The sequence below is a fragment of the Pedobacter albus genome (assembly GCF_036324255.1).
In the GTDB taxonomy this organism is placed as follows: domain Bacteria; phylum Bacteroidota; class Bacteroidia; order Sphingobacteriales; family Sphingobacteriaceae; genus Pedobacter; species Pedobacter albus.
Genome location: NZ_JAZDQT010000001.1, coordinates 980041 through 1037711 on the forward strand (window position 1 = coordinate 980041; position 57671 = coordinate 1037711).

46 protein-coding genes (1 of these 46 running past the window's edge) are annotated in these 57671 nt (G+C 43.9%); 21 read left to right on the forward strand and 25 right to left on the reverse strand.

Translation table 11 applies throughout. The features are described from left to right. Window positions 1-189 precede the first annotated feature (189 nt). From mgtE to VRU48_RS04230, 6 genes are all read left to right on the forward strand, one after another. Window positions 190-1539, forward strand: a complete 1350-nt coding sequence (gene mgtE, locus VRU48_RS04205) for a magnesium transporter (RefSeq protein ID WP_330106670.1) — start codon at window positions 190-192, stop codon at window positions 1537-1539. Between the two features lie 13 nt (window positions 1540-1552). Continuing rightward, a complete protein-coding gene (gene bioB / locus VRU48_RS04210) occupies window positions 1553-2554 on the forward strand; it encodes a biotin synthase BioB (RefSeq protein ID WP_330106671.1) in 1002 nt (333 codons plus the stop codon). 939 nt (window positions 2555-3493) lie between these two features. Beyond that, a complete protein-coding gene (locus VRU48_RS04215; RefSeq protein ID WP_330106672.1) occupies window positions 3494-4048 on the forward strand; it encodes an RNA polymerase sigma factor in 555 nt (184 codons plus the stop codon). Between the two features lie 96 nt (window positions 4049-4144). Further along, window positions 4145-5206: a FecR family protein gene (locus tag VRU48_RS04220; RefSeq protein ID WP_330106673.1), complete on the forward strand. Its 1062-nt coding sequence runs from the start codon at window positions 4145-4147 to the stop codon at window positions 5204-5206. A gap of 185 nt (window positions 5207-5391) precedes the next feature. Next, a complete protein-coding gene (locus VRU48_RS04225; RefSeq protein WP_330106674.1) occupies window positions 5392-8667 on the forward strand; it encodes a SusC/RagA family TonB-linked outer membrane protein in 3276 nt (1091 codons plus the stop codon). 19 nt (window positions 8668-8686) lie between these two features. After that, on the forward strand, window positions 8687-10276 hold the full coding sequence (locus VRU48_RS04230) for a SusD/RagB family nutrient-binding outer membrane lipoprotein (protein ID WP_330106675.1): 1590 nt from the start codon (window positions 8687-8689) through the stop codon (window positions 10274-10276). Window positions 10277-10337: 61 nt separating this feature from the next. On the opposite strand, the gene VRU48_RS04235 is transcribed toward VRU48_RS04230, so the two are convergent. After that, window positions 10338-10748 carry an organic hydroperoxide resistance protein gene (locus tag VRU48_RS04235; protein ID WP_330106676.1) on the reverse strand — a complete coding sequence of 137 codons (411 nt, stop codon included), beginning with the start codon at window positions 10746-10748 and terminating at the stop codon, window positions 10338-10340. A gap of 68 nt (window positions 10749-10816) precedes the next feature. Beyond that, the gene (locus VRU48_RS04240) at window positions 10817-12973 is read right to left on the reverse strand and encodes an FUSC family protein (RefSeq protein WP_330106677.1); all 2157 of its coding nucleotides are present in this window, start codon (window positions 12971-12973) and stop codon (window positions 10817-10819) included. Window positions 12974-14132: 1159 nt separating this feature from the next. Between VRU48_RS04240 and VRU48_RS04245 the strand changes: the two genes are divergently transcribed. Continuing rightward, window positions 14133-15485, forward strand: coding sequence for a PhoH family protein (locus VRU48_RS04245; RefSeq protein ID WP_330106678.1), 1353 nt, complete (start codon window positions 14133-14135; stop codon window positions 15483-15485). On the opposite strand, the gene VRU48_RS04250 is transcribed toward VRU48_RS04245, so the two are convergent. The 5 genes from VRU48_RS04250 to VRU48_RS04270 form a co-directional block, all read right to left on the reverse strand. After that, on the reverse strand, window positions 15482-16690 hold the full coding sequence (locus VRU48_RS04250) for a TCR/Tet family MFS transporter (protein WP_330106679.1): 1209 nt from the start codon (window positions 16688-16690) through the stop codon (window positions 15482-15484). The genes VRU48_RS04245 and VRU48_RS04250 overlap by 4 nt on opposite strands. Window positions 16691-16723: 33 nt before the next feature. Further along, on the reverse strand, window positions 16724-17434 hold the full coding sequence (locus VRU48_RS04255) for an endonuclease V (RefSeq protein WP_330106680.1): 711 nt from the start codon (window positions 17432-17434) through the stop codon (window positions 16724-16726). After that, window positions 17434-18645, reverse strand: a complete 1212-nt coding sequence (locus VRU48_RS04260; RefSeq protein ID WP_330106681.1) for a DUF763 domain-containing protein — start codon at window positions 18643-18645, stop codon at window positions 17434-17436. The genes VRU48_RS04255 and VRU48_RS04260 overlap by 1 nt, the downstream gene beginning before the upstream one ends. A 64-nt stretch (window positions 18646-18709) precedes the next feature. Continuing rightward, the gene (locus VRU48_RS04265; protein ID WP_330106682.1) at window positions 18710-19459 is read right to left on the reverse strand and encodes a LytR/AlgR family response regulator transcription factor; all 750 of its coding nucleotides are present in this window, start codon (window positions 19457-19459) and stop codon (window positions 18710-18712) included. 13 nt (window positions 19460-19472) lie between these two features. Next, window positions 19473-21587, reverse strand: a complete 2115-nt coding sequence (locus VRU48_RS04270) for a tetratricopeptide repeat-containing sensor histidine kinase (protein ID WP_330106683.1) — start codon at window positions 21585-21587, stop codon at window positions 19473-19475. Window positions 21588-21739: 152 nt separating this feature from the next. On the opposite strand from VRU48_RS04270, the gene VRU48_RS04275 reads away from it, so the two are divergent. Then, a complete protein-coding gene (locus VRU48_RS04275) occupies window positions 21740-22096 on the forward strand; it encodes a response regulator transcription factor (protein WP_330106684.1) in 357 nt (118 codons plus the stop codon). Between the two features lie 24 nt (window positions 22097-22120). Next, on the forward strand, window positions 22121-22762 hold the full coding sequence (locus VRU48_RS04280) for a GNAT family N-acetyltransferase (protein WP_330106685.1): 642 nt from the start codon (window positions 22121-22123) through the stop codon (window positions 22760-22762). Window positions 22763-22767: 5 nt separating this feature from the next. Here the strand turns inward: VRU48_RS04280 and VRU48_RS04285 are convergent, their stop codons facing one another. After that, window positions 22768-23154, reverse strand: coding sequence for a VOC family protein (locus tag VRU48_RS04285; RefSeq protein WP_330106686.1), 387 nt, complete (start codon window positions 23152-23154; stop codon window positions 22768-22770). A 242-nt stretch (window positions 23155-23396) separates the two neighbouring features. Between VRU48_RS04285 and VRU48_RS04290 the strand changes: the two genes are divergently transcribed. Continuing rightward, window positions 23397-24668 carry a M20 metallopeptidase family protein gene (locus VRU48_RS04290; RefSeq protein WP_330106687.1) on the forward strand — a complete coding sequence of 424 codons (1272 nt, stop codon included), beginning with the start codon at window positions 23397-23399 and terminating at the stop codon, window positions 24666-24668. Window positions 24669-24811: 143 nt separating this feature from the next. On the opposite strand, the gene VRU48_RS04295 is transcribed toward VRU48_RS04290, so the two are convergent. The 6 genes from VRU48_RS04295 to hemF form a co-directional block, all read right to left on the reverse strand. Continuing rightward, window positions 24812-25954, reverse strand: coding sequence for a tetratricopeptide repeat protein (locus tag VRU48_RS04295; protein WP_330106688.1), 1143 nt, complete (start codon window positions 25952-25954; stop codon window positions 24812-24814). Window positions 25955-26041: 87 nt separating this feature from the next. Then, entirely contained in the window at window positions 26042-27124 is a 1083-nt protein-coding gene (locus tag VRU48_RS04300) for a tetratricopeptide repeat protein (RefSeq protein WP_330106689.1), read from the reverse strand. 27 nt (window positions 27125-27151) lie between these two features. Then, complete coding sequence (gene gyrA, locus VRU48_RS04305) at window positions 27152-29716, reverse strand: DNA gyrase subunit A (protein WP_330106690.1); 2565 nt, start codon at window positions 29714-29716, stop codon at window positions 27152-27154. Between the two features lie 310 nt (window positions 29717-30026). Continuing rightward, the gene (locus tag VRU48_RS04310) at window positions 30027-33014 is read right to left on the reverse strand and encodes a helix-hairpin-helix domain-containing protein (RefSeq protein ID WP_330106691.1); all 2988 of its coding nucleotides are present in this window, start codon (window positions 33012-33014) and stop codon (window positions 30027-30029) included. After that, window positions 33014-34180 (reverse strand): DNA polymerase IV, encoded by a 1167-nt coding sequence (gene dinB, locus VRU48_RS04315; protein WP_330106692.1) that lies wholly within the window; start codon window positions 34178-34180, stop codon window positions 33014-33016. Before dinB (VRU48_RS04315) ends, VRU48_RS04310 begins: the two co-directional genes overlap by 1 nt. A gap of 575 nt (window positions 34181-34755) precedes the next feature. Continuing rightward, the gene (gene hemF, locus VRU48_RS04320; RefSeq protein WP_330106693.1) at window positions 34756-35649 is read right to left on the reverse strand and encodes an oxygen-dependent coproporphyrinogen oxidase; all 894 of its coding nucleotides are present in this window, start codon (window positions 35647-35649) and stop codon (window positions 34756-34758) included. Window positions 35650-35791: 142 nt separating this feature from the next. Here hemF and VRU48_RS04325 point away from each other — a divergent pair, with 142 nt between their 5' ends. Further along, window positions 35792-36007 (forward strand): hypothetical protein, encoded by a 216-nt coding sequence (locus VRU48_RS04325; protein ID WP_330106694.1) that lies wholly within the window; start codon window positions 35792-35794, stop codon window positions 36005-36007. Between the two features lie 232 nt (window positions 36008-36239). On the opposite strand, the gene VRU48_RS04330 is transcribed toward VRU48_RS04325, so the two are convergent. Together VRU48_RS04330 and VRU48_RS04335 are read right to left on the reverse strand one after the other, a co-directional pair. Then, window positions 36240-37463, reverse strand: a complete 1224-nt coding sequence (locus VRU48_RS04330) for an MFS transporter (RefSeq protein ID WP_330106695.1) — start codon at window positions 37461-37463, stop codon at window positions 36240-36242. 84 nt (window positions 37464-37547) lie between these two features. Continuing rightward, entirely contained in the window at window positions 37548-38720 is a 1173-nt protein-coding gene (locus VRU48_RS04335; RefSeq protein ID WP_330106696.1) for a redoxin family protein, read from the reverse strand. Between the two features lie 129 nt (window positions 38721-38849). Between VRU48_RS04335 and VRU48_RS04340 the strand changes: the two genes are divergently transcribed. Together VRU48_RS04340 and VRU48_RS04345 are read left to right on the forward strand one after the other, a co-directional pair. Beyond that, entirely contained in the window at window positions 38850-40304 is a 1455-nt protein-coding gene (locus tag VRU48_RS04340) for a sensor histidine kinase (RefSeq protein ID WP_330106697.1), read from the forward strand. Next, window positions 40305-40988 carry a response regulator transcription factor gene (locus VRU48_RS04345; RefSeq protein ID WP_330106698.1) on the forward strand — a complete coding sequence of 228 codons (684 nt, stop codon included), beginning with the start codon at window positions 40305-40307 and terminating at the stop codon, window positions 40986-40988. Window positions 40989-41145: 157 nt separating this feature from the next. On the opposite strand, the gene VRU48_RS04350 is transcribed toward VRU48_RS04345, so the two are convergent. Beyond that, window positions 41146-41454 (reverse strand): phosphoribosylpyrophosphate synthetase, encoded by a 309-nt coding sequence (locus VRU48_RS04350; protein WP_330106699.1) that lies wholly within the window; start codon window positions 41452-41454, stop codon window positions 41146-41148. Between the two features lie 102 nt (window positions 41455-41556). Here VRU48_RS04350 and VRU48_RS04355 point away from each other — a divergent pair, with 102 nt between their 5' ends. From VRU48_RS04355 to VRU48_RS04390, 8 genes are all read left to right on the forward strand, one after another. Then, window positions 41557-42042, forward strand: coding sequence for a DUF4442 domain-containing protein (locus tag VRU48_RS04355; RefSeq protein ID WP_330106700.1), 486 nt, complete (start codon window positions 41557-41559; stop codon window positions 42040-42042). Between the two features lie 17 nt (window positions 42043-42059). Further along, entirely contained in the window at window positions 42060-42692 is a 633-nt protein-coding gene (locus VRU48_RS04360; protein WP_330106701.1) for an AlbA family DNA-binding domain-containing protein, read from the forward strand. Window positions 42693-42745: 53 nt separating this feature from the next. Continuing rightward, a complete protein-coding gene (locus VRU48_RS04365) occupies window positions 42746-44104 on the forward strand; it encodes an MATE family efflux transporter (protein WP_330106702.1) in 1359 nt (452 codons plus the stop codon). Window positions 44105-44219: 115 nt separating this feature from the next. Beyond that, window positions 44220-46991: a TonB-dependent receptor domain-containing protein gene (locus VRU48_RS04370; RefSeq protein WP_330106703.1), complete on the forward strand. Its 2772-nt coding sequence runs from the start codon at window positions 44220-44222 to the stop codon at window positions 46989-46991. A gap of 19 nt (window positions 46992-47010) precedes the next feature. After that, the gene (locus tag VRU48_RS04375) at window positions 47011-48339 is read left to right on the forward strand and encodes a DUF4876 domain-containing protein (protein ID WP_330106704.1); all 1329 of its coding nucleotides are present in this window, start codon (window positions 47011-47013) and stop codon (window positions 48337-48339) included. 45 nt (window positions 48340-48384) lie between these two features. Further along, window positions 48385-49947, forward strand: coding sequence for a DUF6850 family outer membrane beta-barrel protein (locus tag VRU48_RS04380; protein ID WP_330106705.1), 1563 nt, complete (start codon window positions 48385-48387; stop codon window positions 49945-49947). A gap of 4 nt (window positions 49948-49951) precedes the next feature. Continuing rightward, a complete protein-coding gene (locus tag VRU48_RS04385) occupies window positions 49952-51091 on the forward strand; it encodes a cytochrome-c peroxidase (RefSeq protein WP_330106706.1) in 1140 nt (379 codons plus the stop codon). A gap of 73 nt (window positions 51092-51164) precedes the next feature. Further along, window positions 51165-51530, forward strand: coding sequence for a response regulator (locus VRU48_RS04390; RefSeq protein ID WP_330106707.1), 366 nt, complete (start codon window positions 51165-51167; stop codon window positions 51528-51530). A 1-nt stretch (window position 51531) separates the two neighbouring features. Here the strand turns inward: VRU48_RS04390 and VRU48_RS04395 are convergent, their stop codons facing one another. From VRU48_RS04395 to kynU, 8 genes are all read right to left on the reverse strand, one after another. Continuing rightward, on the reverse strand, window positions 51532-51690 hold the full coding sequence (locus VRU48_RS04395; RefSeq protein ID WP_330106708.1) for a hypothetical protein: 159 nt from the start codon (window positions 51688-51690) through the stop codon (window positions 51532-51534). 90 nt (window positions 51691-51780) lie between these two features. After that, window positions 51781-52884: a DNA polymerase IV gene (gene dinB, locus VRU48_RS04400; RefSeq protein ID WP_330106709.1), complete on the reverse strand. Its 1104-nt coding sequence runs from the start codon at window positions 52882-52884 to the stop codon at window positions 51781-51783. A gap of 1 nt (window position 52885) precedes the next feature. Then, a complete protein-coding gene (locus VRU48_RS04405; protein WP_330106710.1) occupies window positions 52886-53839 on the reverse strand; it encodes a hypothetical protein in 954 nt (317 codons plus the stop codon). Between the two features lie 26 nt (window positions 53840-53865). Next, on the reverse strand, window positions 53866-54612 hold the full coding sequence (locus VRU48_RS04410) for a hypothetical protein (protein WP_330106711.1): 747 nt from the start codon (window positions 54610-54612) through the stop codon (window positions 53866-53868). 108 nt (window positions 54613-54720) lie between these two features. Beyond that, entirely contained in the window at window positions 54721-55410 is a 690-nt protein-coding gene (locus tag VRU48_RS04415; RefSeq protein WP_330106712.1) for a pseudouridine synthase, read from the reverse strand. Window positions 55411-55426: 16 nt separating this feature from the next. Then, window positions 55427-56329, reverse strand: a complete 903-nt coding sequence (locus tag VRU48_RS04420) for a histone deacetylase family protein (RefSeq protein ID WP_330106713.1) — start codon at window positions 56327-56329, stop codon at window positions 55427-55429. A gap of 87 nt (window positions 56330-56416) precedes the next feature. Next, a complete protein-coding gene (locus tag VRU48_RS04425; RefSeq protein WP_330106714.1) occupies window positions 56417-57277 on the reverse strand; it encodes a bestrophin family protein in 861 nt (286 codons plus the stop codon). After that, window positions 57270-57671, reverse strand: partial view of a kynureninase gene (gene kynU, locus VRU48_RS04430; protein WP_330106715.1) — the 3' portion only. It continues 888 nt past the right edge of the window; only the last 402 of its 1290 coding nucleotides appear in the window; its start codon lies beyond the right edge, outside the window; its stop codon occupies window positions 57270-57272. Before kynU ends, VRU48_RS04425 begins: the two co-directional genes overlap by 8 nt.

Here is a 57671-nt window from a genome sequence, read left to right on the forward strand (position 1 = left end):
AACTGAAAATCTATAATAACTGCATCACATTGTTGTTTATGTTTTCCGATTACAAAACAACATTGCAACAAAAGAAATGCAAGCGCTTTCTCTATTGCACCTGCAATATCAAATATGCTTTTAAAAGCATTCTAAATGCGCCTTGTCCGCTTTGCGAAAACAAATTATTGCCTATCTTTAAACCCTAGTATGCAATCATTTGAATTGGACAAAACCGACGTTTCCAAGCTCAAGCAGGCAATAGGTGGTGATAACGAACTACTTAAGGCTACGCTTGAAGAATACCACGCGTCTGAAATTGCCATTCTATTTGAAAGCATCAGCAAAGAAGACCGCCAAAGGATCATCAATTTGCTCGATGTTGAAACCGCTTCGGAGGTTATTGCAGAAATGCACGAAGAGTCGCATCCCGAAGAACTTTTGCTGCAGTTGCATCCCGAAAAAAGGATCGAAATTGTAGAGGAGCTCGATTACGACGATGCTACCGACATCATTTCGCAACTCGAAGAGCACGAGCAAAAGGAAATCCTCGAAGACTTAAGCGAGCATGATGCTTCGAGCATCAGGACCTTATTGAGCTACGACGAAGAAACCGCGGGCGGTTTAATGAACACCCAGGTTATCCGCATCAACCTCAACCTCACCAAAAAAGACGCTATTGACGAAATTATCCGCCAAAGCGAAGAAATGGAGGAGTTCTATACCGTAAACGTGGTTGACGACGAAAATACCTTTAAAGGCGTGGTTTCCCTCAAAGACATCATCAAAGCCAAAGGCAATGCCAAGATTACCGAAATGGTGAATGCCGATGCTGTTTACGTGAAGGCTGAAACCGATCAGGAGGAGGTAGCCAGGCTGATTTCACAATACAACCTGACCAGCATTCCGGTAGTAGACGACCACATGAAGCTTTTAGGTCGCGTAACCTTCGATGACGTAATCGATGTTTTGGAAGACGAAAATACCGAAGACATCTTGAAGATTTCGGGTGTATCTGAAGACGAGGAACTGAGCGGTAACTGGATTGAAGCCGTAAAATCGCGTTTGCCTTGGCTCATCATCAACTTGGGTACGGCCTTTTTGGCATCGGCAGTAATCAGGCATTTTGATCCGACCATCGATCTCATTCCGCTTTTGTCGGCCTACATGACCATTATTGCCGGTATGGGTGGCAATGCTGCTACACAGGCGCTTGCGGTAACCGTAAGGCGTATTTCCCTGTACGACTTGACCGATAATCAGGCTTATCGCGCTGTTTTAAAAGAATTTACCGTTGGTTTGATCAATGGGGCGGTTAACGGATTGATTGTATTGGTTTTTGCCTATTTCTTCGACCATAGCCTGATGCTAGGCGTCGTTATTTTCTTGGCCATGACGGGAAATATGATCATTGCCGGCATCACCGGTTCGGGCATTCCCTTAATTTTAAAACGCATTGGCATCGATCCAGCCATTGCCTCTTCAATAATTATTACGACTTTTACCGATGTTTTCGGATTTTTACTTTTATTAGGATTAGCAAGCAAATTATTACTCTAAATATTATCGATATATGCAAGGATTAAGACACGATTGGACGAAAGAAGAAATAGCTGAGATTTATAATAAACCTTTTTTAGACCTGGTTTTCGAAGCGGCAAGCGTTCACCGTCAGAATAAAGACTACTCGGAAGTGCAGATCAGTTCGCTGATTTCCATTAAAACCGGAGGCTGTGCAGAAGACTGCTCTTATTGTCCACAGGCGGCCAGATACAACACAGGCGTGGATGTACATGCCTTGATGAAACTGACCGATGTGGTAACGGCCGCAGTTAAGGCCAAAGAAGGAGGTGCCTCACGCTTATGTATGGGGGCAGCTTGGCGCGAAGTAAGGGACAACCGCGATTTCGACCGTGTAATAGAAATGGTAAAAGCCGTAAACGATATGGATATGGAGGTTTGCTGTACCTTGGGCATGCTCACCGAAAACCAGGCGCAGCGCTTAGCGGATGCAGGTTTATATGCCTACAACCATAACTTAGACACCTCGGAAGAAGACTATAAACGCATTATCTCTACCAGGACTTACGATGATCGCTTAAACACCATTAAAAACGTACGCAAAGCCAAATTAACGGTATGTAGTGGCGGTATTATTGGTTTGGGCGAAACTACTGAAGACCGTATTGCCATGTTGCAGACTTTGGCCAATATGGAAAAACATCCAGAATCGGTGCCGGTTAACGCTTTGGTACCCGTAAAAGGAACACCATTGGAAGATCAGCCACGTGTACCAATCTGGGATATGGTAAGGATGATTGCCACCGCGCGCATTGTGATGCCAAAATCGGTCGTACGTCTTTCGGCAGGAAGAAACGAGATGAGTGTTTTAGAACAGGCTTTTTGCTTTATGGCTGGTGCCAATTCAATTTTTGCCGGCGATAAATTATTAACTACGCCAAATCCGGATTTTAACGAAGATATGGCCATGTTCGAATTGTTGGGATTAAAAACCCGCGAAGCCTTTAAAAACGGCCGACCAGACAATACGCAGAAAAAAGAAGTATTTGCTTAATTCCTAACTTTTTAATCGACAACAAAAAGCCAGTTTATTCACTGGCTTTTTTAATGAATAGGGGTTAAACATTGGCTCGGTCAAAATAATTAAGCTCTTATTTTCCTTAATTCCTTAATGGTTCAACCTATGCTTCTAACATTAAGGCATTTAGGTGCATTAAGACTGGACGGGTTCTTGGTTTCGCTAACGGTTAAACCAAACTGTTTTAACTTTGGGCTTTAGGCTAAAGCTCTCTCTTGTTTTCCTTAATTCCTTAATGGTTCCAACCAATGCTTTTAACATTAAGGCATTTAGTTGCATTAAGACAGGACGGGTTCTTGGTTTCGCTAACGGCTAAACCAAACTGTTTTAACTTTAGGCTAAAACTCTCCCTTATTTTCCTTAATTCCTTAATGGTTCAACCAACGCTTTTTAACATTTAGGCATTTAGTTCCATTAAGGCAGGACGGGTTCTTGGTTTCGCTAACTGTTAAATCAAACTGTTTTAACTTTGGGCTTTTGGCTAAAGTTCTCCCTTATTTTCCTTAATTCCTTAATGGTTCAACCAATGCTTCTAACATTTAGGCATTTAGTTGCATTAAGACAGGATGGGTTCTTGGTTTCGCTAACGGTTAAATCAAACTGTTTTAACTTTGGGCTTTTGGTTAAAGCTCCCTTATTTTCCTTAATTCCTTAATGGTTCAACCAATGCTTTTAACATTAAGGCATTTAGGTGCATTAAGACAGGGCGGGTTTTTGATTTCACTAATAGTTAAATCAAACTATTTTAACCTTTGGGCTTTTGGCTAAAGCTCTCTCTTGTTTTCCTTAATGGTTCAACCACCGCTGTTTCTTATTGTTAAAAAAATACTGACATAGAAGCACTTAGCCCTAAGCAATTTTTATGTTACTAATCTTGCCGATTTTAGTTAATATTGTGTTAACTAAATCAACCCAATGGACAATAAATTAGCGCATCACCTGCTGTGGGAACGGTTACGTTCTGGCGATAAGGATGCGTTTTTTGATTTGTACAAAGCACTGTATTATCCATTGGTTAATTTCGGCATTCGTGTATGTGCCGATGCAGATATGGCAGGCGAGGCTACCGATATGGTTTTTACCACCATTTGGGAAAAACATGATACCCTAAACCGTGTTGACAATGTAGAAGCCTATCTGCGTACTTTTCTAAAACGCAAATTGCTGCGCATCATGGAGCGCAAGCGCAAAATTAACGATGCCCTGTTCAATGCCGGCGAAGATGGCGATTGGATGGAAATGAGCTATGAAGAGTTTATCGTCAAAGTGCAGACGGACGAACTCATCAAACATCAATTAAAAAACGCCTTGGCCAAACTTACCTTCAGACAAAAGCAACTGATCCATCTCAAATTTTTCGATGGCTTGAGCTACGAAGACATTGCTGCCCAAAGCAATCAAACCGTCAAAACAGCCTACAACACCATTTACGATGCGCTTAAGATCCTGCGAAAGGAGCTAAAAGCGTAGAGAAAAGATTTGTGTAGCTCCAATGTTAAAAAAAAGTTAAATTTTTCTTAGGAAAAAACACCGCTTCTCGGCACTGTTATATAAACGACGATAACAATGATCGATAGAAGTCAATTCAATGCAGAGGATTTCCTTGTAGACAGCACCTTTCAGCAATATTGTGCGGGAACAGACAAGCTTTGCATCGAATATTGGGAAAAATACACGAAAGCCCATCCAGCCCAAGCGCAAACCATTGCCGAAGCCAAGAGGCTTTATGTTATTCTGAGTGGCAACAAACGCCCTTTGAACCAACAGGTAGAGGCTTTGGAAACTCAAATCAACCAGGAAATCAAACCCGTTAAGCTCAGAAAACTGCTTTGGCTAAAAGTAGCCGCTGCTGTTGTGCTGATTGCTGGTGGCACCTATTTCTACCTCAAACCAAGCGCAAGTTCCCTCAACCAACAAACCGCAACAGCCAGGGTTTTTACCACCTGCAGCGGCGAACGTAAAAAGATTACCTTGCCCGATGGTTCTACCGTATTACTTAATGCCAAAAGCTCTTTGTCTATCGGTGCCGAGTTTAACCAAAAATACCGCGAGGTGATATTAAAAGGCGAAGCATATTTTGATGTGGTCCATAATAAGAACAAGCCTTTTAAGGTATATACCACCGATTTCAATATCAACGTGCTGGGTACAGCCTTCAACGTCAAAGCCTATCCCGACGAAATCAGTTCTGAAGCTACCCTCATCCGTGGCCTCATTACCATGGAAGCTTTAAATGGTCAGGGTGGGATTATTACTTTAAAACCAAGTCAAAAAGTTACCGTTTACAGAACCCTTCCTGCAAAAGAAAAAACAAAAGTGCTGAAACCGATGGCGTCGCATCCCGAAATTACCATCAATCATTATACGTTGATCAAGGATAGCACTATTGTAGAAACCGCCTGGACCCAAAACCGCATCGAAATTTACGATCAGGATTTTGACCAAATCAAAGCCGTACTCGAAAAATGGTACAATATAGAAATCAAGTTTAAGAGCCCTGAGGTAGAAAAATACCGCTTTACGGCAACATTTAGTCACGAAACATTAAACCAAGCCTTAGAGGCCTTACAAAAAGTAGAATATTTCAAATATGAAATCAAGGGAAACCAGGTAATCATTTCCAAATAGAATAAAAAAAGGACGGTGTTGGCGCACCGCCCTTAAGAATTCTTTTTGATTAAATCGATGGCAGTTTATGCGGAAACAGATCGCTGCCAAAAACTTATGCAACCAAAAAAAACAAAAATATGATTATTTATTACTTACCGCAAGAGCGTTCTCGCTACAAAGCGCTCCTTAAATTCATTATGCTAATGAAATTAACCTGTATAGTGGTTTTCATTACTTGCCTTAATGTTTCTGCATCGGTTTTCTCGCAGGAGAAAATAACGCTTGATGTAAAGAAAACGAAGTTGGCCAGGGTATTACAGATCATCGAACAGCAGAGCAACTACCATTTCGTGTATAGCTCGTCGTATGTGCCTGTGAACAGGATGATCAGCATTACCGTAACCAATACGCCGGTAGCCGATGTGTTGGCCACGGTTTTAGGCAAAACGAATTTAAAGTATTCTATCTCGGCAGGTGGCTTGGTCATCATTAGCCGAAACAAAGACATCCCCATAACCGGAACCGTAAAAGATGCCAATGGCGGCGCGTTGCCAGGAGCATCGGTAAGGGTAAAAGGAACCACCACCGGCGTTTCTACCGATGTGAACGGCAAATTCGCGTTGAATATTCCCGAAAATGCTACTTTGGTTGTTTCGTATGCTGGCTTCCAATCCAAAGAAATTGTGGTGGGCACACAAACCCATGTTGATATCGTGTTGGCAGAAGACACCAAGCAATTAGCCGAAGTAGTGGTAACTGCATTGGGTATTAAAAGAGAACGCAGGGCCCTGGGTTATTCGGTTACCCAAATCGGTGGCGAAACCTTGACCCAAGCCCGAGAAAATAATGTGGCCAACTCCTTGGTGGGTAAAGTAGCTGGTTTAGATATCAGCTCTAGTACCGGTGGCGCAGGCTCGGCTACCAGCGTAACCATCAGGGGTGTTTCCAGCTTAAACCAAACCAGTCAGCCTTTATATGTAATTAACGGCGTACCGATGGAAAACAAACCGGTTGGGATCAACAACCTCAATCCTTCGGGCAACAATGGCACCCAATATGATAATTCTCCCGATTTGGGCGATGCGATTGGTAATTTAAACCCCGACGACATCGAAAGCATTTCGGTATTGAAAGGAGCGGCCGCCTCGGCATTATATGGCTACAGAGCCAAAGCAGGTGTTATTTTAATCACTACCAAAAGTGGCAAGGGCAATAACATCGAGTTTAACAGCAATTACGTAGCCGAGCAGGTAATGGATCGTACCAATTGGCAATATGTTTACGGACAAGGCGCCAACGGGGTAAAACCATCTACACAATTAGATGCCGGTACCACTGGCGGTTCGAGCTGGGGTGCCAGGCTCGATGGCAGCAACGTAATCCAATTTGATGGGGTAAGCAGACCTTACACTGCCCAAAAAGACAATGTGAGCAATTTTTACCGCACGGGTGGCAGTTTTACCAATACTTTGGCTTTCAACAAATCATTTACAGGAGGAGTAATGCGCATTTCGGCCAGTAACCTCAACAACAATTCGGTAGTACCTAATTCTGGCTTAAACAGACAGAGTTTTAACTTGGCCGGAACGGTTGATGCCATTAAAAACCTAACAATCGATGCACGCTTCAACTATATTTTAGAGCAGGCCAAAAACAGGCCAATGGTTTCTGACGGAGCGGGCAATGCCAATTACAACGCTACTTTTTTACCTACAAGCGTTGATATCAACAACTTAAAGCCCGGCAAAAAGCCAGATGGCAACGAGCTGTCTTACAATACCAGCAACAATTATGCAACCAACCCTTGGTTTGCCGCCTACGAGTTTATCCATAATACCAAAAGAGAACGTTTACTAAGCTCTTTTAATGCCAGGTATACTTTCGACAACGGATTGTTTTTACAAGGCAGGGTAGGTCGCGATGCCTATAACGACCAATATACCGCGGTTACGCCTTCGGGTACGGCCTATAACCCTTTGGGAGGCATGACCGAGCAACAAACCAAGTTTGCCGATGTCAATGCCGATGCCTTGATTGGCAAAAGCTTTAAGGTAAACGATTTCTCGATTACGCCAAACGTAGGTGCCAGCTTTAGGCGTACCAAAATTACGCAAACCACCAATCAGGGGGGAGAATTTGCCATATTTGGCGTTTACAAACTCACCAATACTAAAACCAAGGCCCTCAACTATACGCAAAGTGACCAAGAAGTACAGTCGGTTTATGGAACGCTCGAATTGGCTTACAAAGACATCTTGTATTTAACCGGAAGTGGCCGTAGCGACTGGTTCTCTACTTTGGCTACACCGGGCAAAGACAACAAGCTGAGCGTATTCTATCCATCGGTGAGCGGTTCGTTTGTATTTACCGAGCTTTGGAAACCATCGTTTTTAAGCTTTGGTAAAATAAGGGCTGGCTATGCCATTGTTGGTCAGGCCACAGACCCTTTCCAAACCCAGCTTTATTACAATTTGCGCAGTGAAACCATCAACGGCAAACCGATTGGCAATATTGTAAATCCGTACATTCCGAATTCAAGTCTGAAAGCCTCTAAGGCCAACGAGCTGGAAATAGGTACTGAAATGCGTTTCTTGAACGACCGCTTGAACGTCGACGTAACCTGGTACAACAAAAAATCGAAAGACGAAATCATCAACGTCACCACATCAACCGTTACAGGTTACAATGGGGCGGTGCTAAACTCTGGCGAATTAAGGAACAGGGGTATTGAAGCCTTGGTGTCGGGCGTGGTTTTAAAGAACCAGGATTTCAGTTGGACCTCTACCTTAAACGGTTCGTATAACGACAACAAGGTACTTACCTTGGCTCCTGGAACTGTATCGCAACCCATTGCCACTTCAAGAACCGGTGTAGGCTTCTTGCAAAATTTGGCTGGCAAAGCGGCTGCCCAGGTAATGGCCTACGACTTTAAGTACGATGCCAGTGGCAATATTGTTAAAGATGTAAACGGCGCACCAGAAAGGGGCGACCTCAAAGCCTACGGCTCGGCCTTTAACAAATACACCGCAGGCTGGAACAACGAGTTTGCGTATAAAAGATTTAACCTTTCGTTTTTAATAGATGGCAAATGGGGCGGTAAAATATTTTCTGCTACCGATTACTATGGCTATGTTTTTGGCTTGCATCAGGCTACGCTCGAAAACAGGGATGCTTTGGGCGTAAATGCGGCTACTTATTACAGCACCTATGCCAACAATGTTTCCAAACAGTTTGTACAGGATGCCAGCTTCATCAAGTTCAGGCAGCTGATGATCGGCTATAGCTTTCCAGCCAAAATGTTCAATAATAAAATTAAGGGCTTAAACCTAAGTTTTGTAGGGCGTAACCTGTTTATCTTGATGAAGAGAACAGACAACATCGACCCCGAATCGAGCTATAACGCCACTTTTCCAGGCTTGGAATTGGGCGGTGTACCGCCGGTGCGCACCTATGGCCTAAATTTAAGTGTTAAGTTATAATCCTTTAAAAAAATTGAAAATGAAAACGATCAGAAAATCATATCTAGTACTTTCAGTGTTTGGATTAGCCTTAACCGCAAGCTGTACCAAAGACTTTCAAGAAATCAATACCGACCCTGTTTCGGTTGGACAAGATAAATACGACCCTAACTACCTGTTATCTACCGCCCAATTAACCTATACCGGAAGCACCGATTTTGCCTACGAAACCTGGAGGGGCAACCTCATCTATGCCTCAACCATGATGCAGGGTTTTTCATCGGTCATCAGCTATTGGGCTGGCGACAAATACATGCTCAACGAAGGCTATACCGCGGCCTATTGGGAAAAAGCTTATCCAGATCAGGTTAAATACATTGTAGATTTAGTTGAATCGACCAAAACAAAGCCTCAATACAACAATGTTTACCAAGTGGGCAGGATTTGGAAAGCGCTAATTTTCGAAAGACTCACCGATTTGTATGGCGATGTTCCTTATTTTGATGCAGGCCGAGGCTATTATACCGGCAACCTTTATCCAAAATACGATAGCCAACAGGCCATTTACGCCGATCTGTTAAAGGAATTAGACGAAGCCAGCTCGGCACTGACTACAGGCGGTGGCGCCGTAAGTGGCGACTTGATTTATGGCGGCGACATCAACAAATGGAAACGTTTTGGCTACAGCCTGATGTTGCGCATGGCAATGCGATTGAGCAAAGCCGATGCCACGATGGCCCAAACCTACATCAACAAGGCCATTGGCAAAACCATGACCAGCAACGACGACAATGCCTTTGTGCATCACGATGCCTCTGGCGGTCGCGTAACCAAAAACAGAAATAGCCAAGTGCTGTTGGGTGATGGCGGTCAGGAAAACTTTTATGTAAGATGGAGCAATACCTTTATCAATTACCTCAAAAGCAATGCCGACCCACGTTTGGGCAAAGTAGCCGTAACCAAATTGTATCTAACCGATGGCGACAAAAGCATTAAAGGCCAAAATCCGGCCTACGATGCCACACCAGCCAACCAAAAGGGAATGCCAAATGGCAAAGACCTGAGTGGCATTGCCGGGAGAGATGTACGTCAAGATCCTTCGTTTACGGCCTTTGTCGACTATTCTTCACCACATCCAGGCATGATTAAGGAAGATGGCAATACTTTTATTTTAACGTATGCCGAAACCGAACTGATGTGGGCCGAAGCGGCGCAACGTTATGGTATTAATGGTCCGGCAGCCACACATTACAATGCTGGCGTAACCGCTGCCATCACTTTCTTATCGCAGTACGATGCGGCCATGAACGTAAGCGCTGGCGATGCGGCTACTTATTTGGCAGCACATCCTTACGTGGCCGCCAACGGTCTCGAAATGATTGCCACGCAATATTGGGCGCACACCATTACCATGCTCGATTTTTACGAAACCTGGTCTAACTGGCGCAGAACCGGTTTTCCAGCCCTCGTACCAATCGTTTACCCCAATACCAATACCGGTGGCTCTATTCCACGCCGTTTTCCTTATCCGTTATCAGAAGGCGTATCTAATGCGGCTAATTACCGCACCGCTTCTGCAGCTGTGCCGGGTGGCGATAAGCTGGTAGGAAAAGTTTGGTGGGACAAATAACTATAGCTCTTCATCCCTAATTAAAAAGGCCGGTTGCAATGTGCTCCGGCCTTTTTTTGTTTTATACTGCGGTAACCCTCGTTTCAATATTGCCACGGGTGGCTTTTGAATAGGGGCATGCCCGATGGGCCTTCTCGGCCAATTGTTGTGCTTCCTCATGACTAATGTTTGGCACATGGACATCCAAATCGGCAGAGAGTACAAAAGCATTGCCGTCTTTGTTAAACGAAACATGTACGTTGATATGGGCTTCGCTTACATCAATGCCATCATGTGCGGCCACACTGCCTAAAGCGCCCAAGTAACAAGCGCCCCACGCCGCTGCAAAAAGTTGTTCGGGATTGCTGGCGCCACCTTGGCCACCCAACTCTTTGGGCTTCCTTAAATCAAAATCTAAAATGCCATCACTTGATTTGATGTGTCCATCTCTACCGCCAATAGCTGTAACAGATGCCGTATATAATTTTTCCATATCGTTTCGTGTTAATCCCTTAATTAACAAAATGGACATGAACTTGTTTGAAAATGAATGTTTACGACTTAGATTTTGATCTTTTCGCTCAACTTAAAAATATCGTAGGCTACCTTTTGAATCAAATCAAACTGTTCTTCGATAATCATCGTTTGATTTTCACGGGTCAGGCCTTCTTCGTGCTTGCGCCTGATCAGCGGTACGTTGCTTGGCTCTTCCTTATGGCTTTTGAGATTGGTGGCCGAATGGTTAAGCAGGTAAACCGTATTATCTATCATGGGTCTTAGCTCCTCAAAATTGAGGTGTACAAAAGCATGTTCCTTTTTGTATAACGATAAGGTAGCGGTATAGGATGACAATAAATGGTTCAGCACGGTAAACTGATGCAGTTCCTGAATGTACAATTGCTTGCTCTTAGGCTCTGAAAACATGCGCTGAAACAATGACGACAAGTTTGACGAACTTACATAAATCCCTTTTCGGGCCAATTTATAATTGGTAAGGTTAGGGCTTTCCTCAAAATAGAGAAGCGTAACCTGCTCAAAATACTTGGTGTTGGCCGCTATAATTTCAATCATGGCTTCCTTGAGCTTCTCGTGTTCCCAGTTGGGGAATAAAGAGTAGCTGGCCAAAAGTGCAATTCCGGAACCAATCAGCGTATCATAAATCCTTTCCCTGGCGATGGATAAGCTACCCATGCCCAAGAAATCGAAGAGCACGAGGATATAAGGGGTCATAAACAGCACGCTCACCACATAGTTTTTACGCTGAAAGCTGTAGGACCCGATCATACAGATCAGCAAGATCACAAAAAGCGTATTCTTATCGTGGATATACACCAAAATACCCATCCCGATAAAGGCACCAACTACCGTTCCGATCAAACGTTGATAGTTTCTTTCTTTGGTTAAGCTAAAGCCAGGCTTCGAAATCACCAATATGGTCAACAAAATCCAATAACTATGGGCAAAATCGAGGCTTTTGGCCACCACAAATCCAATCAGCATCACAATGGCCACGCGCAACGAGTGCCTAAAGGTTGATGAACTGAAAGTCAGGTTATCCAGCAGGAGCTTGGCATCAAAACTTTGGCGCGTTACAAATTTTTCTACGTCTATTTCGCGCTTGGTTAGTTTTTTCTTCTCGCTTTTGTTAAAATAGCTGTTGATGGTCTTAACGCGGCCCACAATATTCTCGATGTTGACCTCGATATTTTTCAAGGCAATCAAGCCCAAAGTATTGTACTTCTGCTCGCTATTGCTTTCCATTTCGGTAATTTCTGCCTTCAGCTTAGCCACGTCTTCTACCAAACGATGGGCGAGGGAAGGCGTTCCGCCACTTTTAAGCGCAAAGGCAATCTCGTCTAACGAAACCGCGATTTTATTGATTACCCTTTCGTACCTCGGCAAAATGCCGGCCGAATCGAACTGTTCGTGCAATTGCTTGTAATTGTAGTAGGTAGACATGACCTGTTCAAACAAATCGACCATATCTACAAAAACCAAGAGGAGAAACCTGCCTTCCGGCGTCGATTCCCTTACAAATTCGCGGGTTTTAAAAAGTACCTCGCGAACCTCTTCCTGTTTTTCGTGCACATCAACCTGTAACTGGAGCAATTCGGCATAGTTTTTCTCGTAGTTGGTATTTTCATGGTAGAATTTGGCCTTTGCCCTTAAAAATTCAGCCACTTCCAATATCGAATCGCTCAAAGTTTGCTGTACCAATCGATAGGGGCGTATGCGGTACATGAAATAGCTGAGCAAGGTATACCAAATACTTCCGGCAAAAACCAACATGGCATAAAAAATAACCTGTTGCCAAGGCCTCACATCGTCTATGCTCAATACCATGATCAGCAGAACCGAAGTGCCTACAGAAGCAGCCCTGGCGCCGTACAAAAAGAACATGGAAAAAATAAAGCTGCAAATCACCAACAAAGTACCCGTAAAATAAACGCTCTTATTGGTTAGGCCCACCACAATAGAAATCACAAACAAGAGTGCCGTGGTAACGAGCATGGCATTGCGGCGATGCACGATGGGGCCGGGAGAATCTACTACGCTAATACATAAAGCCCCCAGCGACAGGGTCATGCCATATTGCAGCATGCCAAACTGCGCCAAAACGAGAGAAGGGCAGAGCACGCCAAAAGTGATACGCAAACCGTCGGCGAAATAGGTACTGAGTAAAAAATCCTGTATGTTTCTAACGGGTTGCTGGAGCATGATACAAATTTACAGATTTGGCCCTAAAGGCTAGGTCATTTTAACATATAAAATTCCAACAGTTAGTGCGCTTCGACTAAAAATAAGCAGAATTCCGATTCAAAAAAATACGTTTTTAAAAAGATTTTGTGAAGAACCCAGTAAATCAGATTGTTAATAACAACACGCTGATTTACAACAATAAAGCAAATGGAGCAATAAAATGCAGTTTTTTGAGCAAAAATCATGTTAACAAATTCATTTATAAAGGTTTATAACTTGTTAAGAAAATAAATCGTTTTTTCTTGACAAGCATTGCTTCTGCTACTAACTTAGATAATATCAATCACGAAGTACTTTGACAGTTTGATAGGATAATCCAAAACAGAAATGAAGTCGAAAGGCTAAAATTTTTGGGAGCATTCAAAAAGCAAAATCAAATCTGACAGAACGTCGAAAGGCTAAAGTCGGTTTATAACAAATAAAGTCTAACGACGGCATTTTTATAAAGAATAAAGCAACTCGCAAATCAGATCATTTGAAAGAACAGATGGATTTAGAGAAAACTTAGGTCACATGACCCATATTTATTTGAACAGCTCGTATCAAACATTATTGCAGGTTGTGGCATTTTACGGAGTAAAGCAAGCTGACAAAAATTTGAAAACGGACGATTGGTTTCGCAAGAAAGCAAACGGTAACGAACAAGGTCAAGTATGGTATTGATGCCTTACCGCTAACTACGGTTAGTTTTAAGGTTAAAACGGAGATCTAAATCGAAAGAGGCAGGTCTCCGTTTTGCTTTTTATACAACCAAGCATCGCGTTGCTAGTTGCAGATGGCCTTTATAGATTCGGCAGTGGTAGCGGGTTGATCTTTATCAATGACGCTCATTTTGCACTATGCAAGCAAGATGGCATAAGCAAAACGCACAAACACACGTCTTGCACACTAATACCGCGTCTTCCAGATTGCGCAATTTAAGATCAGCACGGCTAACACAACGAAGCTATACAGACTTGAATTTTTGGTCGCTTTTGTTTCAAGACAAAAGGACTAGCTAAATGACGCCAGTTCAAGCTATTCAACTACGTCCATGCAACAAGCTACAAACCCACTGATGATAAAATTTATGTTTTCCTTGCTTAGATTTTACCTCAATAAAGCTTAAATTTACCTTATGTCCACGAAGAGCAAACCAGATTCCAGTCCGTCAAAAAAAATATTTGTACTCGACACTTCGGTTATTTTATACGACCATGATGCCGTCAACAATTTTCAGGAACATGATGTAGCCGTTCCGGTATTGGTTTTAGAAGAGCTCGACAATTTTAAAAGCGGCAACGACACACGCAATTTCGAAGCCAGGAACTTCATCAGGATTATAGACCAGGCCTCAAAAAAACACCTCATTAACGAGTGGTTCTCCTTGCGCAAAAACAGTTTGGGCAAATTTAAGGTGGTACTGAACGAAAGTCCCAAAAGTATTGATGCCGAAAAGCTCTTCGGTGAAGGCAAATTCGACCACCGCATTTTAAATACCGCATTGGCCCTCCAAGAGGAAAATCCAAAGCAAAAGGTCATTCTCGTTTCCAAAGATATTTGTCTGAGGTTGAAGGCCAAATCGCTGAACCTACACGCCGAAGACTACGAAACCGGCAAAATCAAAAATGCCGACGAACTTTATAACGGTAAAACCGAGTTGAAAGATGTTCCGCTCGAGCTCCTCGACGATCTAAAAAAAAACACGATTATAGAGGCATCTGGTTTAGAGTTGCCCTATAAAGATTCCAATCATTTCTACAGTTTAAAAAACAAAAAAAGAACTGTCATTGCGGCTTACAGCGCAACTAGCAAAACGCTGCGTTTGGTAAATCAGGAACCGGTTTTCAATATCGCCCCGCGCAATGCTGAGCAGGCTTTTGCCATCGATGCCCTGCTTAATCCCGATATCAAGCTGGTTACCATACAAGGCAATGCAGGTACCGGAAAAACCCTGTTGGCCTTGGCCAGTGCATTAGAGCAACGCAAAGATTTCAGGCAGATTTACATTACCCGGCCCATTGTACCGCTTAGCAATAAGGATATCGGTTTTTTGCCCGGCGATGTGAAAGCCAAGGTGGACCCATACATGGCCCCGATATGGGATAACCTCAAGTTTATCAAAGAGCAGTTTAACGGCGACGACAAGATGCTGGCCAAGATTGACGAGCTGATCCGCACCGAAAAAATAGAGATTGCGCCCTTGGCTTTTATCCGTGGCCGTACCATTACCAAAATATTTTTTATTATCGACGAGGCCCAAAATCTTACCCCGCACGAAATCAAGACCATTATTTCTAGGGCTGGAGAACATACCAAAATCGTTTTTACGGGAGATATCTACCAAATTGACACGCCTTACCTCGATTCGGAAAGCAATGGACTTTCTTACCTCATCGAGAATGCCAAAAAGCACCCGCTTTATGCACACATTACCCTACAAAAAGGGGAGCGGAGCGAACTGGCCAATTTGGCCAACGAACTGCTCTAATGGTGTTTTCTAAGCGTGGCCACAATGATGCACAAGGCAATCAGGGTTAATGCCGCGCTAAAAATAAAAGGAGCCCCAGGAAAATAAATACTGTGGTTCTTTCCTATGAAATACGCAAAAATATAAGCCATCGAAAATGGCCCGATAATGGCTCCCGCACTTTGCATACTGGTCAGGATGCCCTGAATTTCGCCTTGGGCATTATCGGGTACCTGATTGGAAATGATGGTTTGCATGGCTGGATTTCCAATACCCGCCAAACAATAGGGCAGAATAAAAATCATCATCATGATGCCGTTGGGTGCAAAAGCAAAGCAGGTAAAGCCAATAATATACATCGTCATGCCAAAAATGATGGCTTTTTTATTGCCGATTTTAGGAATAACAATCCTAATCAAGCCTCCTTGCACGATGGCAACGGCAATACCTACCACAGTTAAAGAGTAACCGATCATGGCTTCATCCCACTTGAATTTCTCAATCACATAATAGCCCCAATTAGATTGCACGGAATGACTGGCGATATAGAGCAACAGCAAGGCGAAAACCAATCCAATAATAGTTGGGTATTTAGAAACACTAACCAAGGAACCAACCGGGTTAGCCCTTTTCCAAGAAAATTCGCGCCTTTTTTCCTTCGCTAACGATTCTGGCAAGATAAAATAACCATATAGCCAGTTTAAAAGTGCCAAGCCAGCCGCCACCATAAAGGGAACACGAAGTCCAAAATGGCTGCACAAGGCGCCAATCAAAGGCCCAATGATAAACCCAATGCCAAAAGCCACACCAACCATTCCGAAATTCTGCGCTTTCTTTTCTGGCGTACTGATATCGGCAATATAAGCCATGGCCGTCGTAAAGCTGGCCCCGGTAATTCCGGCAATCACACGTCCTACAAACAACCAGCCTATGGTTGGTGCTAAGGAGAGGAGGATATAATCAATGCCCAGTCCCAATAAAGAAATCAGGAGAATCGGCCTTCTGCCAAATTTATCGCTCAAGCCACCTACAATGGGCGAAAAAACAAACTGTGCAAGCGCATAAGCCACCAATAGCAAACCACCATATTCTGAAGCTACGGCTAACGATTTCCCTGAAAGTTGCCTAACCAGATTTGGCATGACCGGAATAATGATGCCAAAGCCGATGCAATCGATTAAAATGGTAACGAATATGAAGCCTAGGGTTGATTTTTTAGTTGTCATGCCGTAAAAATAGTTGATTTGGGTTTATCAGGTTCAAAATAGTTCGGGAATTTGTTCAACAAGCTTAAAACCGGCTTTCAGTTTTCCGATTCTAAACTCGTTCACCACTTCATGGGCCAGGCGCGTAGGCTCTGGGATTCGGTACTTGCCAACACATTTCTTCATGATCAAAAGGCTTTTGGGCAAGCTTAATCCATAGCCTGGAGAGATGTATACGGGCTTGCTATTTTCTTTGGTGCGCAATGCATAACCGAGCAAAGTGGATTGTTCGTGCATTTCGCTAAAAGAATATTTGAGGCCATTAGGCTCCTTGTATTTGCCATAAAGCGAATTTTTAGCACAGCCAATAGTAGCCTGATGGGTCAAAACGCCGAAATGCGAAGCAATTCCCATTCTTCTGGGATGCAAGATGCCTTGGCCATCCAACACCACTACATCAGGCTTAACGGGAAGCAGCTCCCAAGCCTCGAGTAAAGTTGGCACTTCCCTAAACCCCAAAAAGCCCGGTATGTAGGGAAAATCGCTAATTCCGGTAGCCAGCGAATAGGCCTTCAAAGTCATTTGGGGATAGCTCAATACCACAATAGCCGCGTAAAACAGGTTGCTGTCTTTATTGTACGAAATATCTGCTCCGGCAATGGTATGGATAGGCTGCTGGTCTGGTATTTCAAATCTCAGGTCCTTTCTCATTTCCTTTTGCAGGGCAATGACTTCGGGGACGGTTAATTGATTGTAATCGATCATCAGAATAGGGCTAATTGGGTTGACACTGGCGGCTTGGCCTTGCCAAAAACCGTTCGACCGCCATATTTCCACGAATCGGCTCTTTCTTTGGCTATCAATTCTTCGAAATTTCCATTGGGCACAAAATCGTCTTCTATACTTGCGGTTATTTTAGACAAGGCTTTGATGGCCTGCGATTGCTCCGAACGGCCCAATTTCGATTTATAGATGGCATTTTGCAGTGTGGCTATCGTTTCATCATAAACCTTGGTAGGAACAGGGAAGGGGTGACCGTCTTTGCCACCATGCGCAAAAGAGAACCGAGCGGGATCCTTAAACCTTGAAGGACTGCCATGGATCACTTCGCTTACCAAAGCCAGCGACTGCAGGGTTCGGGGCCCTAAACCTTCCAACAACAACAATTCTTCGAAATTGGCGACATTCCTTTCCTGTGCCAGCCATAAAACTGCACCCAGACGTTTCATGTCTATGTTTTCGGCACGTACATCGTGATGATTGGGCATCACCAATCTTTTTACCTGTTCAATTTCGGCAAGCATTTTAACCGGCGATTCGGAAGCGATACCCATGATGGATTGTTTTAAAGGCTGGGCCTGCTTATCGGTCAGGTTGAGGATGGCCCCACAATTTTCACCATACACAAAGGTGTGAGGCTCTTCTGTAAACGACCGTAGGGAAGGAGCGTGCCAATGGTACCGACGGGCGGTGGCACTGGCATTGCTCATCCCTTGCTGAATAACCGTCCAGTTGCCCTCGTTGCTTACCACAAAATGATGCTGATAGAGCTGAAAACCATCTTGAACGGCAGTATTGTCGACCTTGGCGCTCAACTTGCTCGACCTCACCAACGAATTACCATCCAAACCATTCGATTCGGCATATTTTAGCAGCTGGGTAGGGGCCAATTTAGACTGGTTGCCTTTGCCACCACAAATATACAGGCCAAATTCTTTAGCATTGGGGTTGATGCTGCGTTTGAGGGCACCCATTACCGAAGTCGTGATACCCGACGAATGCCAGTCCATCCCCATAACGGCACCCAGGCTTTGGAACCAAAAGGGATCGCTCAACCGGCTCAATAATTCGTTTTTTCCTTGATGAGCTAAGATTTCTTCGACAATGGCACGGCCTAGTTTTGCCATGCGCTCTGCCAGCCACAGGGGAACAAAACCATGATGCAAGGGTAAATCTGCTGTGCCTGCCTTTTTCATAACACTAACAAATTTAGTATATTAGCTTGAAAATCAAAAATAAAATACTAAAAATATTAGTTTATTATAATTCTTGTAAAATAGCTAATAAATCGCGTACTCTTTCTTCGGCAACGGGCAGTTCGGTTTTATCGTTTAACAGGATGGTATGGCCAACATTCCTAACTATTTTCTTAATAAACAACACATTGACCATTACGCTTCGGTGTACCCTTAAAAAGTTTTTGGTTCCTTCGAGCAGTTGCTCAAAATGCTTTAAATTCTTGCTGACCAAATGATGGGTTCCATCTTTGACGGAGATGTGTGTATAACTTCCTTCGGCCTTGAAAAAACAGATATCTTCAACGTTTACGATTTCAAATCCGCTAGCCACAGGCAACACCATCTTTTTTTGCGTGCCATTTAAAAGATTATGCTTCAATGCAGGCAGCAATTCTTTGGCGGTATGAGGAGTTACGGAAGACAGTTTTTCTAGGGCGCCCCTCAATTTGTGTTCCTGCAAAGGTTTCATCAAATAGTCGATAGCGCACATTTCGAAAGCCTTGAGCGCATATTCGTTGAAAGCTGTGGTAAAGATGATTTGAAAGTCGATTTCCTTTGGATCAAAAAACTCCAGCAACTGAATACCGCTGTACACCGGCAGTTCTATATCGAGAAAAACCACATCGGGCTTGTGCATCCTGATGCTCCGTACGCCTGATGGCAGGTCTACGCATTTGTCTAGCACCTGTACCAAAGGTTCGATATCGTTCAACATGCTTTCCAGCAACTTGGCGGCATGGTATTCGTCTTCAATAATAATTGCTTTGTACATGGTTTTGAGCGATTTAATTTAAGGAATTGGGGATAAACAACACAACTTTGGTACCCAACGGAGAACCATCGTCGGCTTTTTTGTCGATGATTTCGAGGGCAATTTTTTGCGTTTCCAAATGCAGGTTAATGATGTCGATTCTTTTCTCGTTGGCATCGTTGGCAAAAGACCGGTGGCCATTGCGCTTGCTGTTGAGCTGCCTGCTCTGCTCGCGACCAATGCCGTTGTCGTCTATGACAATTTCAAGCGTATCTTCGATTTCGTTGGGCACGCTTATTTCAATCCGCAACTGCTTTTCTTTGCTGCTGTGTAGCAGTCCGTGTTTAATGGCATTTTCAACAAAGGGCTGGATCAACATGGGAGGGATATAGAAATTTTCTGGATCGATGGCTGGCGATACCTTTAAAACGATATTGAGTTCCTCGCCGAATCTTGTTTTTTCGATGTCGAGGTACAAGTTGAGCAAGGCAAGTTCTTCGGCCAATGATATCGTGGCTTTGTTACTGTTGTCCAATATTTTTCTGGTCAGGTCGCTAAACTTGCCCAAGTACTCGCCCGCCAGTTTTTTATTGTCAGAATAGATATAGCTCTGAATGGTATTTAAGGCGTTAAAGATAAAATGCGGGTTCATTTGCGAAATGAGCGTGGCCAGTGTGTTCTGGTTCATGTTTTTCTTGTACTCGGCCTCTTGCAATTGCTTGTTTATCTTTTCGCTGTGCAAATCGTTGTTCAGGCGCACCTGTGCCAGCCTGTACCTGTAAAGGAAATAGAAGGCAATGAGGCAGAAAATAATGAGCGTGAGAAAAAAATAGAGCCATTGCTGCTTTACTTTTAAATGGTCCAACACCCTTTGCTGGTCGAGGAACTGAATTTTACTGGCCTGCAGTTTATTCAGCGTATTTAACGAATCCTTTTCTTGGTTGTATTCAAAATCCATTTGATGCAGTGCAATGCTCTTGTTCATTTCGGCATTGTAGATACTGTCTTTAAAATTCGAATAATCCTCATAGGTATCTAACGCCGCATAGGGCTGGCCTAATAATTTCTGTACCTTAACCAAGCCGTGCTGGGCAATGGTCAAGGCATCCCATTGTTTGACAAGGAGCGAAATGGAAATGGATTTGCGAAAGGCTGCTTCCGATTGGTACAGATGGCTTTTCAGCACGGTGTCTTGAATATAGCGAGTGTCTGGCTTTGTTTTTCGAAGCACCATGTCGAGGTAAATCTGACCGATGTTGTTCTGGCATTCGGCCGCGTAATCCTTGCCCATATTGCCCGGCAACTGATCGAACAAGCGAAAAGCATCCTGATTATACAGCAACGCATTTTTCAAATCGTTTTTCTTGCCATAGATCTTGGCTATGTTGAGCAGTGTACGGGGAATATCGTCTTTCGCCGGATTGGTGGCCGCTATTTGTTTAAAAATAGCCAAGGCATCGGTGGTTAATTGCAAGGCTTGGCTGTAATGGCCAATTTCCATTTCGATAATCCCCATCAGGCTTTCGTAGGCAGCTACATCCCTTTGCCTGTGGAGTTTCCTAGCCAGGTCTACCGATTTTTGCAGGTAGTTTAAGGCCTCGGGATAATTTCCCTGAACCTGATACACGCTGGAGATATTGGCCTGATAGCCCAAAACCTTTTCCTGATCATTAATTTCGTGTGCAATGGCCACGGCTTTTTGGTAATAGCTCAAGGCCTTATTCGGATCAAAACGCAAATAGATATCGGCTATGTTATGGATATTGCGCGCCATCTGTGCCTTGTCTTTAAGCCGGGTATTGATTTTTAGGGCCTTGAGGTAGTAATCCTGCGCCTTTAAAAAATTGCGCTTGGCCCAATAATTGGCACCTAATGCATTGTAAGCCAAGGCTTCGCCTTTATCAAAGCCAATATGCTTGGCCAGCTGCAGGCATTGCTCGCCATAAGTAACGCCTTGGCTCGGATCAATAGGGAAATAGGCAAATGAAATGTGGCTCAGCGCAATAACTTTATCGCTATCCTTGGTCAGTAGGGGGAGTTGCCGTTGCAGCGAATCTATCTTTTGCTGTCCCTGTTTTTGCGCATAGGCAAAAGCCGACATACACAGCCCGATAAGCAACAGGCACAAATATTTGGCAGGAGAGGGCATCACATCTTAAAAATAGGAAAAAAATAAGTGGATGCCTTAAATTTCACAAAGCGAAAAGCGGGTTTGGCAAAGCTATAGGGCAAACAGGCAAATTGGCCCTAAAATACTGTATCCAAAGTCGCTAAATTCAATGCAAAGCAGCTCGAACCCAAATGGAAACCCTAACCACAATTGCCCCCAACAACGATTGGCAGATTGCCCTGGTGAATGGCCAAAAGGCACTCATCAGTTTGGAAATTGCTATCGAGGATTTGGCAATATATCGGAAGCTGACCAATGCGCTGACCAAACAACTGGATTTTCTAGGTTCTAACAAGTCGAGTTTCGAACAGCTTACGCGTCGCGAGAAACAGGTTTTGCATCAAATTTTGCAAGGCTACAGCAACGAAGCCATTGCCGATATGCTTTGTGTATCATGCTACACCATTAAAACGCACCGGAAAAACATCAACGAGAAGCTTAATTGTAAAACTATGGTCGAGTTATTGCCTTATTTGTTATTCTTTTAATAGCTGATTAGCTATTTTTAGGGCATGGCTCATGTTATTTCTCCGCTTATTTTAGAACAATGGCTCAAAGCTTGGTGCCTGTCGAGAAAATTACCATTGCCGGTTCCATTTAAATCGGGTTTTAAGGTAGACGTAGGCTACGAAAAGCAAAAGGTTCGCTATGTGTTTCCACAACTCTACGAAGATTTTTTCGAGCTGGCTAATCATATCGACGAAGCCTGGATATTTCTCAAAGTGTGTGCTCAGCCAACAGCACTGAAAGGCAAAATACCTGAAAAATGGGTTATACAGCCTCAGGGCTATATGATGTCGTGCTTTGAACCCATGAAAATACCCAATATCGAACTGCCTGAAGGTTTTAAACTGGAATTTACTATTTCTGGAGTAGTTTCTACACTAAAAATCATAGCTCCAAATGGTGATTTGGCAACCTCTGGCCATCTTGTACTTACAGACGACTTGGCTGTTTATGACCGCATACAGACCGAAATTGGATACAGAAGGAGGGGACTAGCCATTTTACTGATGAAAGAACTTGAAAAAATCGCCTTGTCGAAGAGCATTTTCAAGAATTTCCTGGTGGCCACCGAGGAAGGCAAATCGCTATACCAGTTTTTGGGTTGGGAGCTCCACAGTTTTTACACCTCCATCGTAATTGAAAATTAGCCAGTTTACATATAAAAAACATTGAAGCGGTGGCCATCCGGATCGGCAAAAACAAAGCCGTAATAGCTTTCGCCAAATTCCTCGGGTTGTGTAATGAGCTTTCCGCCGGCATTTTCTATTTCTTTGGCCCAGTTGTCCGTTTCAGCTTTACTTGGCGCCGAAATCGTGAATATCACTTCGTTTGCCTGTTGTGGGTCGGCGAACTTGCTTTTAGTATTTTTTTCGAGAATATCCTTCAAAAAAAAGTGGATAATGAAATTGTTCTCGGCAAATATGAAGCTGGTTAATTCGCTGTTCGAGCCATTAGGCTTAAAACCCAGTGCAGTATAGAATGCTGTAGTCCGTTCGAGATTGCTTACGCCCAGATTGGCCCATATCATTTTTGGTTTCATGAGATTTTGTTTAAAGTAAAAAATTAAAGCTGCCGATTACTATAACCGATTTTACAAAGCTATTGTTTCACCTGAATAATTTACGGCACAAAAAAGACGATTAACAGGTGTATTTGGGACAAAAGCAAATCTGCCAATCTTTCTCTAACGCACAGACAATGAAGCGCTTTAAAAAACAAGCTCAAAAAGTGTAACATCGACTTGTATTTACCATCTCATTTTAAGATTTAGCCAACATTTATATGAAGATACAATTTGCCACAGGCCTGTTATTAGTAGCCCTTATCGCGGGACCGAAGGAAAAAGAAACCTTAACTCACGAACTGATTAAAACGGAAACCGACAAAATCTATGAGAAACTCGTCAAAATCAGAAGAGATTTTCACGCCAATCCCGAGTTGGCAGGCCATGAAAAACGTACCCAGGCCTATATAAAACAGTATTTACTCGATTTAGGAATGGAGGTAGAAACAGACATCTACGGACATAGTGTGATAGGCATTCTGAAAGGCAAAAAAGAAGGAAAAAAGATAGCTTGGCGTGCCGATATGGATGCTTTGCCCAATGATTTTCCCGATACAGCAGCGTTCAAATCTACAGTTAAAGGAGTACAGCACGGTTGTGGCCACGATGTGCATATGGCTATTGGGCTTGGCATAGCAGAAGTTCTTGCCAAACACAAGGAAGCAATAAACGGGACCGTGTACTTTATATTTCAGCCCGAAGAGGAAACATTTATCGGTGCAAAAAAACTGATTGAAAACGGCCTGCTTTCCAAAATACATCCTGATGAAATTTATGGTCTGCATGTAACTGCTTTGCCGGTTGGACAAATTATGGCTAAGCCCAATGAAGTGTTTGCATACCAAAAAAGGATAAGTATCAAACTCAAAAACGAGTTTTCTAAAGAAGAGGTCAAAGAACTGGCAAAGAAAATACGCAATTCCTTGGTTCGTGTGCAAGACAATAGCAAGCCTTGGGAAATACAACAGATTTTAGATCCGCAAAACGGACTGGCAAACCCCAATACTATTTTTAAGAACTATCTGATTATGGACGAGTTTAACAGTTATACAAAAAACGACCAAATCTTTCTGGAAGCTTATTTGTATGAAACTGACCGGTTAAATCTCCAAAAAATCATTCCTCAGATAGAACAGCTCATTGTGGCCAACATTGATAAAGAAAAACTGGTTTCTGTTTCGTTTGTACAGGGAAATCCCACAGTGGTTAATAACGAACTACTAGCCAATAAAGCCATAAAAACATTGAATAAAATCTATGGAAACGATTTAATGGTGCCAGATTATGGCCAGGTTCCATATTTTAACGACGATTTTGTTTATTATCAGCAAAAAGTGCCAGGCGTTTATTTTTTGCTGGGTGGTTCTAATTTTAAGAAAGGAATTGTGGCCATGAACCACGCTCCAAATTTCAATGTTGATGAAGAAAGTATAAAAGTTGGTGTAAGAAGCTTTTCATCGCTGATTTCGGAAAGGCTAAAAGAAAAATAAACCATTTACTTTGTTGGTTTGGCTAAAGATGTGGTGCTTATTGCCTTTTCAAATTATACAATTGTTTTGTCTTATAATTTATGTTATGTTAACTAATATTTACCATTACCCAAACTCCTCCTATTTTTACGATTATAATCATCTTAAAATTCGTTGAGTTTTCTTTTGAGTTCCTGCACCTTGTCTAACCTGTCTTTCCTGGTGTAGATTTCAATCAGCAATTGAATGGTATTCTTGTCGTTCGGATTGATTTCGTGTGCGCGCAACAACGTAAATTCGGCACGGTTTACATAAGAATTGAACTTTTGCTTGTTTTTGTCTTTCAGGCTCGAATTGGCATTGTTCACGTAAACCAAAGCCAACTGATACAAGGCATCGAAATAATTCTGGTCAACTTCCAGCGCTTTTTTATACGTGGTTTCGGCGCCCGTACTGTTGTTCAGGTGCGATTGTTGCAAATAGCCGTATAAAAACAGCAAAAGCTTGTTTCTTTTTTCTGTAGCTATAGAACCTTCGATAATTTTGGCCGCCTGCGTGTATTTTTCGTTGTCCAGCAGCAAGTTGATGTAATCGTTGGTCAGAAACGGATGATACGGATTAAGCTTTAAGCCATCTTCCAAAATCTTGATCGCCATTTCGCTTTCAAATTTGGACGCATAAATATTGGCCATTTGCTGAAAAACAACCGGATTTTTGATGCCATTGTCTTTCGCTCTTTTAAAATACGTCAATGCCTCATCATACGATTGGATATTTTGGGCACATAAAGCCACATTTACCGCTATGGCCGTATCTGTAGGCAGATAATCGCTCACCTGTTTGAGCAAGCCAAAAGCCGTCATGAAATCGTTCTGCTGGTAAGCCTTGTTGCCTTCTGCCTGCTTTTTGATGATGATATTGTAGTGGGCCGCTTTAATTAAGGTAGAATTGGCCTGGTATTTATCAAGTTCCTTGGCTTTCTCCAGTGCCTCTGTGGCCAGTCCGTAATATTTGTCAGAATTGGCTTCGTTCTCGTCAATCAAGGCCACATAAGAACTCAAATAGGCTTTTATCGACCATGTTTCGGGCCAGTTTTTTGTTTTTTTATCGTTCTGGGCTGCTTCTACCGCCTTAATCCCCTCTCCTATAATGGTCAGCTGTTTTTTAACCTCTTCTTTATTAGCGATACTGGCCTGCAGCTTGCCTACGCTGTTCTGCGCCAACTGGATCTGCGATTTTTGGGCAAAGCTTTGATGAATATGGGCTAAACAAACGAAAACAAGGGCAAATACAAATTTCTGGTTCATGCTTCACAGGGGGTGTTGGTCAACAAAAATAACAAAAAAGAGGGATAAAAAAATTTATCCCTCTTTCCTTTAGGCTTTAAGCTATTCCTAGTTTGCCGGAATGGCGTCCAATCTTTTCTTGATGGCTTCCCAATTAGCCGTATCGTTTTTGAAAGCATAGATTTGCTTCAAGGTTTCCAATGCCGGTACATATTTAGGGTTGATATCCAACGCTTTTTTGTAGAATGGAATCGATTGGTCGATCAAACCTACAATTTTGGCAGAAAGCGCTTCATATTCCTTGGTTTTTTTGGCATCAAGCTTATTTCTTGTTTCCTGAACGGCCAAGGCTTGTTTGTAATAGGTATCGCCCATGAGGTAATGGTAAACTTCTTTGCTAGGATCTTTGGCAATCAGCTTGGTTAATGATTCCTGAGATTTTGCAATATCGCCTTTGGCAATGTACAAATCTGTTTCTGCACCAATAAAGTTGGCTTCGTTAGGAAATTTGGCCAAAGCTTCTTGAATGGTAGCCAAAGCCGCCGTAGTATCTTTTAGCTTATCGGTTTGCAGGTTGATGATCTGGATGTAGAAATCTTTGGATTCAGGTACGTTGAAACTTACCACTTTCTTAAAGTTATCTACAGCTTCCTGATATTTACCAACTAGATTAGCTGTTACCCCAACATTGATGTACATGGCGGTGTCTTTTGGATTAGTAGCCAGCAATTCCTTAAAGATGCTCATCGCGCCAGCATAGTCTTTGCTATTGTAAGCTCTAACTCCTCTGTTTCTTTTGGCATTGATGAGGTTGATCTCTGCCGTAGCGATATTGTCTTTTTCGCTGCCTTTGGTATCTAAAGTTTTGGCTTTGCTGATAGCTTCTTCGGCAATTTTTTGTTTGCCCAAAGCATTGTTTACGTCAACCGTGTCCAACCTCGAAATCTCCGAAGAAAGCAAGGCCCTGTATGACCAGGCTTCCGGCATTACCTTAGATTTTTCGTTGGCAATGGCCAGGTCGGTATGGGCAAGACCTTTGTTAAGCGCATCCATAGATTTGGCATAGCCTTGAGAGCTGATCATTGTTACATACAAGTTCCACGATTTTTGCGACTCGTTTACTTCACTCTTTTGCGCATTTGCAAGCGTAGCAACACCTACAAGCAATGTACTTAAAAGCAATTTTTTCATTATTCTTTAGTTTTTTTCGAAATTATATTAATTATCTGCTGTTTCGCCTTCGGCAGCAGGATTGTTATTATTCTCTGGATTTTCGTCGGTACCTGTTGCAGCATCCGTTACATTTCCTTCTGTTTCCTCCTCTTCGTCTTCATGCTGGATTTTTGCTACCGAAGCAATCTCGTCGTTACCTTTTAAAGTAATCAAACGAACGCCCTGCGTAGCCCTTCCCATTACCCTCAGCTCGCTTACCACAATCCTGATGACGATACCTGATTTGTTGATGATCATCAAATCGTCGGCATCGGTTACATTTTTAATGGCTACCAATGCGCCGGTTTTATCGGTAACATTAATGGTTTTAACACCTTTACCACCCCTGTTGGTCACGCGGTAATCGTCAATATCGGTACGTTTGCCATAGCCTTTTTCCGACACCACCAAAACCGTAGCTTCTTTATCGTCTACAGCAATCATGCCAACTACTTCGTCTTGGTCGTGCGCCAAAGTTACGCCCCTTACGCCGGTAGCGGTTCTGCCCATCGGCCTCACGGTGCTTTCGTTGAAGCGGATAGCTCTGCCCGAACGCAATGCCATTACGATTTCGCTGCTTCCGGTAGTCAAGCTGGCTTCCAGCAATTGGTCGCCTTCGTTAATGTTGATGGCGTTGATACCATTAACCCTCGGCCTCGAATAAGCCTCTAGCGAAGTCTTCTTGATGGTACCTTTTTTGGTACACATGATGATGAAGTTGTTCTCTAGATATTCTTGGTCTTTCAGGTTAACTACCTTGATATAGGCCTTAACTTTTTCTTCTTTCGGAATATTGATGATGTTTTGCAAGGCCCTGCCTTTGCTGGTTCTGCTTCCTTCAGGAATTTCGTAAACCCTGAGCCAGAAACAGCGTCCGGCTTCGGTAAAGAACAGCATATAGTTATGGTTAGAGGCAATCAGCAAGTGCTCGATGAAATCTTCGTTTCTCGAATCGCTGCCTTTTGAGCCCTTGCCACCACGGCTCTGCGTACGGTATTCGGTAGCAGGTGTACGTTTGATATAGCCTTCGTGCGAGATGGTAATTACCACTTCTTCGTCTTCGATGAAGTCTTCCATGCTCATGTCTTCGGCAGAGTGAACGATGGTGGTACGGCGCTCATCGCCATATTTATCGGCCATTTCGGCCAATTCGTCTTTGATGATCTGCATACGCAAACCTTCGTCGGCCAAAATAGATTTCAAATATTCGATGGTTTTCATCAATTCGGCATATTCTTCTTTGATCTTGTCGCGTTCCAGTCCAGTTAACCTACGCAAGGTCATGTCGAGGATGGCACGTGCCTGGATATCGCTCAGACCGAATTTCTCCATCAAGCCTACCCTTGCCTCGTCTGGCGTGCTCGAAGCACGGATCAGTTTAATCACCTCTTCGATATGATCGAGGGCAATTAACAAGCCTTCTAAAATATGGGCGCGTTTTTCGGCCTCGGCCAATTCGAACTTGGTTCTGCGGATTACCACATCGTGACGATGGTCGACAAAGTGGCGGATGATGTCTTTAAGGTTAAGCAACTGCGGACGGCCGTTTACCAACGCAATGTTGTTGACGCTGAACGAGGTCTGCAAAGCGGTTTGCTTAAACAGGTTATTCAATACGATGCTTGCATTGGCATCGCGCTTGATTTCGTAAACGATACGGATACCGTCTTTGTTCGATTCGTCTTTGATGTTCGAAATACCCTCGATTTTCTTCTCGCCAATCAGTTCGGCGGTACGCTCAATCATTTGGGCTTTATTTACCTGGTAAGGTATTTCGGTAACGATAATGCTTTCGCGATCCCTGTTGCTTTCTATTTCGGCTTTGGCGCGCATCACGATACGGCCCCTACCGGTTTCGAAAGCTTCTTGAACGCCGTTATAGCCATAAATGATTGCTCCGGTTGGAAAATCAGGACCTTTGATGTGCTTCATCAACTCGGCAATGGTAATTTCATTGTCGTCGATGTAAGCCACTGTGGCGTTGATGGCTTCGGTAAGGTTGTGCGGCGCCATGTTGGTAGCCATACCTACGGCAATACCAGATGAGCCGTTAATCAATAAGTTGGGAACTTTAGAAGGAAGAACAGTTGGTTCTTGCTCGGTATCGTCAAAGTTGAACTGAAAATCGATGGTGTCTTTATTGATATCTGCCACCATTTCTTCGGCAAGCTTGCTGAATCTCGCCTCGGTGTAACGCATCGCTGCCGGCGAATCGCCGTCAACCGAGCCGTAGTTTCCTTGTCCGTCTACCATCAGGTAACGCAAGCTCCACTCTTGGGCCATACGTACCATGGTCATGTAAACCGACGAATCGCCATGCGGGTGGTATTTACCCAGTACCTCACCTACGATACGTGCAGATTTTTTATATGGTTTTCCGGCACCTAAACCCAAACCCAGCATCCCGTACAGAACACGGCGGTGTACCGGCTTTAAACCGTCGCGTACATCGGGCAGGGCCCTGCTTACGATAACGGACATCGAATAGTCGATGTAGGCAGATTTCATCTGCTCGTCTATGTTAATCGGGACTATCTTGTCGTTCTCTTGATTTTCTAAATCTTCTGCCATAAATAATAATGTTCGTTAAAAACGAAATTTAAATTAGGTATTGTTATAACCTTGCGAATTTAACAAAATAAGCGCCAACCTGTGCACTGATGTGGAAAAGTTTTGCACATGGGGATAATCGGCTTTAACCTGTTCTTTTGGCGGGACAATGGCCTAAAAACGAATGTCGCGTCCTTAATTCGGCTACTCCTTTTTTGAATGCACCATGCCAACAATGTGGATATTTTAACAAGGACTAGAATTGTTAAACTACTGACTATGAAGCACCCTTGCCAAGTTTCCGAAAACTTTGCAGGCGTGCTTTTCAACCTTAGGTCTGCAATACCGGATTATCGACAATGGGCAGCTTGGCAAACTGCATCACCTCGATACTGGGCACGCCAAAATCCATCAATACCCTGCCCAAAATAAGATAGCAACCCTTGCCCCTGAACGGATAAACCGGCGTACGGTTGGCAAAATGCGCGGTATCGAAAAAATCGCCTTCGCTATCGATAAAGGTTCCAAACCACATTTTAGAATTTTGCGAGGTATGCACCGTTTTCTCGCACACATAATTGCCCAGCATTTTAACGATTTTGCCTTCGTAGCGGTCGAGGTCTTTGGCCAGCACATCGCCACGGTAAGGGGTTTTGAGCAAATCGAACATGCTGATGCTGAGCGGAAAACCCAACAACTCCAGCTCCTGATAGGCATCTTCTACCAAATCGGTAGCCAAGGCAGGCAAAGCATAAGGCTTAACAGGCAGGCGAAACAATTCGTTGCCTGCCACAGGCCTGTTCGAGTTGCCCAAATGGTTGTGTACTTCCCAAAGCAGTTCTTTCTTGCTTTTGCCCGTAAAACGCAAAGCGCCTATGCGAATTAAAATCAGGGCCTGCTCTAAGGTAAGGCCGGTACGTTTAATCAGGTCTTCCAAATCGGCATAGTTGCCGTTGGCTCTCCGCTCTCTCGGAATGAGCTCCACCAGTCTGTTTTCCAGTCCCTGAATACCAATAAAGCCCAAATAGGCTTGGTCTTTTTCAATGTTTACTTCGGCATCGCTATGGTTTACGCAAGGCAGGTTTACCTGAGCTCCTGTTTGCTGCAAGGCGTGTACATATACCCAGCGCTGGTAAAAACCGCCGTAGTTATTGAGCACGGCTACCATAAACTCCATGGGGTAATAGGTTTTAAGAAATAGGCTCTGGTAGCTTTCTACGGCAAAACTGGCCGAATGGGCCTTGGAAAAACTAAATCCGGCGAAACTCGATATCTGTCGCCAAACTTCTGCCGTAACGGCCTCTTCCCTGTCCATGGCCTTGGCTTTGCTAAAAAAACGCTGGGCCAACCGGTCAAACTCAACCTTTGCACGGTATTTGCCACTCATGCCACGGCGTAAAATGTCGGCATCGGCCAGGTCTAGGCCCGCATAGGCGCAACAAACCTTGATTACGTCTTCCTGATACACCATAATGCCAAAAGTATCGCCCAACTGTTCTTCCATTACCGGATGCAGGTATTTCACCTTATCGGGTGCATGATAGCTTTGGATGTACATTTTCATCATGCCCGAACTGGCCACCCCTGGTCTGATGATGGAACTGGCCGCTACCAGAGTGAGGTAGTTGTCGCAACCCAGTTTTTTGAGCAATTGGCGCATGGCCGGCGATTCGACGTAAAAACAACCGATCGGCGTGCCCGCCTTAAGCTGTGCATTGAGGTTGGGATCTTCTTTAAAGGTCTTAAAATCGTGTATATCGATTTGTTTTTGCTGGTTTTGGGCAATAAGCTTTACGGCTTCCCTGATGTGGCCAATGCCTCGCTGGCTCAGGATATCGTACTTGTCGAGGCCGATGGCTTCTGCTTCGTACATATCCCATTGTACGGTGGGCATACCTTTTGGGGGCAAATCTAAAGCGGTATAATAGGTTAACGGCTCTTCGCTGATGAGGATGCCACCGGCATGGATAGAACGCTGATTGGGCATATCGTTCATAAAGGTACCCACAGCCATGATTTTTTTGAAAATGGGATTGTTCCTGTTGGCTATTTCCTTGCTTGGGTCAACAAAATCGTCTATTTCGCTTTTGGGCAGACCCATTACCTTGCCCACTTCCCTAATCACGGCCCTGGTTTTAAAGCTGCTCATGGTGCCCAGCAAAGCGGTATGATTGCGTCCGTATTTTTCGAAAAGGTAGTTTTGGATGTCTTCGCGTTCGTCCCAGCTGAAATCGATGTCGAAATCGGGCGGCGAACTTCGCTTGTAGTTCAGAAAACGCTCAAAATACAAGCCTAGCGCAATGGGGTCTACATCGGTTATCTTTAGACAATAGGCCACGATGCTGTTGGCGCCAGAACCACGGCCTACATGATAATAGCCTTTTTCCATGCCATAACGTACTACGTCCCAGGTAATGAGAAAATACGCACAAAAATCGAGGTCGGCAATTACCTTTAATTCCGACTGTATACGCATTAAAGCTTCCTTGTTATCGGTTCCGTACCTGTAGCCAAGCCCTTTCATGGCCAGTTGGATTAGCAGTTTCAGGTCTTCTTCGGCACTGCTGGTAAAGTATTTTTTGTTCTTCTTGCCAAAGGTGTATTCGTCGGTACTGCAGCTGTCTAGCAGTTTTTGGGTATTGGACACAATGAAATCGTAGCATTCGAATTTGGCACGCAATTCCAGCTCGTCTATAAAAACCTCGTCGGGTTTGCAGGTGTCTTTTTCGGTGAGCTTGCCCAGCACGGTATTCAGTCCGATAGCTCTCAGGTATTGATGCAGCCGGTATTCGATTTTGTCTTTTACGGTAACCGGATGAAGAACCACCAATTGATGTTGCAAATGCCCCAAAGGCTTTCCGGCCAGGCTGTTCAGTTCGCTGGCTCTGATGCCTATAAATTCGTTTTCGGCTAATTTGTTGCGCTTGCCATAAGGAAAAACAAGGTAAGCGTTCTGGAACTTTGGCGGCTCGAAAGGCAAAGGGGTTTGATTGAGGTTATGGAGGGTCAAAAAATCGTTTAGTTCCTTCATTCCCTCTTTGTTTTTGGCAATGCCGATATAGAGCAACTGTTCGTCGCGCCTAAATTCTATGCCCACTATGGGCTTAAATTGATAAGGGGGCCAATATACGCCATGGCGATCTTCAAAGCCTGCGCCGTGTTTCCTGCAAACGCGGATAAATTCCATGCAACCCGTAGAGTTGTTGATGTCGGTAAGTACCAATTGATGGATATTCTTTGCCCTTGCTTCCATCAACAAGTTTTCGATGTGCATGGTGCCATACCTGAGGCTATATTGCGAGTGGACATTGAGCAACATCAGCGACCTATTTTATCGGGAAAAACCGTAGCCAACCGAACGGCATCCGTACCATACAGGTTGCGGATTTTGTCCATACGCTGGTATAAATTGTACATTTTTTCTGAAGGACCATATAGCGAAATCTGCTCATAGCCACCTACCAGATGCGACAGCTTAACGCCGACCAAACGCAACAACATGCGTTTTTGGTAAACCTTGTCGAAAAGTTCCTTGGCTTTGGTAATCAATATCGAATCGAGCGAGGTATAAGGAATTTTGGCCTGTTGGGTAACCGTTTCGAAGTTGGCATAGCGAATGGTTACCGTAACACAGGCCGTCAGTTTGTGCTGCTGGCGCAGTTCGAAGGCCAGCTTGGTTACCATATCGGTGAGTAGTACTTTCATGCCCGCTACGTCCATGCTGTCGCTATCGAAAGTGCTTTGTTTGCCGATGGATTTTTGCTCGCGGTAAGGCACCACGGGCGAAAGATCGATACCGTTGGCCTTTTGCCAGAGGCTGAGTCCGTTTTGACCCAGAATTTTGAACATCAAATCGGGCGGTATTTGGGTGAGCGTATGGATTTTGCGTACGCCCATTTCGCTCAGTTTGATAAAGGTAGAATCACCCAGGCCAGGAATTTTTTTAATGGAAAGCGGATTGAGGAAAGGCTGCACTTCTGGTTTGCTCACCTCTTTTTCGCCATTGGGCTTGCACTCGTTGGTCACGATTTTTGACACCGTTTTGTTGATGGAAAGCCCGAACGAAATGGGCAAGCCAATTTGATCTAATATGGTTTTACGCAACTCTTGGGCAAACTTCATGCAGCCAAAAAAGCGGTCCATGCCCGTCATGTCGATGTAATGCTCATCAATACTAGCCTTTTCTAAAATGGGCACTCTTTCTTGGAGGAGTTCTGTAACCTGGTGCGAATAGTAGCTGTAGTCGTCCATGCTGCCTTTAACGAAAATGGCATGCGGACAAAGCTGACGGGCCATCCGCATGGGCATAGCCGAGTGTACGCCAAATTTGCGGGCCTCGTAGCTGCAGGAAGATACCACTCCCCTGTCGGAAAGCCCGCCAATAATGACGGCTTTTCCTGCCAGTCTGCTGTCTTTTTTAATCTCTACCGAAACAAAAAAGGCATCCTGGTCCATGTGGATGATATGTTTATCGGCCAACTGCATAAATCAAGACAAATATAATACTAATATTATTAGTATTATATACTTAATATTAATTTTTACTAAATTATTTAGCTTTTAAATTAATAAGGTCTACCTCAATCATGCTGTTGGTGAAGAACACCAACAATGGCAAAAAAATGGCTTTTTGGAGAAGAACTTTAGCTTTCGTTGGTGTTCTTCTCCAACGAGTAGAGCGCACATTGATGGCGTGGTTTAGCAAACGGCTTGTTGGTGAGGGACACCTACAAGTGCATAAAATTAGTATTATCCATCTTGATTTAATTTTTGCTAAAATAATTAGCTTTTAGATAAAGAGGTAGTCGGGCTAGAAATAGTGGCCACAGATTAACAGATTTTAACTAGAAGCATAGCATCATGGCTTTCGTTGGTGTTCTTCACCAACGAGTAGAGAGCGCATAGGTAGCATGGTTTAGCAAATGGCTTGTTGGTGAGGAACACCAACAAGTGCATAAAGTTTAGATTTATCTAGCTTTAAATAGTGCCACAGATTAACAGATTTTAATTAGAGATAACAGCTTAGTACCGTTTTAATCATTAGTGCACCATAAATGCCATTACACCCAGTCGATGCCTTTTTTAAGCAGGTTTTTCGTCTGTTCTTCTTCGCTACCAGCCAAGATATGTGGATTATAATTCCATTTGGCGGTTGGCGGCAGGCTCATCAGGATGCTTTCGATACGGCCATTGGTTTCGAGGCCAAATTTGGTGCCGGCATCATAAACGAGGTTAAATTCGGCATAACGGCTACGGCGCAGGTATTGCCATTCTTTCTGATGGTCGTTATATTCTTTATCTCGATTACGATCGATCAGTTCGCTATATACGGGAATGAAGGTATTGCCCACGGCCAAAGAAAAATCAAGCAGCTGCTTAAAATCCAGCGAGGTGTTTTCGGGTTTGAGCCTATCGTAAAAGATACCACCTACGCCACGGGTTTCTTCGCGGTGCTTAATGAAAAAATAATCGTCGGCATGCGCCTTGAATTTGGGATAAAAAGAGGCATCGAACTCATCGCAGGTCTGTTTAAGGCGGTGATGGAAGAAACGGGCATCGGTTGGGATGATGTAATGTGGCGTAAGATCGATGCCTCCACCAAACCAGCGGGTCTGCTCGTCCATTTCGAAATACCGGATGTTCATGTGGATGATCGGCACGAAAGGATTTTCGGGATGCATCACGATAGAAACACCAGTAGCAAAAAAATCATCGTTTTCTACCTTGAATGCTTTTTTAACGGCCTCTGGCAGTTTTCCATGCACGGCAGAGAAGTTTACGCCACCTTTTTCGATAACGTTGCCGCCTTGCATAACACGGGTTCTGCCACCGCCTCCACCCTCACGTTGCCAAAGCTCTTCTTCGAACTTTGCCCCGCCATCGGCCTGAACCAAACCCTCACAAATACTGTCCTGAATTTGCTGATATGCTGCTGCTACTTCGTCCCTAAACATGGTTGATTAATTTGTTGTAAAGTTACGGCTAATTCGAGCTAATCGGCCGCAAATATAGAGAAAGTACATTTTTTTGACAGATGCATTTATCTCTTTGATTATGATTACATTAGATTAAGTTTAACCATAAAACCAAAAACAGATGAAAAAAATGAACCTGATCAGCAAAGCTGAAATGAAAAACGTACGGGGTGGCGACGATCCAATATCGTTTTGTGTACCAGTTGTACTTTGTTTTGACGTAAATGCCAATAAACCTGTTAAAATCGAGGTTGGCGAATGTGGCGCACAAGAAAATTGGGCAGTTTGCTACTCAAATGGCTATGGTGGCTATACAGAAGGTTGCGTACCTTGCTAAAAAAACAAAAGCCACAGATTGACAGATTGTAAACTAAATCTTTCAATTTGTGGCTTCAATATTAAGGAAGCTAAACTTCTACGTAATTCTAAATCTTTACAAAAGGTTTCCTTAATGCAACAAACGCAATTATCAAACAGAGGGCTGTGTACCTTGCTAAAAACAAAAAGCCACAGCTTAGCAGATTCAACTTGCAATCTGTCGAGCTGTGGCTTCAATATTATTAAGAGAACTAAACCTCTACATAATCTAGGTCTTTGTGAAAGGTTTCCTTCAACATGCTTAAGGCAACAAGCGCAATTACCAAACACACGCCTCCAACAATCAATGCGCTTTCGAGGATGCCCACATGGCTTTTCAAAAACAGGAACGACGAGGTAACCAATACCACCGAGCCTCTTACAAAATTGGGTACCGTGGTGGTAACGGTGGCTCTTAGGTTGGTGCCAAACTGTTCTGAGGCAATGGTCACAAAAGTAGCCCAATACCCAGAGGCAAAACCCAAGAAAAGGCTGAGCCAAATAAACGTTTTTGGCGTGAGTCCTTCGGCTCTCAAGTAAACCATAACGGCAATGGCCGTTAAGGCAAGGAAGATGAACATTACCTTTTTGCGTGATTTGAGCATCTGGCATAAGAAACCTGCCACGATATCGCCTATAGCTATGCCTATATAACAATACATTACGCCCTCGCCAGCATTTAAAACGCCACTCGCATTGAGGGCTTTGCCAAACTCTGGCGAAAAGGTAATCAGCACGCCTACTACATACCACAAAGGCAAGCCGATTAAGATGCAGCACAGATATTTTTTAAACCGGCCGGCATTGTTAAACAGCATCCACATGTTGCCTCGCTGCACATTAGCCTCTTTGGTTTCCTTGAACATGCCCGATTCTGCCAGCCCTACCCGCAACAGCAACAAGGCCAAACCCATGCCGCCGCCAACATAGTAGCTATGTTGCCAAGAAAACGCGTCGCTGATCAGATTGGCCGCTACGGCACCGAACAAACCTACGCCAGCCACGATCATGGTTCCATAGCCCCTGTTCTTTTTGTCCATGCTTTCGGTAACCAGGGTAATGCCTGCCCCCAGCTCTCCGGCAAGGCCTACGCCTGCAATAAAACGGATAATGGCATAAGCGGTAACCGAAGTTACCATGCCATTGGCGATATTAGCCAGAGAATAAAGGATAATCGAACCAAACAGCACGCTTAAACGGCCTTTTTTATCGCCTAAAACGCCCCATAAGATACCGCCCAGCAACATGCCAAACATCTGGGCATTGATAATCGAGGTGCCTACATTAAGCATATCGGCACTGGCTACGCCCAATTCGGTGAGGCTTTCTAACCTTACTACCGAAAAGAGAATAAGATCATAGATATCTACAAAATAGCCCAGTGCGGCTACGATAATGAGCAGTACTAATTTTTTGTTTGGAGCGACTTCTTTCATACAGTTTAGTTTGGAGCGATTAAGCTACAAAAAAAAACGAAAACAAGCCTTGCGAAGTTTCTAAAACTTCGCAAGGCTTTGCGCCTACTTTTCGAGCACAAGAAAATCAACCTTCCTATTTGCCTTTTCCAAACCAAGGCCCATGTCTTTTAAAATATCGTTCAGCGTTTCGGGTTTTTCGGGCTGGAACGAGAATTTGATGTCGAGTTTTTCATTGTTGCCGGTTTCATCTACCACAAGACTTTTGTAAACGCCAAAGGTTTCCAAATAGTCGGCAAAATCTGTCATCGTGATACTTTGTTGATCAATTTTGCCATGCATAGAAAAATAGGTCCTGTTGCCGGAGGTATTACGCTTGATTTGGCCAAATTTACCCTGGTCTACGATCTTGAGCACATAAACTTCCTTATCCTGCTTTTGTATCGAGGCTTTGATGCCAAACTGCTTGGCCAAGGCGGCTTTCAGGCTCGGAAACAACTGTTCTTTTTGGGGCACGATGATATCGAGGCAATAGCGCTGCTTCTCTTTGTCGTCAACCTTATTAATAGTTCTTCCATAACCGAAACTGCCAAATGCTTCCTGGTACATATTTCCTATGCCCACATTGATAAAAGTAAGCCTCCTGCCTGCAAATGCAGGCTGATCCATAAAATTCAGTCGCATACCCGGACCGCCTTTGATTTCAGGCTGTATAACCAACCTGTTTCTAACCGTGTCTTCGGCAAAAAAATAAGTCTTGATATAATCGGCGGTGAGATTATCTTTTTTCTCCGGCAGGTGAACCTGTTGGTTGGCCAGCAAACTGTCTATCACCTTTTCGGTAATGCTTTCGGGGTTGGTAACGGCAATCAGTTTGCCATCGGGCGAAATGAGCGCACTATGGGGAATCAAGCGGTGCGGAAACAGTTCGCCCATCTTGCCGGCAGTATCGATGGCGTACCAGAGCTTAGAGGGCCTTGCTTTCATAAACTGTTTGGTGCGCTCGGCAGTTTCCTGCGTTACGTTGATGACCTGCAGCCTGTCTTTATATTTGTTTTGTAGTTGCTGTAAATGAGGCATGGCTTCTATACATGCCCCGCACCAGGTAGCCCAAAATTCTATCCATACCAATTTGCCTTTAAACTGTTGCAGATTAGCGGTTTTAACCGGTGCATTTAAAATGGTTTCCAGCTTAAAGTTGGGTACTTGCTCGCCTTTTTTAACCTGCGCAAAAGCGACATTGCCCAGCAACAGCGCCATCAGAATCATCTTTTTCATCATTTGTTATATTTTATCCGCTACAAACATGGGGCTAAAAAGCAGGCCTTCAGGTTAAGCGCAGTTAAGTAAAGTTAATTAGTGTTAACTGATGCAGGGATTAACTGAAAGGAGTACTATGTTTGCAATATGCAGAAAAAGATAACCTGGGTTTTGGTTCTGATGAGCTTTTGCGTGCTGGGCATTACCGGCCTGCAGCTGTATTGGAACTACCAGAACTATCAGACTACGGTAACCAATTTTAAGAAAGACAGCAACGATGCATTGACAAAGGCCGTAGACGATGAAATAGGCCTCAGGCACCAACTGATCAAATCAGCTGTCAGAAAATGGCTGAGCGATACCGCTTTCATCACCATTACCTGCGACATCAATAACCGCGACAGCAATACGGTTTTCCACATGCGCGATACCCATCCTTACTTTAAAGACGCAAAACCGGTAAGCATCGGCATTGCCAATTTTAAGGAAAAGGTGCGACAAATTACACCCGAAGCCAAAAATATCTTCATTAATCACTTTACAGACAATACGCTTGGTGGCGATCTGCGCAAAGGCATTATTTATTTTTATACCCAGCGCCTGGGCGACAGCCTTTCGCGCATTTATAATTCGACCAAAGCCAATACAAATAGCCTGGCCACTCTCTTTAAAAAAGAACTGACCAAAAAGGGCATTTATACGCCATTTAAGCTCAATGTCAAAAAAAACGACCAGAAAATATTCGTTACCCCAAAAGTGAATACGGCCCTGCGCAGGCCCTACGAGAAGGAAATGGTTTGGGCCAGTTTGGAAAATCCGAATGCCTATTATTTCAGAGAGATGAGGTGGCTTATCATCAGCTCCCTGCTGCTGATCGGTATTACCGTTTTCTGTTTTTATTATACCGTTAAAACCCTGCTTAATCAAAGCAAACTGGTCGCGATGAAAAACCAGTTCATCAGCAACATGACCCACGAAATACATACGCCCCTGTCGTCGATACAGATTACCGCCGAAGCCATGCAACAGTTTGACCAGGATGTGGCAACGCGCAATAAATACCTCGATATTATTCTTTACCAGACCAAAAAGCTCACGCATTTAACCAAAGAGATACTAGGCAATGCCAAATTAGAGCATATTGCCTTTCCAACCAACGAAACCATTAAACTCAGGCATCTGGTAACGGAAGTAATCGATTCGGTGCCTTTGCCAACAGGTACGCATATCCAGTTTGAGGCAAGTCCAGACTTGGTTATCAAGGGCAACCAGTTGCATTTGTTCAGGGCATTGAGCAACGTGGTCGAAAATGCTATCAAGTACAATACCGCTACTAATCCTTTAATTACCATTTACTATCTTGTTAAAAACAAAGAAGTTAACATTTATATCGCCGATAATGGACCGGGCATTGCCGATGAATTTAAAGGAAAGATATTCGATCAGTTTTTCAGGGTGCCAACGGGCAATGTGCACGATATTAAAGGCTATGGCTTAGGCCTCAGTTATGTGCAAAAGGTTATTATGCAGCACCGCGGACAAATCAAGGTAAGCGATAACCGGCCAAACGGCAGTATCTTTATCATTCAACTCCCCATCTAAATGACAAACAAAAGATTGTTGCTGGTAGAAGACGAACCTTTCCTGGCCAAGGTAATTACCGATAGCCTCGAACAAAAAGGCTATGCCGTAAGTCATGCGGCAGATGGCAAAAAGGGCTATAACCTCTTTCAAAACGGGCTGTTCGACCTGCTGATCTTAGATGTGATGCTGCCATACACCGATGGCTTTACCCTGGCCAAGCAGATAAGGCAAAGCAACGAACATATCCCTATTTTGTTCCTTACCGCCAAAACCACTACTGCCGATGTAATTGAAGGCTACCAAAGCGGTGGCAACGATTACCTCAAGAAACCCTTTAGCTTGGAAGAGCTTTTTCTCCGCATAGACGAACTGCTGAAAAGAACATGGCGCGAAGACAAAGCCATTGCCGAATCGATTGTGATTGGCGATTATTTATTCAACCATCCCAAACAAGAACTTTCTTTTCAGGACAATACCATACAGCTTTCGCATCGGGAAGCAGAACTGCTCTGGCTCCTCTACAAAAACAAAAACCACTTAACCGAACGAAAAATGGCCCTACTGTCTTTGTGGGGCGACGATAGTTTTTTCAATACGCGTACCATGGACGTATTCATCACGCGTTTGCGCAAGCACCTGCAAAACGATGAAAAAGTGCAGATCATCAACGTGCGTGGTATGGGTTATAAGTTGATTTGTTAGGACTGGAATTGTTGTCTATTGTAAATTGCTAAACTGTTAAATTGTTGTTATTGTTAAACTGTTATTCATTGAGCTAACAATTTAACAATCGTAGCAATGAAACTTAATTACACAATCACTTAGTCGCCAGCAATTCAACAATCAAACAATTGCACTTTTAATCATGATGCACTTTAAGCTTGTCGATCAGTTCTGCCGAGATATTTTCTGCATAAGCGCCATAAGCATCAACCAATACGCCTTTTAAATTGCCTACAGCCGAAGAAATGGCATAAACTACCGAACTGTCGCCTGGATCGGTCATGCCCTCAAAACGGTAGAATTCGTCTATTTCAAACTCTTCTGGCATCAGTTTAAGGTCTAGGGCCTTGCATTCGATGCTATCGTCGGTCAGGTTAAAATCGTATTCGTAGCCGCGTTGCTCGAGGTCTGACAAGGCACCGCTCAGGGTATCGTAAATATGCATAGCCTAATTTACTATTTTTTGACTTAAACAAGCCATCAATTTGCAGTTAAATTCCGTTATAAAACTTTCAAAGCTCAATAGTATTTCAGATATTTAACCATCATGATAGTTTCAGAGAGAACCCTTAAATGGGCCTTGTGCTTATATCCACCACTATTTTTTCAGCGAATTTGGGTCAGAAGGTTCCATCCCGGCTTTAGGGGCGTTGATGTCAAGATCAGCAACAGCTTTTTGAACAGAAACTACAACGGTTCTATTTTTGGCGGTTCCATCTATGCCGCAACAGATCCTTTTTATGCCATCCTTTTCGACCAGTTGATGCAGCGCAGCGGGTTTAAGGTACGCGTTTGGCTCAAGAGCGCTTCCATCCAATACCTGAAGCCCGGGTTAACCAGCCTTTACTTTACCTTGGTGGTTACCGACGAAATGATAGCCGAAGCCAAAACAGCGCTCAACACCACCGGAAAGTTTGTCAAATCGTATCCGATGGAGCTTTACAACAAACAGGGCGAGCTTTGCGCTACTGTACAGAACGAAGTGTACCTGCGCACCAAATTTCCAGGCGAAAAACAAAAAGTGGCCATTTAACATTTAAAGCTTAGGTTATGAACATCAAAAGACTGATCCTGGAAGGCGAAAACGTAAGCTTGGATTTTAAAAAGACCATTAGCAGTGTCGAAAAAATCGCCAAAACCCTGGTTGCCTTTGCCAATAACAAAGGCGGCAAACTGTTGATCGGCGTTACCGACGATGGCGCCATCAAAGGCGTTAAATCTGAGGAAGAAGAAAAATACATGATCAACAAGGCGGCCCATCAGTTTTGCAAACCAGCCATAGAACCCAAGTTTGAAGAAGTTTATATCGACGACAAGGTGGTTCTGGTAGTCGATATCCCGCAAAGCGATTCGAAACCCCATTATGCCATGGACGAAAACAAAAAATGGTGGGTTTATTTCAGGGTAAAAGACAAAAGCATTTTGGCCAGCAAGATTATTGTAGATGTACTGAAGCAGGACAACCAGGAAACAGGCCAGCTTATTGCCTATTCGGAACACGAAAAGAAGCTGCTCGAATATTTGGAAGAACATGGCCGCATTACCCTGAAAGAATACAGCAAACTGACCCGAAGCGCCTACAAAAAGGCACAGAAAATTATTGTAAGCCTCATTTTAACCGGCGTAATCCTACCCCATACTTCAGAAAAAGAAGAGTATTTTACCGTAGCCGGGCTCAAATAATTTGACACAAAACGGGCCGATTTGTGGGATAAAAACCTCATTTTTGTAAGCTTATGCTACAAGCCCTCTACACTAAATACAAGCCCTACTACAAAGAAAACCTCATATTGGCCGGTCCGATTGTGGTTTCGCAGATTGGCCACATGCTGGTGCACATGGCCGACAGCATTATTGTGGGCCAGTTTGCCGGAACGGTGCAATTGGCAGCTGTTTCTTTGGTGAACAGCTTGTTTACGCTGATTTTGGTTTTGGGCTTGGGCATTTCTTATGGCTTAACGCCTTTGATTGCGAAGGAAAATGGTGCACAAAACCACGAAGAGTGTGGCCGGTTGCTTTCCAATAGCTTGCTCATTAACATTTTTACAGGAATAATCTTATACAGCCTGCTCCATTTTGGCACACTGGCTGCCATCGATCATTTGGGCCAATCGCCGGAAGTGGTCAAATATGCCAAGCCTTACCTGGGCCTGTTGTCTATATCGATTATTCCGCTGATGGTTTTCCAAACTTTTAAGCAATTTGCCGAGGGATTGGGCTTTACCAAACAAGCCATGTTCATCTCCATATTTGGCAACCTGCTGAATATCATTTTGGGCATCATCTTGGTCAAAGGCTTATTCGGCATTACGCCGATGGGTGTAAAAGGCGTAGGTATCAGTACGCTGGTCGATCGTTGTTTGATGGCCTTGGTGATGTGCTATTATGTGCTGACCTCTAAGAACTTCAAAAAATACCTCCAAAAATTCAAGTGGACTTTTATAGATAAGGTAAGAAGCAGACAGATCATCAAAATTGGTGCGCCGGTTTCTATGCAGTATGTATTCGAAATCAGCGCATTTAGCGGTGCGGCCATCCTGATTGGTACTTTTGGCGCCGCACCACAGGCCGCACACCAGATTGCCATTAATTTGGCGGCTTTTACCTACATGATTGCCAGCGGAACCGCATCGGCAGCTACCATTAAAACGGGCAATTACCTGGGCAAGAAAGACTTGATTAACCTGCGCATCTCAGCAGTAGCCAGCTATCATGTGGTATTGGCATTTATGAGCTTCACGGCACTCCTCTTTATCTTGGCCAGCAGTATTTTGCCTTACATTTACACCAATGATATTGCCGTGGTCGAAATTGCGGCGCAGCTTTTAATCATTGCCGGTTTTTTCCAGTTGTTTGACGGTACACAGGTAGTTGGCTTGGGTGTTTTGCGTGGCATTGGCGATGTAAATATTCCAACCTTTGTTACTTTTCTTTCGTATTGGGTAATTGGCATACCGGTAGGCTATTTCTTGGGCATGCACCTTGGCATGGGCGTAAAAGGCATTTGGTACGGCCTGACCATTGGCTTGTTAACGGCCTCTATCCTATTGTTTTTCAGGTTTCAACACCGCACCAAGCTCTTGGCCAATTCATAAAAAAGCCGTTTAACTTTTGTGTAACAAATCCAAATTATAATTAAGAATTATTCTAAATAACTTGTCTGGCGTCCATAATTTTTACATCTTTGCGCCAAATTAGAATTAGTCTTAATTGAAACTACTTTATACCCTACTTTTATCGTGCAGCCTGTTTAGTGCCTTTGGTCAGCAAAACGCTACTATTTCGGGCAAAGTAAGTGCCCCATCTGGTCAAGCGCTAGAAGCTGTCAATATTAAAATTGTAGAGCTTAACCAATACTTAAACAGCAACAAGGATGGCCTATTCAAGGTACAGCTTAGCAATATTGGCAATGCGATACTCACTTTTGAGTTTTCCTACATTGGCTACCAAAAACTGACCAGACAAGTTAAGCCTACCGCAAATGGTTTTGATTTTGGCACTTTAGTAATGCAGGAACTCAACCTGAGCCTAGCCACCATCGACATCAATGCCAAGAGAAGCTACGAAGGTTCATCCAACTCGTCGCTCCTCATCAGTCGAGATATTATTGAACGTACACCGGCATTGAGCCTTTCAGACCTGCTCAACCAAATCCCGAACAGAAAAGTGACGCCTCCGTCTTTGCAAAACGTACAGAACCTTACTTTGCGTTCTACCTTTGCACCTACCACCAACAACAGAGGCGCATTTGAAATGAACAATGCCTTTGGCGTGGCTATTATTGTTGATGGCAATGCCATTAGCAACAACATGAACATGCAGAGCTTTAATCCGGGTATGTTGGGGGTAAGCAATTCCTACTTGTCAAGTGGCAATTCGTATGGCTTAAGCGGTACAAGCACCACATCCTACTCTGGCGACTTTGCCTTTGGTGGAACGGATTTGCGACAGATACCTGCCGATAACATCGAAAGCATCGAAGTGATTTCTGGTGTTGCACCAGCCAAATATGGCGATTTAAGCGATGGCGCGCTGATTGTTGAACGCCAAGCGGGCAAAGCGCCGGCTTACCTGCGCATGCAATTGCGCGACAATGCCACCTCTTATGGCTATTCGCAGGGCTTTAAGCTCTCGCCCAAAGCCGGGGCGTTGAACGTAGGCCTCAACTACGTTAATTCTTTTGCCGATAACCGCGACAAAATCAAGGCCTACCGCAGAATCAATGCTTCTACCATGTATACCAATACTTTTGGCAAGGAGCAACGCCTAAAAAACACATTGAGCATCGATTACGGCCAAAACCTAGATGGCATTAAACGCGATCCGGACGATATCAGCAAAACCGTAACCAAGTTTAACAGCTGGAATTTCAGCGTAGCTAATCGCAGTTTTTACCGCCTAAACACCAATTTCCTCAAAAGCGTTTCACTTAACCTGCGTTATGCCGAGGGGCATCAGGTGAGCTATAAAGAACAATACAGAAACGATCCGTATGCCATTATTTCTGATGCAACTACCACCGGCATACATGAAGGAAGCTATGTACCGGGCATTTATACAGCCCAGTCGCTAATAGATGGCCGACCAATTAACGCTTCGGCCAAATTGGATTTCAATGCTGATTTTAAAATCGGGAATACTACCCATTTCCTAGGTTTTGGCATGAGCTATGATTATGGCGCCAACAAGGGCTTGGGACAGGTTTTAGACCCTACAAGGCCTCGCGCACAGACGTCCATTACCCCTACTTCACTCACTTCTAACCGTTCTGAGCGCTATTACGATTTTGCATTGGCGATACCGCAACAAAACGTTGGCCTTTACGTAGAAGATGTGTTTAAACTGAACCTCTTTAAAAGGGAGTTGAACGTACGTGGGGGTTTGCGCTACGATATCCAAAATGCCCTGCCATCCTTCTCGCCTAGGATTAATGCCAACTATTCGTTGAGCGACAACCTGAGGATAGGCTTGGCTTACGGCTTGGCATTTAAATCGCCTTCGTTGGCGCAAAGATATCCTGGACCCGTATACAATGAAATCCCCTTGGTAAACGCTTACAACGGCAAAGTGGCCGAAAGCACTTACCTCGTTTACGTTAACCGTTACGATCCTACGGCCAGCAACATCAAGTCGTCGAAGAGCCAGACTTTCGAATTCACTTCCCAGCTCAAGCTTAAGGATTACCGCATTTCATTGGCCGTTTTCAGCAAACAATCGAGAGATGGTATCAGCACTGTTGCACAAAGAGAATATATTACTTTACCGTCTTATACGGTTACGCCGGTACCCAACCAAAAACCAATCATTACACAAACAGGTACCAAAAACTATAGCTTCACCTACTCTACGTTCAACAACGATTTGAGGTCGGATAACGATGGGATTGAACTGATTGCCAACACGCCACAAATCAGTGCGCTGGCTACCAGCTTTAACCTTACCGCGGGTATTTTCAGAACAAAATACCGTACCAACAGTCCGAGGCAATCGAGTTTTACCGACGAGGGTACCTCCAGACCCGACTATGCTATCATCGGCATTTACGAACCGACCAACCGTACTTCGTATTTGAGCAATGCTTCGTTGAGTTCGTCTACGCATATTCCGAAAATCAGTTTGATCGTCAGCTTTATTGCCGATTTTTCGTTGCTTCAAAAAACCGTGCAATCGCCAACAGCAGGCATCCCGCTGGGCTATCTTACCCGCGATGGCAGATACATTACGGTAACAAATCCAGATCCAAGCAATTTGGATTATGGCCATTTGATCAAGCCTTCGTCGGAAATCAACGAGAACAATGTGCCTAAAATCATTCCCAATTTCCATTTGAGCCTAGCCAAAGAAATCAGGAAGCGTTTCAGGTTTGCCTTTAACGTGTACAATGTATTCAACTATCAGCCTTATTATATTTCGACTACCAATAATTATACTTTCCCTAACAGTGCTCCAACTTTCGGGGCTGAGATTTCGTTAAAACTTTAATTTTTTTAATCGCAACAACATGAAAAAATACCTTTACCTGTTTTTGGCCAGCTTAGCACTAACGGCCTGTAAAAAAAATAACACGACAGAGATACAACCTATCGACGTAAACGTAAATGTATCTTACAACCTCGAAACCAGCACTTACAAGCTGCCTTTAAACGTTGTAAAAGTTAAGGTAACCAATGTAAGCACCAAAACCGTTCGCGAGTTTAATGTTTCTGAAAAAGGAACTTTGCTGATTTCGCAATTATCGCCAGGTGCCTACGATATTGATGCTTCGGCAACGATTTCGGCCGCAGATTATACGGCCATTACCGCTATTCCAGTAGATAAAGCCGTAACCTTCAATGCTTCACTCAAAAACAAGCAGATCGTGGTTGGCTTTAGCGAAACGCTTTCGCTGAACCTAACGGCTGGTTTTACCGGCGATTGGGTAATCAAGCAGGTATACTTTGCAGGTTCAGACCGTGTTAACGGCGCCTTGTACAGGGATCAATTTATAGAGTTTTACAACAACAGCGATAAAGTATTGTATGCCGATAGCCTTTACTTTGCCGAAACCGTAGGCCTGATTACCAAATCTACCGCCAATACCTACAATCTATTGGCCTCAACAGGCCAGTTAGACTGGTCTAAATCGGTAAATATGCCAGCCAATATCGATGCCAATAACGATTACATCTATGCCCGTGCATTTTTGATGATTCCTGGAACCGGCAAACAATATCCTGTACAGCCAGGCAAAAGCATTGTAGTAGCGCAAACCGCTATTAACCACAAGGCACCGTTTACCGGTGCCGATGGCAAGCAGATTACAGTAATCAATCCGGCATTGACCGTTGATTTGAGCGGCGCCGATTTTGAAGCCTATTATGCCCCATTATTGGCCAAGCCTTTGGCATCTGATATCGACAATCCGAATGTGCCAAACCTTACCGTGCTTTCGTATTTCGGAACTGATATGATTTTCGACAATCCAGGCAGGTATTCTTACGCCTTGATCAAAGCGGATGGCACTCAAAGCCCTAAAGATTGGCCAATGTACAATTATCCAACCAAGGCTACTCCTTCGTCAACAGCCACCAAATACTATCAAATTCCAAACAAATACGTAATCGATGCCGTTGAAGTTCAGCCGGTAGAGGCCGATGATCGTATTCCTAAAAAATACAACTCGGCGCTAGATGCGGGCTTTACCTACGTACCACTGGGGTCTTATACTTCGCAGTCGATCATCAGAAAAACCGAAAAAACAGTAAACGGACGTATCGTATTAAAAGATACCAACAACAGTACCGAAGATTTCACTTTCCTCAACGTAGCTACGCCAAGAGGTTTTAAATAACATAACCATTGCCAGCTTTAAACGGCTTGCAATTTTAATTCTGCAATGCACCAAAACAAATATTGTTTTCTTTTTTTGCTCCTTTTGCCTTTTGCCGCGTTTGCACAGGGCAAAAAGGATTCTATAGGCATGGCCAATGCCAATCTTTCGCAATTTATTTATGCCGATTCGGTACAGCTGGCCAAAATGCGCTTTGCACAAGCCAGTAGCTACTACCTGAGCGATCTGATGCCCGACAGGGTGAGTCGTGCCGGTGTGGCCTACAATTTTCAACGCGGCCATTTTATTCCTGCGCAAGGTGCAACGACCATTAATAGTGGTGGTTTTTCTACTGAAGGAACAGCCAAAATGGGTTCTGTTAAATTGTTTGGCAGCTTAAACTATCAAAAGATTTTCGAAGACAGCACGCGTTACGCCCATCAAACGCGAAGCAACACCACTACACCGTATTATTTTGGATCGCCGGGTTATGTGCATTATGAGCGTACCATTTATGCCTTTAATGCCATGGCCAGCAAGAGTATTTGGCAAGACAAGTTGACTTTTTCGTTCGAAACCAACTACAAGGTTGGCGACCACTTCTCTACCAACGATCCAAGGGGTTCGGTTGGAGAATACCAATTCAATTTAAAAGGCATTGTGGGCTATCGCTTTTCGAAGGCCTTTAAAGCCGGCGTGGGTTACGGACATGGCTACGGTCGCGAAAGCTTCAACATAGGCTATAAAAACCCCAGGTATTACGAAAGTTCGGCTTTTCCTGAGTACTACAACCATTTGGTAAACGGTTATCGGGAATGGGACGATGCCCTGAAAAACAGAACCTACGACGATAAAATGGTAAGAAACGGTGCCGATTTGTTTGTAGACCTGAACACCAATACTTTAGGCGATTTTTACCTAAATGGAAGCTATTTCAAAGAAAACCAACGCTATTTTTACAGCAACAGCAGCGGCTTTACAGACTACACCAGCTATGGCCTCGAAACCACCAAGGTTAACCTGTTATGGCTCAAAAAATCGAATAGCTTTGGTTATGGAGCTACCGTTAACTTTCAAAGCCAGACCGGCAAGGATTTTAACCTCACCTACCAAGCCAACAACTACATTTACAACGGCAATCAGGTAATGGCCAAGCTGTTTGTCAATAAATATACCGTAGCCAATACCCATAGTTTTTATTTGGCTGGTCAGCAAAACAGCGAAGAAAGAACCGACGGCATCAGTGGCAACAATGTGTACTACAACAACCTGCTCTTGTCTTTGGGCTACGGACTGAACCATAACCTTGCCAACCACACCTATTTTGCCGTTAACTTAACTGGAGCTTACAACCTGCCTTTGGCCAGTGCGTTCAAGGTAGTGCAGCAGGCGGGCTATTTTACCCAAAACGTCATCAATCGCGATTATATTTTCAATACCGCCACATCGCTTGGTGGCGAACTTAAAATGGCTTATGGATTTCCAATTTTCAGGACCATGAGATCGGCTATTGCCATCAATACCTTCTACCTCAGAAAACTGCAAGAACAAACGATCGAAAGTGTTTATCCGAGTTTGCCGGGGAAGGATCGTTTTGCCACAAATATTAGCTTAAATCTGTATTTTTGATGCCATGAAGAAGATTTTGTTTGGATTAAGTGTTACGTTCGCTTTTTTGTTGTTTCTTTCGTTCAGGTCGACCGAGTTTAGGCTTGGCGATGATATTCCTGCCGATTCGCTCAGAAAAATCTACTCCAAACCGCCGAGCCAATGGCCAAAGCCAACTATCGATTCGGGCGTAAAGTATACCGAACTGGGCATCTTGCCGCCTTCACCAATCAACCTCAAAAACGATTCGATCAAGAAAATCGTCGATTTGGGCAGGATGCTGTTCTTTGATCCGCGTCTTTCCGAATCGAATCAGATATCATGCTCGAGCTGCCATGTACCCGACCTCAACTGGGCCGATGGTCGCGAGGTATCTATCGGCCACGATCATGCCCCCAATACCCGCAATGCGCCATCGCTCGAAAATGTTTGGTTCTTTAAACGCCTGTTCTGGGATGGCCGGGCCAATAGCTTGGAAGAGCAAGCCGAAAGTCCGCTGACCTCTAAAATAGAAATGCACCAAGACATGAAGGTGTTGCCGAAAAAACTGAAACAGATTAAAGGCTACAGAACCCTGTTTACGGCCGCCTTTGGCGACGATAAAATCAATACCGAACGTATTTTTAAGAGCCTGGCCGATTTTCAACGAACCATCGTCAGCAGGAAATCTGATTTCGACAGGTTTTTAGAAGGCAACAAAAACAGCCTTACCGATCAGCAATTGGTAGGTTTGCATCTTTTCAGGACCAAGGCACGCTGTGTAAACTGCCATAACGGACCTTTGTTTACCGATAACGATTTCCACAATGTGGGCCTCACTTATTATGGCCGCAAATACGAAGACTTGGGCTTGTACAACGTAACCAAAAAGCCAGAAGATGTAGGCAAATTCAAAACGCCGAGCCTGCGCAACGTGATGCGTACCGGTCCCTGGTTCCATAACGGCCTCTTTGGTGATATGGATGGCATTTTGAACATGTACAACGTGGGCATGCCGGTGCAAAGGGTAAAACCCGAGCAGGAAAACGACCCGTTATTGCCTAAAAACGACAAATTATTGCGTGGCTTAAGGCTTAGCAAAGGCGAAAGAGATGCCGTTGTGGCTTTCCTGCAGGCTATTACCACGGCTCCTTGGAAAGACAGGCAACCAGAACTGCCCAAATAATTCTGAATTTTAGTTTGTTGGCAAATACAAGAATTACGCTATATTTAGTAGCAAATTTTAATAAGCTACCTCAATGAAAAAGCGTGTGCTGGTTATAGAAAACAACAGGGATATTCTTGATATGATCTCTTTGGTATTGGAAGAAGCGGGTTATGAGGCCAGCTTGTACACCACCGAACAAAATATATTCGAACACATTATTGCATTTGAACCCGATGCCATTTTGCTCGATATTATAAAGCCTACCCTAGAAGGCACTGAACTTTGCCGACAAATTAAAGAGGCCGAACAAACCAGCCATATACCGGTTATTGTGCTCTCTACGCATCCGCAGATACAAAAAGTGAAGGAAGTTTGCGCAGACGAAGTGGTACCAAAGCCCTTTGACATAGATGCCTTGCTCGAAGTATTGGCAGAACAGCTAGAAAACGCCAGTTAGGCTAAACCTGCGGATCGCGGTGCTTTTCTGGTTTTACTTCTCGTTCGTTAAGTTCTTGTTCTAAACTCTTTTGGTCTTTTCTATTGCGTTTCACAATAAAATAAACAAAGGCTAACACAGCAACAATAACAATCGCGATAACTACAACGTTGATTTTCATATACCCTTGTGCAGGACTTAACCTGCCTTAATTATTAAGTAAAATTAAAGGCAAATTGTTTACTTAAAGTTAAGTTTATATTATCGTTGGCTAAAGGTCGAACAGGGAAGTCTGGTAGCCAGTTGTGTTATTCTTGGTTCTGGCTTCGCCAAAATTGGAAAAGCCCACCCCAATCAGCCTTACTTTCTTGCCGTCAAAATCGGCCTGTTCTAAAAGGCTTTTGGCAATTTCTAGCACCTGTTCCAATTCTAAAATGGGCGTAGCGAAAGAAGTGCTTCGGGTGATTTGCTTAAAATCGCCAAATTTGATTTTAAGCGTTAGCGTACGCCCAAATACCTGATGGTTTTGCAAGCGCTTGTAGGCCGATCGCGCAATCTTGTCGAGCCATTCGTTAAGTTCTTCGCCTTTATCTAAATCGTACGAAAAGGTATCTTCGGCACTGATTGATTTGATATCCTGATGTGCCTGCACCGGCCTATTGTCGACACCCCGCACAATATGGTAAAAGAATTTGCCGGTTTTGCCAAACAGCTGTATCATGCGCTGTTCGCTCAATTGTTTGAGATCTAGTCCGGTATGCAGTCCTTGACGCTTCATTTTCTCGGCTGTTACCTTACCCACGCCAAAAAACTTCTCTACCGGCAGGTTCTCTACAAACTTCTCGATTTTTGAGGGACCAATAAAAGTCAGCCCATCAGGCTTGTTCATATCCGAAGCGATTTTGGCGATAAACTTGTTGATGGATACGCCTGCCGATGCCGTGAGTTGCAATTCATCTTTAATGGCCTGCTTAATTTCCTGGGCAATGGCAATGGCCGAACCGATTCCCAATTTATCTTCCGTCACATCTAAATAAGCCTCATCTAACGAAAGTGGCTCGATCAAGTCTGTATAGCGCCTAAATATTTCCCTTATTTTTTGCGAAGCTTCCTTGTAGGCCGCAAAACGCGGATAAACGAAAATGGCATGTGGACAGAGTTGCTGGGCTTTACGACTGGTCATGGCCGATTTGACCCCAAACTTACGTGCTTCGTAACTGGCTGTGGCCACTACGCCCCGGCCTTCGGGCGGACCACCAACCACCAAGGCTTTGCCTCTGTACTCCGGAAAATCGCGCTGCTCAACCGAGGCATAAAAGGCGTCCATATCGATATGGATGATTTTTCTAAGCAGTTGAGGATCTTCTGATTTCATGTCAAGGCAAAATAAAAGAAGTATAGGCACGGTCTTTCCAAAACGTGTAGCCTTTGTTTTCAAACTTGGTACCCGCCAAAACCAATTGGATAAATCCATTCTTTTCTACCAATACGGTATGAAAAATCTTGGCTTCTGGATTTTTGATCAATGTAAACGATAAGGTGCCTTTTTTATTTTTAAAGCTGATCCGATCTTCCAATTCCTGTTTTTGCAATTGACCAGCCACGACAAGATCTTTGGCTAACAACTGGCTCCGATACCAGGTGCCTCCGGTTGGCGATACCAAGGGTTTACCATTATATAACACCACACTATCGTTGTAGGCAATTACCTGTAGCGATTTATTAGGGAGCTTTACCCAATTGGCCAATTTCGACTGATGTTTTTCGGTTTCGTAGCCATAAGTGGCATCTAAAAAGCCTATTCGCACCAAGTTTGCCGGCAACGATGGCTGGGCATTGATATAGCCGAAAATAAAGCTTCCGCCCCCACTATGGCTCGTTAACATCAATTGAGGATGATATTGGGCATATCGATTCTCGACCTGTTTTACCAAATCGGCTATGCGATCATCGCTGTTGGCAAATTTTCTGCGCCATGAAGGCCAGGCCTTCAACGAATTTTCTGCATAAACCACAATGTAATTGGTTTGCGGGTCTGTTTTTCTGATAAAAGCGGTTTGTGCCCCAATATGCTGGATATCAAAATGCCAATCGTCGCCAGGGGCTAATTGCTTACCAAAGCTTTGAGCCGTGGTATTGCCATTGGGCAAGGCGAAAATAATGAGTTTAGTGGGCAACTTGGCATTAAGCTGATCGGGCTCATCGAAAGTAAGGGTGATGCCACTGTCTATCTCAAGCTTTTTAAACGAATCGAACTTCGTTTTAAAGGTCTGCTGTGCCTTTAGTTTCGCATGAAAAAGCAATAAGAAAAAGAGAAGCAGATACCGCATAGCTACAAAGCTACAATAATCCTGCGCTATTTTTTCTTGGCTCGGCCTAAATTTACCACCGCTCCCACACTGAATACCGAATTGCCTGCGTTTAAGAATTTACGGCTTTTTAGACCAAAATTGCTGCCACTGGTGTACTGCAATTGCACCTCGTCGCTCAAAATCATGCGGGTAAAAAATACAGGTTCCAGAAAAACATTGTCTTCGTTGGGTTGCCTCACGCCATTACGGAAAAAATCATTGGTTTTTACAAAGCTCATGCGCAGGGCCGTGCCATAATTGAGCGCAAAATTTACGCCGAACAAACGCAATTTGTCTTTTTTCTTAGAGCTGTAATTAACCTGGATAAACTGTTTATCGTATTTAGAATCGTAAAGGTCGGTGCTTAGCAAAATTTTATTCGCATCGAATTCCCTAAACAACCTGTTGCTTTTGCCACTGCCAACGCCGGCATAAATTTCGAGAATGCGGTTATTGTCTGGTCCAAAAGTATCAAAATAGCCCGCCCCAAATTCGATCATCTTATGTTTGATGTCTTTTTTGGTAGCCTCATTGTTCATGTAGGCACCATTGGCCAGTACGGCAAAGTGGTTGCTAATGGCATAGGCCGAATTGAAATTGGCATTGCCTTTTAGCGAAATATGGGCTCCGGCGGCAATTTCGCCCTGTGTAGTCAGCATGGGCGTATTGGGTACGCTTGGCATGTAGATGGAGGAACAGCTGCTCAGCGCGAGCAAAGCTAGGGCTAGGATCAGGTAGAAGTATTTCGTCATTTGTCTTTTTTAACAGCAAACGGCAAACAAATATTGTGCTAAAGGAAGCAAATTGTAAATAAAAACATTTTTTAATGGCTATTGATCAAAGACGACGGTTTTCGCTTGCTAATTTTCAAAAGCCAGCTTCATCAGCTCCATCATCCGCTTAAACTCGGGGTGTACCCCTGCTTTCAATTCGATTTGCTGACCAGTTACCGGATGAACAAAAGCCAGTTGGCTCGCGTGCAGCAACATGGTGGTCATTTCAAATCGCTCTTTAAAAAATCGGTTCTGTTTGTTGCATCCATGCGTCCGGTCGCCAATAATGGGATGGAAAATATGCGCAAAATGCTTGCGCAACTGGTGCATGCGACCAGTTTTTGGTGTAGCTTCAACCAAAGAATACCTGGAAGTGGCGTGTTTACCAAAGGCTACATCAATCTCGGCGCGTTGCAGGGTTACAAAGGAGGTAAAGGCGTCTTGCATCGTGCCGTTTTCCTTGGCCAATGGATAGTCTATATCTAGCTGATCGGGTGCATAGCCTCGCAAAATGGCCAGGTATTTTTTACTCACCTCGCCTTCCATAAACTGCTTGTGCATAGCTATTTCAACTTCTTTTTCGAAGGCAAACAGCAGCAAGCCACTGGTTTTTCTGTCCAAGCGGTGTACCGGACTTACTTGTTGGCCAATCTGGTCCCTTAAGAGCTGCAGAGCGAATTCCGTGGCGTCGTTGGCTATTTTAGAGCGATGCACCAATAGGCCATGTGGCTTATTGATGGCTATCAAATGTTCATCCTGATACACAATTTCTAACATTTGGCGAAGATAAGGATTAAACAAACAAATCGGCCGCCAAGCGAAAGGTATTGCAATGGGTATCTACAATGACCTTGATGTCTTCAGAATAGCCCCCGCCCATGCTTACCTGTACCGGAACCTGATGCTGAAGACAAGCTTCAAAAACCAGCTGGTCGCGCTCCTTACAGGCTTTTTTGCTTAAGGCTAATTTTCCCAGTTTGTCGCTGGCCAATACATCTACTCCCGAGAGGTAAAAAACAAAATCGGGTTGATGTTGGCCGAATACTTCAATTAATGCTGTTTTGAGCCTGTCCAAAAACTCTTCGTCGCCTGTGCCGTCGGCCAAGGCAATATCCAAATCAGACTGTTCCTTTCTGAATGGAAAATTCTTGTCGCCGTGCATGGAAAAAGTAAATACCCGGGGTTCTTTGGCAAAGATTTGTGCGGTGCCATTGCCTTGGTGCACATCTAGATCGATAATTAAGATACGCTTAGCCAAACCTTTATTCAACAAATAATTAGCCGCAATAGCCTGATCGTTCAGCAAACAGAAACCTTCGCCCCAGTTACTCCCTGCATGATGCGTTCCGCCAGCCACATTAAAGGCAATCCCATGCTGTTGGGCAAAACTGGCGCCGTCTATGGTTCCCTGTGCAATCCTGATTTCACGCTCTACCAATTGGGCGGTTAACGGAAAACCAATGCGACGCTGCTCTTTTAAAGGCAAGGTCAAATCTTTGAGTTGTTGCCAATATGCGTTATCGTGTGTAGCCAGGATGATTTCCTCGGTCAAAGGTGCTGGCGCAAAAAGGTTGTCCTCCCTAATCGTGCCTTCGTGCAACAACTGCTCGGGTATCAGCTCGTACTTGAGCATCGGAAAGCGATGTCCGGCCGGAAGCGGATGCGCATAAAGACGGTGATAGGCTATTTTTAGCATCAATAGCGGAATTATTGAATGAATGAGTGATTGAATTAGAGAATGAATGGATGACTGAATGATTGAATGGGGACAAATAGCCCTACTTTAACCCAATATCTCTCCTACGTGTTTTTCAATGTTGTTACAGATTTGATCTACAGGCAAATCGTTGGCATCAACGCCAAAAGGGTTCTCTATTTCTTCGGCAATCAGCTCCAAACTGGCCAATACGTACAAGATGAAAGGCACAATGGGCACCACAAAATAACCTAGGCTGAACACCCAACCAAAAGGCAGGGTAATGACATAGATGAAAATGAATTTCTTGATAAAAGCACTGTAAGAAAAGGGAATCGGCGTATTCCTGATGCGTTCGCAACCGCCGCAAATATCGGTAAACTGCGTAGCATCGGTATTTAGGGTGATCAGCTGTTCTTGCGAAATCTTGTTGCTGGCCTGTAAGGCGTAAAGTCTGCTGATGATACTGGTAGCCACTTGGTTTGGTATGTGCTTGCCTCCATCAATTTCGATCAGGAAGCTGTCTTTGCCAAAATACTGCTTTTCGCGCAGGTGCTCTTTCAAGGCAAAGGCATATTTCGGAATGGCATATTTGAAAAAGGTATTTTCGTCCTCATCCAGGTTAAGCGCCTTGATTTTAATAGCAAAATTACGGCTTACGTTGGTCAGCGCGCCCAAAAGCTTCCTACCGTCCCACCACCTATCGTAAGAAGTATTGGTGCGGAATACCAGCAACATCGAAATTACAAAACCCAAGAGGTTGTGCATCATGCCTACGTTTTTGATGTAGGTCGTTTCGGCCAGTTTTAGGTAGTTGAGCTCGACAAAAGCAATGAGGCCAGAGAATATAGCTACGCCAAGCATCAATGGCCACAACTTGCGAAAAGTATCGGCTTTATGGATATGGAAGATAAAGTGCGACCACTCTTTGGGATTGTAGTTAATCATTGAGTTGTTGGCTAACGGTCAATAATAGTTCTCCTGTTCTGTAGATATCTTCAAAGCTGTTGTACAAAGGCACCGGACTTAAACGAATCACGTTGGGTTCGCGCCAATCGCCGAGTACGTGATGAGCCACCAACTGATCGAATACCTGTTTACCATTGGCCTTAGCAATGATGGAAACCTGCGCGCCCCTGTCGGCTTCGGTTGCAGGGGTGATGATATGATATTGCTCCTCTCCTAATTTCTTATTTACCTCATTAATAACATAAAACAAATAAGAAGTTAAAGTTTTACTTTTATTTCTTAAAGGCTCGATAAAGCCTGCTTTTTCAAACAGTTGTAACGAAGCATGGTAGAGCGCCATGGGCATGACCTGGGTACAACTTACCTGCCAGCC

Bases quoted from the DNA above. Each gene is read 5' to 3' on its own strand.
- mgtE (WP_330106670.1), top strand. From the start codon at position 190: ATGCAATCATTTGAATTGGACAAAACCGACGTTTCCAAGCTCAAGCAG.
- bioB (WP_330106671.1), top strand. From the start codon at position 1,553: ATGCAAGGATTAAGACACGATTGGACGAAAGAAGAAATAGCTGAGATT.
- VRU48_RS04215 (WP_330106672.1), top strand. From the start codon at position 3,494: ATGGACAATAAATTAGCGCATCACCTGCTGTGGGAACGGTTACGTTCT.
- VRU48_RS04220 (WP_330106673.1), top strand. From the start codon at position 4,145: ATGATCGATAGAAGTCAATTCAATGCAGAGGATTTCCTTGTAGACAGC.
- VRU48_RS04225 (WP_330106674.1), top strand. From the start codon at position 5,392: ATGAAATTAACCTGTATAGTGGTTTTCATTACTTGCCTTAATGTTTCT.
- VRU48_RS04230 (WP_330106675.1), top strand. From the start codon at position 8,687: ATGAAAACGATCAGAAAATCATATCTAGTACTTTCAGTGTTTGGATTA.
- VRU48_RS04235 (WP_330106676.1), bottom strand. From the start codon at position 10,748: ATGGAAAAATTATATACGGCATCTGTTACAGCTATTGGCGGTAGAGAT.
- VRU48_RS04240 (WP_330106677.1), bottom strand. From the start codon at position 12,973: ATGCTCCAGCAACCCGTTAGAAACATACAGGATTTTTTACTCAGTACC.
- VRU48_RS04245 (WP_330106678.1), top strand. From the start codon at position 14,133: ATGTCCACGAAGAGCAAACCAGATTCCAGTCCGTCAAAAAAAATATTT.
- VRU48_RS04250 (WP_330106679.1), bottom strand. From the start codon at position 16,690: ATGACAACTAAAAAATCAACCCTAGGCTTCATATTCGTTACCATTTTA.
- VRU48_RS04255 (WP_330106680.1), bottom strand. From the start codon at position 17,434: ATGATCGATTACAATCAATTAACCGTCCCCGAAGTCATTGCCCTGCAA.
- VRU48_RS04260 (WP_330106681.1), bottom strand. From the start codon at position 18,645: ATGAAAAAGGCAGGCACAGCAGATTTACCCTTGCATCATGGTTTTGTT.
- VRU48_RS04265 (WP_330106682.1), bottom strand. From the start codon at position 19,459: ATGTACAAAGCAATTATTATTGAAGACGAATACCATGCCGCCAAGTTG.
- VRU48_RS04270 (WP_330106683.1), bottom strand. From the start codon at position 21,587: ATGCCCTCTCCTGCCAAATATTTGTGCCTGTTGCTTATCGGGCTGTGT.
- VRU48_RS04275 (WP_330106684.1), top strand. From the start codon at position 21,740: ATGGAAACCCTAACCACAATTGCCCCCAACAACGATTGGCAGATTGCC.
- VRU48_RS04280 (WP_330106685.1), top strand. From the start codon at position 22,121: ATGGCTCATGTTATTTCTCCGCTTATTTTAGAACAATGGCTCAAAGCT.
- VRU48_RS04285 (WP_330106686.1), bottom strand. From the start codon at position 23,154: ATGAAACCAAAAATGATATGGGCCAATCTGGGCGTAAGCAATCTCGAA.
- VRU48_RS04290 (WP_330106687.1), top strand. From the start codon at position 23,397: ATGAAGATACAATTTGCCACAGGCCTGTTATTAGTAGCCCTTATCGCG.
- VRU48_RS04295 (WP_330106688.1), bottom strand. From the start codon at position 25,954: ATGAACCAGAAATTTGTATTTGCCCTTGTTTTCGTTTGTTTAGCCCAT.
- VRU48_RS04300 (WP_330106689.1), bottom strand. From the start codon at position 27,124: ATGAAAAAATTGCTTTTAAGTACATTGCTTGTAGGTGTTGCTACGCTT.
- gyrA (WP_330106690.1), bottom strand. From the start codon at position 29,716: ATGGCAGAAGATTTAGAAAATCAAGAGAACGACAAGATAGTCCCGATT.
- VRU48_RS04310 (WP_330106691.1), bottom strand. From the start codon at position 33,014: ATGTTGCTCAATGTCCACTCGCAATATAGCCTCAGGTATGGCACCATG.
- dinB (WP_330106692.1), bottom strand. From the start codon at position 34,180: ATGCAGTTGGCCGATAAACATATCATCCACATGGACCAGGATGCCTTT.
- hemF (WP_330106693.1), bottom strand. From the start codon at position 35,649: ATGTTTAGGGACGAAGTAGCAGCAGCATATCAGCAAATTCAGGACAGT.
- VRU48_RS04325 (WP_330106694.1), top strand. From the start codon at position 35,792: ATGAAAAAAATGAACCTGATCAGCAAAGCTGAAATGAAAAACGTACGG.
- VRU48_RS04330 (WP_330106695.1), bottom strand. From the start codon at position 37,463: ATGAAAGAAGTCGCTCCAAACAAAAAATTAGTACTGCTCATTATCGTA.
- VRU48_RS04335 (WP_330106696.1), bottom strand. From the start codon at position 38,720: ATGAAAAAGATGATTCTGATGGCGCTGTTGCTGGGCAATGTCGCTTTT.
- VRU48_RS04340 (WP_330106697.1), top strand. From the start codon at position 38,850: ATGCAGAAAAAGATAACCTGGGTTTTGGTTCTGATGAGCTTTTGCGTG.
- VRU48_RS04345 (WP_330106698.1), top strand. From the start codon at position 40,305: ATGACAAACAAAAGATTGTTGCTGGTAGAAGACGAACCTTTCCTGGCC.
- VRU48_RS04350 (WP_330106699.1), bottom strand. From the start codon at position 41,454: ATGCATATTTACGATACCCTGAGCGGTGCCTTGTCAGACCTCGAGCAA.
- VRU48_RS04355 (WP_330106700.1), top strand. From the start codon at position 41,557: ATGATAGTTTCAGAGAGAACCCTTAAATGGGCCTTGTGCTTATATCCA.
- VRU48_RS04360 (WP_330106701.1), top strand. From the start codon at position 42,060: ATGAACATCAAAAGACTGATCCTGGAAGGCGAAAACGTAAGCTTGGAT.
- VRU48_RS04365 (WP_330106702.1), top strand. From the start codon at position 42,746: ATGCTACAAGCCCTCTACACTAAATACAAGCCCTACTACAAAGAAAAC.
- VRU48_RS04375 (WP_330106704.1), top strand. From the start codon at position 47,011: ATGAAAAAATACCTTTACCTGTTTTTGGCCAGCTTAGCACTAACGGCC.
- VRU48_RS04380 (WP_330106705.1), top strand. From the start codon at position 48,385: ATGCACCAAAACAAATATTGTTTTCTTTTTTTGCTCCTTTTGCCTTTT.
- VRU48_RS04385 (WP_330106706.1), top strand. From the start codon at position 49,952: ATGAAGAAGATTTTGTTTGGATTAAGTGTTACGTTCGCTTTTTTGTTG.
- VRU48_RS04390 (WP_330106707.1), top strand. From the start codon at position 51,165: ATGAAAAAGCGTGTGCTGGTTATAGAAAACAACAGGGATATTCTTGAT.
- VRU48_RS04395 (WP_330106708.1), bottom strand. From the start codon at position 51,690: ATGAAAATCAACGTTGTAGTTATCGCGATTGTTATTGTTGCTGTGTTA.
- dinB (WP_330106709.1), bottom strand. From the start codon at position 52,884: ATGAAATCAGAAGATCCTCAACTGCTTAGAAAAATCATCCATATCGAT.
- VRU48_RS04405 (WP_330106710.1), bottom strand. From the start codon at position 53,839: ATGCGGTATCTGCTTCTCTTTTTCTTATTGCTTTTTCATGCGAAACTA.
- VRU48_RS04410 (WP_330106711.1), bottom strand. From the start codon at position 54,612: ATGACGAAATACTTCTACCTGATCCTAGCCCTAGCTTTGCTCGCGCTG.
- VRU48_RS04415 (WP_330106712.1), bottom strand. From the start codon at position 55,410: ATGTTAGAAATTGTGTATCAGGATGAACATTTGATAGCCATCAATAAG.
- VRU48_RS04420 (WP_330106713.1), bottom strand. From the start codon at position 56,329: ATGCTAAAAATAGCCTATCACCGTCTTTATGCGCATCCGCTTCCGGCC.
- VRU48_RS04425 (WP_330106714.1), bottom strand. From the start codon at position 57,277: ATGATTAACTACAATCCCAAAGAGTGGTCGCACTTTATCTTCCATATC.